The sequence below is a fragment of the Bacillus sp. JAS24-2 genome, assembly GCF_008274905.1.
Taxonomy (GTDB): Bacteria; Bacillota; Bacilli; order Bacillales; family Bacillaceae_G; genus Bacillus_A; species Bacillus_A cereus.
Map to the genome: position 1 here is coordinate 722,501 of NZ_CP031068.1, position 56,517 is coordinate 779,017.

Sequence of the window (56,517 nt, forward strand, 5' to 3'; positions counted from 1 at the left end):
ACTATAACGGTCCTAAGGTAGCGAAATTCCTTGTCGGGTAAGTTCCGACCCGCACGAAAGGTGTAACGATTTGGGCACTGTCTCAACCAGAGACTCGGTGAAATTATAGTACCTGTGAAGATGCAGGTTACCCGCGACAGGACGGAAAGACCCCGTGGAGCTTTACTGTAGCCTGATATTGAATTTTGGTACAGTTTGTACAGGATAGGCGGGAGCCATTGAAACCGGAGCGCTAGCTTCGGTGGAGGCGCTGGTGGGATACCGCCCTGACTGTATTGAAATTCTAACCTACGGGTCTTATCGACCCGGGAGACAGTGTCAGGTGGGCAGTTTGACTGGGGCGGTCGCCTCCTAAAGTGTAACGGAGGCGCCCAAAGGTTCCCTCAGAATGGTTGGAAATCATTCGTAGAGTGCAAAGGCATAAGGGAGCTTGACTGCGAGACCTACAAGTCGAGCAGGGACGAAAGTCGGGCTTAGTGATCCGGTGGTTCCGCATGGAAGGGCCATCGCTCAACGGATAAAAGCTACCCCGGGGATAACAGGCTTATCTCCCCCAAGAGTCCACATCGACGGGGAGGTTTGGCACCTCGATGTCGGCTCATCGCATCCTGGGGCTGTAGTCGGTCCCAAGGGTTGGGCTGTTCGCCCATTAAAGCGGTACGCGAGCTGGGTTCAGAACGTCGTGAGACAGTTCGGTCCCTATCCGTCGTGGGCGTAGGAAATTTGAGAGGAGCTGTCCTTAGTACGAGAGGACCGGGATGGACGCACCGCTGGTGTACCAGTTGTTCTGCCAAGGGCATAGCTGGGTAGCTATGTGCGGAAGGGATAAGTGCTGAAAGCATCTAAGCATGAAGCCCCCCTCAAGATGAGATTTCCCATAGCGTAAGCTAGTAAGATCCCTGAAAGATGATCAGGTTGATAGGTTCGAGGTGGAAGCATGGTGACATGTGGAGCTGACGAATACTAATAGATCGAGGACTTAACCATATAATATGAAGCAATGTTATCTAGTTTTGAAAGAATATAAAAAACTTGTTGACTTTAAAAGTTAAATAAGTTACAATGATTCTTGTCTTAAATGAATACAGTCTGGTAATGATGGCAGAGAGGTCACACCCGTTCCCATACCGAACACGGAAGTTAAGCTCTCTAGCGCCGATGGTAGTTGGGACCTTGTCCCTGTGAGAGTAGGACGTTGCCAGGCAAAATGGAGGATTAGCTCAGCTGGGAGAGCACCTGCCTTACAAGCAGGGGGTCGGCGGTTCGATCCCGTCATCCTCCACCATACATGTCGGAGGGGTAGCGAAGTGGCTAAACGCGGCGGACTGTAAATCCGCTCCTTCGGGTTCGGCAGTTCGAATCTGCCCCCCTCCACCATTCTTAATTAATGGGCTATAGCCAAGCGGTAAGGCAACGGACTTTGACTCCGTCATGCGCTGGTTCGAATCCAGCTAGCCCAGCCATTAAGAGCCATTAGCTCAGTTGGTAGAGCATCTGACTTTTAATCAGAGGGTCGAAGGTTCGAGTCCTTCATGGCTCACCATTTTAATGAAATATGCGGGTGTGGCGGAATTGGCAGACGCACTAGACTTAGGATCTAGCGCCTTTGGCGTGGGGGTTCGACTCCCTTCACCCGCACTTTTAATAAAATAACTCATACATGTCTTGCGGAAGTAGTTCAGTGGTAGAATACAACCTTGCCAAGGTTGGGGTCGCGGGTTCGAATCCCGTCTTCCGCTCCAATTTTCAATATGACATGCCGGGGTGGCGGAACAGGCAGACGCACAGGACTTAAAATCCTGCGGTGGGTGACCACCGTGCGGGTTCGACCCCCGCCCTCGGCACCATATGCGCCCGTAGCTCAATTGGATAGAGCGTTTGACTACGGATCAAGAGGTTAGGGGTTCGACTCCTCTCGGGCGCGCTTTTATTAACGGGAAGTGGCTCAGCTTGGTAGAGCACCTGGTTTGGGACCAGGGGGTCGCAGGTTCAAATCCTGTCTTCCCGATATTCCCAAAAAACATGGGGCCTTAGCTCAGCTGGGAGAGCGCCTGCCTTGCACGCAGGAGGTCAGCGGTTCGATCCCGCTAGGCTCCACTTTATTTAATATATGTCTCGGAGGTATACCCAAGTTCGGCTGAAGGGATCGGTCTTGAAAACCGACAGGCGGTGAGAATCGCGCGGGGGTTCGAATCCCTCTACCTCCTCCATTTTTTCTTTAATGGTTTAGACATATAATAATAAAATATTTATTTTTTCCTTCATGGAGGTATACCCAAGTTCGGCTGAAGGGATCGGTCTTGAAAACCGACAGGCGGCGAGAGTCGCGCGGGGGTTCGAATCCCTCTACCTCCTCCATTTTTTAAAACTTTATATTATCGCGGGGTGGAGCAGCACGGTAGCTCGTCGGGCTCATAACCCGAAGGTCGCAGGTTCAAATCCTGTCCCCGCAACCAAATGGTCCCGTGGTGTAGTGGTTAACATGCCTGCCTGTCACGCAGGAGATCGCCGGTTCGACCCCGGTCGGGACCGCCATTTATGTTGGCTCGGTAGCTCAGTCGGTAGAGCAGAGGACTGAAAATCCTCGTGTCGGCGGTTCGATTCCGTCCCGAGCCACCATTTTTTTATGCCGGCTTAGCTCAATTGGTAGAGCAACTGACTTGTAATCAGTAGGTTGGGGGTTCAAGTCCTCTAGCCGGCATCATTTAGGGGCATAGTTTAAAGGTAGAACTGAGGTCTCCAAAACCTCCAGTGTGGGTTCGATTCCTACTGCCCCTGTAAAAGTATATGGGCCTATAGCTCAGCTGGTTAGAGCGCACGCCTGATAAGCGTGAGGTCGATGGTTCGAGTCCATTTAGGCCCACCATATATTATTCCGCAGTAGCTCAGTGGTAGAGCTATCGGCTGTTAACCGATCGGTCGTAGGTTCGAGTCCTACCTGCGGAGCCATGGCCCGTTGGTCAAGTGGTTAAGACACCGCCCTTTCACGGCGGTAACACGGGTTCGAATCCCGTACGGGTCATACAAAAAAGAGTCAGCATTATGCTGGCTCTTTTTTATTTTGTTAATCCTTTTTATTACGTTACTTTCCAGAAATAAATAAAGGAATTTTGGAAAAGCTATGGTATGTATAAAAAGGAGGAAATAAATAATGACACGAGTTAGAGACTTAATGAGTACCCATATTGTACATTGTACACCGCTAGACAATGTATATGAGGCAGCTGTTAAAATGAAGGAAGAATCAGTTGGATTAATTCCAGTTGTTGAAAATGAGCAAGTTGTTGGGCTTGTTACTGATCGTGATTTAGTCGTTCGAGGGATTGCTGAAAAACATCCTGGATCTAATAAAATTACAAATGTGATGACAACAAATATTATCTCAGTTTCTCCAAATGATTCTATTGAAAAAGCTACAGAGCTAATGGCACAGCATCAAATTAGACGATTACCAGTAGTTGATAGTGGTCAACTTATTGGCATGTTAGCACTAGGAGATTTAGCTATAAGGGAATCAGCAGATGATCAAGCTGGATTTGCCTTGAGCGAAATCTCAGAGCATACAGAGTAAATTGAAACTTTAATTAACCGAGAGTCTAATGGTCACTCATAAAGAGCTAAATTATATATAAAGTTCAGATACATTATTCTAGTATATATGGATTAAACTAATATGTTAGCGTGATGTATCTGAGACATTATATAATAAGGATACGGTTAATAATTTCGACAGTTTTTTTTAATTTGTTATTCTTCATTTTTAATAAGAGAAAAGATGATATACTGATAGATATAAGTATTATGAGGGATTTTGAATATAACAATATTAATTTTTAGTGGTGCGATAATAAATTAATATTTCCTACATAGATGAAAAGGGAAGGGGAATTATATGAAGGCTGTACAGGGCGATCCAAATTGGAATTTGGTTACAGATACATATATAGAACCAAATAATTTCGCTGAATTATTTTCTTTGCTTGTACCTTGTCACCCAAAAGGTGAGGGGAAAGAACGAACTATATTAGTATGGAAAGAAAAAGAATTTTATAAAGAAGAAAATTTAGCGGCATTTATCGTATATGGCATGAATAAAGCAAAGAAATTACCGCAGTTTCATAAAGATGAAATTCCAACTTTAGTGCGTATTCTTCGCTTATGCCAAGAGATTGGTTGGTATGAAGAGGCAAATGATTTTATGATAGCGCAAGGATTAGCTGAGTTTGTTCATACTTCATTGGAATATGAAACATGGGATCTTTTGACGCAATCAGTTGCTTTAAATTATTTAATTATTAAATATCGTATAGGTGAATTGACAGATAGGGATATTGAAATTTGGGATAGAGTTAAATTTAATGAGAAGTGTATAACCGATTGTAAACATTTATTATCTCATAAAGAAGTATTGGAATTTACATTCTTTTATATGTGCAAGAGAGCGAAATCATTATCAAAAGAGCAATTAAATAGTGATATGATGAGTTTAGCAATGTATTGTAATACTTTTGTATATGATTTGTATACACATGATTTATTACGGAAATATCGTAAGTGTACAGATTTCCTATCATATTATGGACCTAGTCAGGCAGTTTTAGCATGTCAAAGAGCTGTATTATCTCAAATTTCCGATCGCTTAGACCCATTAAAGACAACGCATGTAGATGATTATTTATATGTGATGAAAGAAATGATGGAGCATATGACGATAGGAGTAATGGATCGATACGGTCATTTTATTGGAAAGCTACTATCTTATGTGCCATTTTTCGAAATGATACAAGTTCCACAGCATGCATATTATTGTGAAGAATTACTGTATATTTGTAAGGGCATTGAATATAAAGAAGAAACACTACGCAATTATATATTTATACAATTACATGATTGTTTACCATCATTCTTTAGGCTATTTCTTAAAAATAAGCGTTACGCAACGATTCATGATATTCTTTTCTATTGGTGCGATGACGAACAACGAATGAGCTTAGAGAAAAAATATAATCTGAGCTTTATTTATGAAAAATATGCTTGTGGATAAACAATATTTTCGATATGAAAAATTAATATAAATTAAAAAGGATCTCCAGTTTATGTGAGATCCTTTTTTGTTAGTAAAACAAGGAGAAAGTGATTAAGACAAGAAAAAACATTCCATATAGGAGAAGTTGTTCAGTATAACTTCCTTGTATACCAAAAAAAGTATTGGCTTTCTTATACAAATTCAATATGTATTTTATTGGAGTATCTTTGAAAGATTGGTACACAGTGTCTCCTCTTTCTAAGCTTCTTGTTTTTGTTTTTGGTTATAAGGGACATTAATATATCTAGCTACAAATAATAAAACAGCCATAAAGAATACTGGAAATACAGTAGATAAATAAAAGCCATTACTAATTATATTTGTTATGAGAGCACTCAAAAGAAAAATAGCATTATAAATATGGGCAATTTTTTGTTTTAGTTGCACTTGAAATGATTCCATCATAATTTCTAATGCAACAAAAGCAATAATAATAGATAAAAATACAATGTTTGTATTGTAAATGATTAAACAACAGATTAAACCTAAAAAGGCTACGTATTCAATTATAAGAGGTATATTGCGTGGCATACAATTTACCTAACTAAATATGGCAGTGGATTTACTGCATTTGTTTTTTCAAAATTCCATTCTCCATTATGTAATTCAAAATGAAGATGCTGCCCGTATGAATGACCTGTGTTTCCCATATGACCTATTAATTGTCCAGTTTGTACTTGATCACCAGCTTGTACAGTGCGATCCTTCATATGAGCATAAACAGTTGTATATAATTTCCCATTGATTTGATGCGCAATGAAAACAACATTGCCATAGCTAGCTGAATAATAAGATTTCACAACTTTACCTGCAGCAGCAGCTTGGATAGAGACGTTTCCTGGAGCGGCAATATCTATACCATAATGCATTTGTTCCCAGCGTATATCAAAGGTTGAGCTAATTCTTCCTTGAGCAGGGAATTTGAAAGCAGCTGGAATTGATGAAGGTTGATCTGTTTTAGCTTGTGGTTGATTTTGTACTACATAGTGTTTTGCTACATATCCGTATCCTGTGCCAAAACGAATTTTATACCAAGTTCCTACAGTTTCTACTACTTGTACTTGTGTACCGTTTTGTAATGAACCGAGTAGAGCGCTACTTGTACTAGCGTTGCTACGTACATTTAGATTAGGTGTTGCAACAGTATATTTTGTATTATTTTGAACGGTGATTCCTTTTACTAAGGGTTGTGAACCATTAGAGATGAATGCTTTTTGTACGTAACCTGTTTGGCCATTATGCGATATTTTATACCATTCGCCTTGATCTTCTTGAACGGTAATAAACTTGCCATTTGGTAATACATCTAAAATGGAAGATTCTAAATTAGGTTCAGAGCGAACGTTTAATGCATTAGCATTAACGATGTATTGATCATTAGAATGAAGTTTGTTTTTTAGTAAAATAGCATCTTTTTGTACATAACCTACTTTATTATGAACAGATACTTTATACCACTCATTAGTTGTTTCAAGGATGTTCACTTTTGTATTAAAGCGAATTGTATCAATTGATGTGCTTTTTACGTTATCTTCTGTATGTAATGCTACTTGATCGACTTTGACATACCCAGTTTTAATATTAGATAATTGTTCAGCGTTTGCTTTTTGTACATTTGTTTCACCCATAGAAGGAAGTAAAGAAGCAATCGCTACAGTAGTTGCTGTTAAAGCAGTAGCTTTTATATTCATGGAATAGAGACCTCCTCTAGTTGTATAGTTGTAATTTTATTATAGTATAAAGATATAATATAGTGGGTGTATTCACATAAATGTAATATGAAATCAATATAAAAATAAATTTTTTGAGGATAATGATTCCTTCTTATGCAATTAATTGGGGTTTTATTTTCTAAAATAGAATGTATGTATTGTATAACTTTGATATTCTGTTGATAATTAAGAAAATTAAAAAAAGTTGATGATGTCTTATTAGGGTGTTATACTGACAGTGATAATTTTATAGTTTGCTAGGAGAGCTGGTGTTGCCAGCTGAGAGTAGGCCGTAAGCCTTTGATCCTTTTTATTACCTGATCTAGATTATGCTAGCGTAGGGAAGCAATTCGGACACTAACAATGAGTCCCCGTTTCTTTGCGTATAGAAACGGGGCTTTTTTATTTAAAAATTTCATATTGAAACCACTAGGGGTGCTTGATTTGCTGAGAGAGGAATAATCCTTAACCCTTACAACACCTGATCTAGGTAATACTAGCGAAGGGAAGTGGAACATCGAATAAATGTATAACTTTATTTGCTGTAACCACTTCTTATATATAGAAGTGGTTTTTTATTTAGATACATATATTGAAAGGGGATAGAGAAATGAAATTTTGCGATAGATTATTAGAAACTGTGCAACCGGTTTGGGAGATGAGTCATAATCATCCGTTTGTAGTGGGTATGGGAGATGGAACGTTAGAAAAAGATAAATTCCAGTATTATATTATTCAAGATTATTTATATCTGCTAGATTATGCAAAGTTATATGCGATTGGTGTTGTAAAAGCAACGAATCCACAAGTAATGGGAAAGTTCGCTGAACAAATTGATGGAATATTAAATGGCGAAATGACAATCCATAAACAATATGCAAAAAGACTTGGAATTTCTATAGAGGAGATAGAGTCTGCGAAACCATCTGCTAAAAATTTAGCTTATACAAATTACATGATGTCTGTATCTCAAAATGGCACACTTGCGGAATTAATAGCAGCGCTTCTTCCATGTATGTGGAGCTATTGGGAAATTGGAAAGCGTTTAAATGATATTCCTGGAGCAAGAGATCATGAGTTTTTTGGTGAGTGGATTCAAGGATATAGTTCGGAAGAATACGGTAATCTGTGTATTTGGTTAATAGATTTATTAAATGAAATGGCAGTGGGAAAGTCTGAGACAGAACTAGAAAGATTAGAGGAGATTTTCTTATATTCCAGTCGATTTGAATATTTATTCTGGGATATGTCCTATCGTAAGGAGATGTGGGGATTTGAGGAGCAAGAACATACTACAGTTTCATAATGTTTCTTTTCATTACGATGAGAAACCAATCATCCATGAATTAAATGCTTCTATACATGAGAAAGAGTTTGTCAGTATTATCGGACCGAGTGGATGTGGGAAAAGTACTTTATTTCGCCTTATTACAGGTCTAGAAAAGGTAAGTACTGGACAGATAGAACTGACAGAAACAAAGCACCATCCTGTAGGATATATGCCGCAAAAAGATATGCTTTTGCCGTGGAGAACAATTATTGAGAATGCTGCCCTGCCGCTAGAGTGCCAAGGTGTACAGAAGAAAGAAGCACAAGTAAAGGCAAAGGAACTGTTACATAAATTTGGTTTGCAAGGGTATGAGAAAAAATATCCGAAAGATTTATCTGGTGGTATGAGACAACGTGTATCTTTTATTCGAACTTTATTAACAGGCGGGGAAATATTGCTGTTAGATGAACCATTTAGTGCGTTGGATGCTTTAACGAAGACCTCTTTGCAAGAATGGTTGTTTGAACAATGGCAAGAGTGGAAAAAAACAATTTTATTCATTACTCATGATGTTGAAGAAGCGTTATTTCTTTCAAACCGAGTTTTAGTAGTGGAACAGCAGCCGATAACGACTTTGACTGAGCGGACTGTACCGCTTGATCATAACAGAACACGAAAAGATTTATATAAACCGGAAGTATTAGCGCTGAAAGATGAGCTTCTTAGTATGTTACAAAGGCAGGTACTTGTGTGATGAACCGATTGAAAGAATTAGTTCCTGCTATTACACTTTCTAGTATTTTACTAGCTGTGTGGGAAATAGGAGCAAGAATTGTAGATGAGATGTACATTTTACCGTCACCTTCTGCGATTGTAATGAAGATATGGAAACTAAAAGACATATTATTTACAGTTCATTTACCTGCAACGTTATACGTCGTTTTAATAGGTGTTGTTATCTCTATCGTATTAGGTGTAGGGCTAGCGATGTTAATGAATGCGAGTACATGGATGGAGAGAGCATTTTATCCATTATTAGTTGCTTCACAAACGATTCCGATTACTGCGCTTGCTCCGCTATTTGTTTTATGGTTTGGATACACAATTTGGAGTAAGGTTGTTGTCACAGTTTTAATTACGTTTTTCCCAATTGCGGTCAATACGTATGATGGACTGCGTAGTACGAAAAAAGAATGGGAGGAGCTCTTAGTTACATATGGAGCAACAAAAAGAGATATTTTTCTTAAATTAAAGTTGCTGTCTGCTCTTCCTTATTTTTTCTCAGCTTTAAAAATTGCAGTTCCGCTTAGTGTTATCGGAGCAGCAATTGGAGAATGGCTCGGTGCACAAGCTGGGCTTGGATATTTCAGTAAGAGAATGATGACGCAGTTAGATGGAGCTGGCGTATTTGCACCTATTGTATTGTTATCATTATTAGCTATTTTCTTCGTCGTAATTATTTCCATATTAGAAAAGAAATTCATTAGTTGGAGGAAGTATTCATGAAATTTTTAAAGCGCATCTTTGTGTTTACATTATTAATTGCAATAATTGCAGGATGTTCGAGTAATTCAGCATCAGACAAAAGTAAAAAAGAGAAAGAAATAACAGTCATGTTAGATTGGTATCCAAATGCGGTACATAGCTTTATCTATGCAGCAATTGAAAAAGGATACTTTAAAGAAGAAGGTGTAAAGGTAAATATTAAATTCCCTTCTAATCCGACTGATCCATTAACGCTGGCAGCAGCAGGGAAGGTAACAGTTGGCTTGTATTATCAGCCAGATGTTGTTATGGCGAGAGCGAATGAGCAAATTCCAGTGAAATCAATTGGAGCTGTCGTACGTTCACCATTAAATCATGTTGTATCACTGAAATCAGCGGGCATTCAATCACCGAAAGATTTAGAAGGAAAAACAGTAGGATACTCTGGAACACCTTTAAGTGAGATGTATTTAAAAACGATGGTAAAAGAAGCTGGTGGTAATCCTGATACAGTGAAAGTAGTTGATGTTGGATTTGATTTAGTACCAGCATTAATTACGAAGAAAGTAGATGCGGTAACAGGGGCATACATTAACCATGAAGTACCTGTTATGCGTCATGAAGGCCATGAACCAGCGTACTTTAATCCAGCTGATTACGGAGTACCAAACTACCATGAGCTTGTGTTTGTAACAGGTGATAAAACGTTGAAAAAAGATAAAGAAGCGTTGCAAGCTTTCTTACGTGGTACGAAAAAAGGCTATGATTTCATGAAGAAAAACCCAGATGAAGCATTGAATATTTTATTAAATCATCAAGAAAAAGAAAACTTCCCACTTGTGCCAGAAGTTGAAAAGGAAAGTATGAAAATTTTATTAGAGAAGATGGAAACGAAAGATGAGCCATTCTTATCAGATTCAAAAGAATCTTGGGAGAAACAAAATAAGTGGCTGAAGGACAAAGGAATGACGAAAGAAACCGTCCCAGCCGATGAACTATTCGAAAATATTTTAAAGTAGGCGAATGAATATGAAAAATGAGCTCCACGTAATCTCAAATGGCCATATGCCATTCGAAGAGTTAGTGAATGTAGCGATGCAAATTGAGAGTGAGATTGATTATTTGCATATTCGTGAGCGTGAGAAGAGTACGAAGGAATTATATGAAGGTGTGGAAAGTCTATTAATGGAGGGCTTTCCGGCTTCTAAAATTGTCATAAACGATCGAATTGATATTGCAATTTTATTAAATATACCTCGTGTTCAACTAGGATATCGAAGTACAGATGTAAAGTCAGTGAAAGAAAAGTTTTCGTATTTGCATGTCGGTTATTCTGTGCATTCGCTAGATGAAGCAATAGTAGCTTTTAAAAATGGCGCGGATTCACTCGTTTATGGCCATGTATTTCCGACAGATTGTAAAAAAGGTGTGCCAGCGAGAGGGCTTGAAGAAATTTCAGACATTGCAAGGTGTTTATCTATACCGATTACAGCAATTGGAGGAATTACCCCAGAAAACACAGTGGATGTTCTTACTAACGGTGTAAGTGGTATAGCAGTTATGTCTGGAATTGTAAGTAGTAGTAACCCGTATAGCAAAGCGAAATCTTATAAGGAATCAATAAGAAAGTGGGCGGAAAAACATGTGTGAGAAGTATGATGTAGCGATTATTGGTGGTGGTGTAATTGGCAGTTCAGTTGCACATTTTCTAGCAGAAAGAGGACATAAAGTAGCGATTGTGGAGAAGCAAAGTATTGCATCGGAAGCTTCCAAAGCAGCTGCTGGTTTACTTGGTGTTCAGGCAGAATGGGATGCGTATGATCCGCTATTTGAACTTGCTAGAGAAAGCCGAGCTATATTTCCACAACTTGCAGCAGTTTTACGTGAAAAGACGGGTATTGATATTGGATATGAAGAAAAAGGAATTTATCGTATTGCTCAAAATGAAGATGAGAAGGAAAGAATTCTTCACATTATGGATTGGCAGCAGAAAACAGGTGAAGATTCTTATTTTCTAACGGGAGACCATGTGCGGGAAAAAGAGCCATATCTATCCGAATCTATTATAGGAGCAGTATATTATCCGAAAGACGGTCATGTTATTGCACCAGAGCTTACGAAAGCATTCGCACATTCTGCGGCAATTTCCGGTGCTAATATATATGAACAGGCAGAAGTATTTGATATCCGTATTGAAAATAATAAAGTGACTGGAGTTATTACAAGTGAAGGTATTGTCACATGTGAGAAAGTCGTTATTGCAGGAGGTTCATGGAGCACGAAGTTACTAGGTTATTTTCACCGTGATTGGGGTACATATCCAGTTAAAGGAGAAGTGGTTGCGGTAAGAAGTAGAAAAAAACTTTTAAAAGCACCTATTTTTCAAGAAAGATTTTACATTACTCCAAAGCGCGGTGGACGTTACGTAATTGGGGCAACAATGAAGCCACATACGTTCAATAAAACTGTGCAGCCAGAAAGTATAACTTCTATATTAGAGCGTGCTTATACAATATTGCCAGCTTTAAAAGAAGCAGAATGGGAAAGCACGTGGGCAGGATTACGACCACAATCGAATCATGAAGCTCCTTATATGGGAGAGCATGAAGAAATAAAAGGTTTATATGCTTGCACGGGCCATTATCGAAACGGTATTTTATTAAGTCCTATTTCTGGTCAATATATGGCTGATTTAATAGAAGGAAAGCAAGAAAATCATTTGCTAGATTCATTGCTTTCTAGAAGCGATTAGAAAGGGGATGGAAGTTTGAATTTAAAAATTAATGGTAACCAAATTGAAGTGCCAGCGAGTGTAAAAACAGTAGCTGAGCTACTTACACATTTAGAGTTAGATAACAGAATTGTTGTAGTAGAGCGTAATAAAGATATTTTACAAAAAGATGATCATACAGATACATCTGTTTTTGATGGAGACCAAATTGAGATTGTAACTTTCGTAGGAGGCGGTTGATTATGTTAAACATTGGACCATTTTCATTTCATTCTAGACTTTTATTAGGAACAGGTAAATTCCCTGATTTTGACGTACAGCAAAAGGCAATTGACGTTTCTGAAGCTGAAATTTTAACGTTTGCAGTACGTCGTATGGATATCTTTGATGCAAAGCAACCTAATTTATTAGAGAAACTTGATGTGAAAAAATATACGTTATTACCAAATACAGCAGGGGCAAAAAACGCTGAAGAGGCTGTTCGTATTGCAAAATTAGCAAAAGCCTCTGGGCTTTGTGACATGATAAAGGTAGAAGTTATTGGTGATGATAGAACGTTATTACCTGATCCGGTAGAAACGTTAAAGGCATCTGAAATGTTACTGGAAGAAGGATTTATCGTACTTCCGTATACATCTGATGATGTTGTATTAGCACGTAAATTACAAGAGCTTGGCGTGCATGCGATTATGCCAGGAGCATCTCCAATCGGATCAGGACTTGGTATTGTAAATCCATTAAATTTGAGCTTCATTATTGAACAAGCGACAGTACCAGTTATCGTTGATGCCGGTATTGGTAGCCCAGCTGATGCGGCATTTGCAATGGAATTAGGAGCAGATGGCGTGTTATTAAATACAGCTGTATCAGGTGCAAAAGATCCTATTAAAATGGCACAAGCAATGAAATTAAGTATTGAAGCAGGCCGTTTAGGATTTGAAGCAGGTCGTATTGCACGTAAGCGTTGTGCAACTGCAAGTAGTCCTTTAGAAGGAATGAGCGTAGTTGAATAATCGATATTCTCGCCAAGAACTATTTTCTCCAATTGGAGAAGAAGGACAGCAAAAGATAAGAGAAAAGCATGTGCTTATTATCGGTGCAGGTGCATTAGGTAGTGCAAATGCAGAGATGTTTGTAAGAGCAGGTGTTGGCAAGATAACAATTGTTGACCGTGATTATGTAGATTGGAGTAATTTACAAAGACAACAATTGTATGCAGAGAGCGACGTAAAGAATAATCTTCCAAAAGCTATAGCGGCTAAAAAACGTTTAGATGAGATTAATAGCGATGTAACAATAGAAGCTCTCGTTCAAGATGTAACAGCTGAAGAGCTAGAAGAACTTGTTATAAATGTTGATGTAATTATTGATGCGACTGATAATTTCGAAACGCGCTTTATTGTAAATGATATAGCACAAAAATATTCTATTCCATGGATTTACGGTGCATGTGTAGGTAGTTACGGTCTTTCTTACACAATCCTTCCTAGTAAAACACCATGTTTATCATGTTTATTACAGTCGATTCCGCTTGGCGGGGCAACATGTGATACAGCGGGTATTATATCACCTGCTGTATCTCTTGTCGTTTCTCATCAAGTAACAGAAGCTCTTAAACTGTTAGTAGAAGATTACGAATCACTTCGAGATGGGCTTGTATCGTTTGATATGTGGAAGAATGAGTATTCATGTATGAATGTGCAAAAACTTCGCCAGCATAATTGTCCTTCATGCGGAGAGAATGCATTATATCCGTATTTAAATAAAGAGAACACATCAAAAACAGCAGTTTTATGCGGGCGAAATACAGTTCAAATTAGACCACCTCATAAAGATGAAATAAATTTTGAACAATATAAAGAGTTGTTGGAAGGTCGTGTGAATGATTTAAATATAAATCCATATTTACTATCATTTTCTATTGAAGACAAGAGGTTAGTCGCCTTTAAAGATGGCCGTGTGCTCGTACATGGAACGAAAGATATAAGCGAAGCAAAAACGATTTATCATCGCTATTTTGGATAGAAAAGGATGAGTGGGATGAAAGTGAATAAAGCTTTAACAATTGCAGGGTCTGATAGCGGCGGCGGTGCTGGAATTCAGGCAGATTTAAAAACATTCCAAGAGCTTGGTGTATACGGAATGACGGCTATTACGGCGATTACTGCTCAAAACACGCTTGGCGTTCAAGGGGTATATCCTGTTCCGTTAGAAGGTATTACAGAACAGTTGAATTCAATTGGTACGGATTTAACACCAGATGCAGTGAAACTAGGAATGTTATTTAGTAGTGAAATAATTCAAATTGTTGCAGAACAAATTAAAAAGTTTGGCTGGAATAATATTGTGCTAGATCCCGTTATGATTGCAAAAGGCGGTGCATCATTATTACAGCAAGAAGCAGTTCAAGCATTAAAAGAATATTTATTACCAGTAGCAACTGTTATAACACCGAATGTCCCAGAAGCAGAAGTGTTAACTGGGATGGAGATTCATAATGTTGAAGATAGTAAGGAAGCTGCAAAAGTATTGCATGAATTAGGTGCTAAATATGTGCTTATGAAGGGCGGACATGCAGAATATCAAGGGAATGAAGTAATTGATTTCCTCTTTGATGGAGAAAAATTTATTGAGTTTAGAAGCGAGCGAATTCCTTCAAAGCAAACGCATGGAAGTGGGTGTACATTTGCTTCAGCGGTTACAGCAGGACTTGCGAAAGGATACTCAATTGAAGATGCTGTTCAAGAAGCAAAACGATTTATTAGTATAGCAATTGAAGAGCCATTGAATATTGGTAGTGGCCATGGGCCGACGAATCATTTTGCATATAAAGTGAATAGAATGCGTGCATAGGTAAGTGAAAAGCCAGTTTTATAACTGGCTTTTTTTCTGTTTACTTTTTCAAAATACAGGAGTAATATATCAGCCAGAATACATTTTTTTGTAAACGCTGAGTCCAATTATATGGAGCGGAGGAACCAATTTGTGCGTAGGCACTAGGGGTGAATCTTTCAAGTTTGAAAGTAGGGCTACTCTCAAAGTCCGAATCCGACAGCTAACTTCGTAAGCGTCTTGAGAGAGGACGGTGCCATGATGGATACATCACTTCATCGATCTGATTAGTATAGGGGAATATCAATCTATGTTTGATTTCTTTTATACTAAGGAGGATGAGGTACATGGAACTAACACTTATTTGTGTTGGAGAAGAAAGTAAGGTAGATAGTTTAAGAGATCTAGTATCATTTCAACATGAGTTAATTATTTTTACAGCAAATGAAGAGATAGCGGCTGAGGTTAGGAATTGTGGGTTTGATTGGACTTATAGCTGCAGTAAGGAGCAGGACTTTACTAGTATTTGTGAGTGTATTAAGAAGGTGATTTTACTAGGGGATGAGCTTCCAATCGTTAGTTTTTTCACAGAACACATTCGCTTTTCTTTTCAAGCACCTATTACTGTTGTTACAAGGAATAAACGATATCCAGCGAGGCTCTATGAAACAATTGGAGCTAAGTTTGTCGTGTTTACAAATTGTGATAATATTTCTTTTTTATTTTTTGAATAGGGCGGGGGAAGAAATGATGAAGGTACTATTACTTGGAGATATAGCAAATCGTTGGGCAGTATCGGTAGAGCGAGTTCAAGAATTGGTTCAGATCGATCCCCTTTTTCCAGGGCCGTATATTATATTACCATCAAAAGATGCTTTGTATTTAGAGGTGGATATTACCGAGTATGAGCAGCTACATGCAGAATTGACACAAGTTTATATTCGCGGGAGAAATTTACGTGCATTTTTACGAGGAGAATAAAGGTTGAATAAAAAGAGCGAATGCTGAGTGCAACAAGCTATGCACTTCATCTCATTCGCTCTTTTTATTTCATATTTAAAAGGTCATTTTTAAGAAAAGAGAAGAGAAATAAAGAAAATAGATGAAATAATAGTAATAATCTTCAATGTAAGCGTTTAAATGAATGTAAATATTATTATTTTCAGTAATTTACCCCTTTACAAGTGAAATATAGAGGAGTATATTTACTCTCATAAATCATTCATAAAATTTCCAAAAAAACCTAAAATCGCTGAGTTCCAGAAATGGAGCGGGGGAACCAATTTTGTGCATCGTCACTTGGGGTGAATCTTTCAGTTTTGAAAGTAGGGCTACTCTTTAGGCCCGAATCCGACAGCTAACCTCGTAAGCGTTTAGAGAGGAGGTTTACTTTTTGTTGTTCATTTTTTGAACACTGAGTAGAGCTCAGTGTTCTTTTTTAACATTTAAATGGTAAATTTTAACAAAAGCAAAGCGAGGGATAGCTATGTTAGATGTTGTAATGGTCGGGATTTTTATTTTATTAGTTGCATCAATGGCAAGTCTTGCAAGTTGGTCAGATAAAGTTGTGAAAGAAGGAAAGCAATCATGATGATTGTCTTATCGGTTATTGTCGCAGCAATTACAGTGTATTTAGTGTATGCATTATTAAATCCAGAGAAGTTTTAATTAGGGGGAATCATTCATTATGATTTGGGTTGCAGTCATTATTACAATGCTCTTGTTTATTTTAGTAGCAAAGCCAATGGGGATTTATTTAGAAAAAGCTTTTCAAGGTAGCAAAATGCTAGATAAAGTATTCGGGCCTTTTGAAAAACTTATTTTTAAAATTACGGGTGTAAAAGAATACAATCAAACGTGGAAACAGTACGCATTATCATTAGTTTTACTCAACGGATTTATGATTGTTATTGTATATTTCATTTTCAGATTACAAGGTGTGTTGCCGCTAAATCCAGCGCATATTGAAGGGATGGAGCCTACGCTCGCTTTTAATACAGCGATTAGTTTTATGGCTGATACAAACTTACAGCATTATAGCGGTGAAAATGGTTTATCCTATTTATCACAATTAATCGGGATTACATTTTTAATGTTTGCGGCACCAGCAACGACATTGGCGCTCGTTATGGCTTTTATAAGAGGACTTGCTGGAAAAGAACTTGGTAACTTTTTCGTTGATTTTACGAGAGCGTTAACGAGAGTGTTTCTTCCTATCGCATTTATTGCGGCACTAGTTTTTGTCGCACTTGGCGTACCGCAAACGTTAGATGGAGCGGTTACAGCACATACGATTGAAGGTGCAAAGCAAAGTATATTACGCGGACCAGTTGCATCATTCGTTTCCATTAAGGAACTTGGAAATAACGGCGGTGGATTTTTCGGAGCAAACTCTACGCATCCTTTTGAAAATCCAGGACAAATGAGTAATATTTTGCAAATGATGCTTATGATGTTATTACCAACAGCACTTCCATTTACGTACGGACGAATGGTAGGAAATAAAAAGCAAGGTCGTATCCTTTTCGTATCACTATTCATGATGTTTTTACTAGGATTTATCACAATTACGACATCTGAATTACATGGAAATCCAGTATTAAACGAAATGGGTATCCAGCATGTACAAGGAAGTGCAGAAGGAAAAGAAGTGAGATTCGGAACAGTATTTTCTTCCCTTTATGCGACAGTAACGACTGCTGCGGAAACAGGTGCTGTTAATACGATGCATGATACGTTAACACCAATTGGTGGTTTAGTACCACTCGTAAATATGATGTTAAATACAGTATATGGCGGCGTTGGAGCAGGCTTTGTGAACATTATTATGTATGCAATTATCGCAGTCTTTATATCTGGATTGATGGTTGGACGGACACCAGAATTTTTAGGTAAAAAGATTGAAGGTAAGGAAATGAAATTAATTGCGGTCACGATTTTATTTCATCCATTGCTCATTTTAGGCTTTTCGGCATTAGCTCTTTCAACAAATTTAGGGACGGATGCTATTTCTCATTCCGGTTTCCACGGTTTAACGCAAGTTGTATATGAGTATACATCGTCAGCTGCGAATAACGGATCTGGATTTGAAGGATTAGGAGATAATACACCGTTTTGGAATATTACGACTGGTTTAGTTATGTTTTTAGGACGTTACTTCAGTTTAATTACGATGCTAGCTGTGGCAGCTTCGTTGAAAGAAAAAACGGTAGTGCCAGAAACAGTCGGAACGTTCCGTACAGATAATAGTTTATTTGGTGGCATCTTCATCGGAACAATTGTAATTGTTGGTGCATTAACATTCTTCCCGATGTTAGTACTCGGACCAATTGCAGAATTTCTTACATTGAAGTAATGGAGGGTAAATGATGAGACCGGTAGTAGTAAAAGAAAAACAATTAAATGAGTCACAAATACATGCTGTAGAAGATGAAGTTAGACAAGCGAAAACGATGGATCGTGATATCGTAACACATGCGATGAAGCAATCCATTGCGAAATTGAATCCGAAAGTCATGATAAAGAATCCGATTATGTTCGTTGTGGAAATTGGATTTATCATTACGTTCATTTTATCTTTTCTTCCAAGTAGTTCTAGTAGTATACCAGGTTGGTTTAATATAACAGTTTCTCTCATTCTATTATTTACAGTTTTATTTGCGAATTTTGCAGAAGCATTAGCAGAAGGTCGTGGTAAAGCGCAAGCCGATTCTTTAAAGCAGTCAAAGAAAGATGTGTTTGCAAATGTTGTAAAAGAAAATGGAGACATTGTCCAAGTTTCAGCAACTGATCTTACAAAAGGTGACGTTGTTATCGTAAAACAAGGAGAAATGATTCCGAATGATGGCGAAGTAATCAAAGGATTAGCATCTGTAGATGAATCTGCAATTACAGGGGAATCAGCTCCTGTTATAAAAGAAGCAGGCGGTGATTTTTGTTCCGTAACAGGTGGAACGATGGTCGTAAGTGATGAAATTACAATTGTCATTACGAGTAATCCTGGTGAATCATTTATAGACAAAATGATTTCTTTAGTAGAAGGAGCTGCTCGTCAAAAAACGCCGAATGAGATTGCTTTAAATACAGTATTAACGAGCTTAACTCTTATTTTCTTGATCGTCGTTGTGACGTTGCCGATTTTTACAAATTATTTAGGGTTTCAAATTGATACTGCTGTGCTAGTTGCATTATTAGTTTGTTTAATTCCAACGACAATTGGTGGGCTATTATCGGCAATTGGTATTGCTGGGATGGACCGTGTGACAAAATTTAACGTGTTAGCGATGTCGGGGAAAGCAGTAGAAGCTGCTGGCGATATTAATACAATTATTTTAGATAAAACAGGTACAATTACTTTTGGGAACCGGATGGCTCATACATTATTGCCTGTAGGAAATGAAACGATTGAGCAAGTTGGAAAGTGGGCCGCTATTAGTTCTGTTTTAGATGAAACACCAGAAGGTCGATCTGTTATCGAGTATGTGCAGGGAAAATCTATATCATATAATAGAGAACTTGCAGAACAAGGTGATTTTGTTCCGTTTAAAGCAGAAACGAGAATGAGTGGTGTTGATTTACAAGACGGAACGAAAGTGAGAAAAGGTGCTGTAGGTGCCGTTATTGAGTGGGTTGGGTCACAAGGCGGAACAATTCCGAAAGATGTAAATCAAAAAGCAGACTTAATTTCAAAAGAGGGCGGAACACCACTTGTAGTTGCAGTAGATAATCGTATTTACGGTTTAATTTATTTAAAGGATACAGTAAAACCGGGTATGCGTGAGCGTTTTGAACAGTTACGCCAAATGGGGATTAAAACGGTTATGTGTACAGGTGATAATCCGTTAACGGCAGCAACGATTGCAAAAGAAGCTGGAGTAGATGAATTCGTTGCTGAGTGTAAACCGGAAGATAAAATTGCTGTTATTAAAGCAGAGCAAGATAAAGGGAAACTTGTAGCGATGACAGGTGATGGTACAAATGATGCTCCGGCATTAGCGCAGGCCGACGTTGGATTAGCGATGAATAGTGGTACGACAGCAGCGAAAGAAGCGGCGAACATGATTGATCTAGACTCGAATCCGACGAAAATTATTGAGGTTGTAGGAATTGGTAAGCAATTGTTAATGACACGAGGTGCGTTAACGACGTTTAGTATTGCGAATGATATAGCGAAATATTTTGCAATCATTCCAGCAATGTTTACACTTGCGATTCCGCAAATGGAAGCATTGAACATTATGAAATTAACATCACCACTGTCAGCGATTTTATCAGCATTAATATTTAACGCTGTTATTATTCCATTACTCATTCCGTTAGCGATGAAAGGTATTGCATATAAACCGATGAGTTCTAATGCATTGCTTAGCCGAAACTTACTTATTTATGGGCTTGGCGGAGTTATCGTTCCGTTCATTGGAATTAAAGTAATTGATATGATTGTCGGCTTGTTCATATAAGGAAGAGGGGAAAAAGATGGAAAAGAAACAAAGTATACTATCACCAATTATCCGTATTACTTTTACATTTCTAGTGTTGTGTGGACTTGTATACCCACTTATTGTTACTGGTATTGCACAAGCAGTGATGAAGGATAATGCGGATGGAAGTCTAATATATAATGATAAAAATGAAGTGATTGGTTCTAAATTAATCGGGCAAAACTTCACGGATCCACGTTATTTTCAAGGGCGTGTTTCTAGTATTGAATATAAGGCAGAAGCATCTGGTTCAAATAACTATGCACCATCTAATCCAGATTTAGTAAAGCGAGTAGAGAAAAGTATTGAAGAGTGGAAGAAACAAAATCCCACTGTTCCAGTCACAGAAGTACCGATAGATTTAGTGACAAATTCAGGTTCAGGGCTAGATCCGGATATTAGTCCAAAGGCGGCTTCCGTACAGGTAGAGCGCATCTCGAAATTAACGAGAATCCCGAAAGAATCGCTGGATCAGTTGATTAAAGATCAAACAGAAGGTGCAGCACTTGGTTTATTTGGAGAAGATCGCGTGAACGTTTTAAAGTTAAATTTAGAATTACAGAAACTACTGAAATAGTAACAGTGCTACCTCAATCTAATGGATTGAGGTAGCGTTGTTTCGAAAGAAAGGTTGTGAATGTTTTGTATGCAGATGACTATAAACCGACTTTTCAAAGGCGAACACCAGAGGAATATTTAGAATATATTCGTCAGCAAAATCGGGGAAAGTTAAAGTTATATGTCGGAGCAGCTCCAGGCGTAGGAAAAAGTTATAAAATGCTCTTTGATGCAAGGGAAATGAAAAAAGATGGAATTGATATTGTAATTGGTTTAATTGAAACGCATGGAAGAAAAGAGACGGAAGAAGCAATTGCTGATTTAGAAAAAGTTCCTTTGAAAGAAATACAGTATAAAGGAAAGGTATTTTATGAGCTTGATGTGGAAGGAATAAAAAAACGCGCGCCGCAAGTAGTCGTAGTGGATGAACTTGCGCATAGTAATGTTCCTGGTTCTAAACATAAGAAACGTTATATAGATGTGCAGGAATTGTTAGAGGCTGGTATATCGGTATTATCAGCGTTTAACATTCAACATTTAGAAAGCGTTCATGATATCGTAGCTCAAATTACGAATGTAAAAGTACGAGAACGTATTCCAGATTTTATTTTGCAAAAAGCAAATGAAATTCAGCTCGTTGATGCAACGCCCGAGGTATTAAGGAAGAGACTAATAGACGGAAAGATATATAAAGAAGAAAAAATTCAGCAAAGTTTACAAAATTTCTTTACACTTAATAATTTAGGAGCACTTAGGGAATTATCACTTCGCGAGGTTGCCGATGATATGGACGAGAAAATTAGCCAAACAGTAATAGAACCAATTGGCGTAAAAGAAAAAATTCTTGTTTGTGTACAATACAGTTCAACAGCGGAGAAATTAATAAGACGGGGATGGCGCATGGCTGATCGGTTAAATGCTGAATTGTACGTATTAAACGTTGAGAGGGAAAATATAAATTCTATTTCAGCTGGAAAAAAGCAGACGATTGAAGAGTGGAAATCGTTAACCAATCAATTTGATGCGAGTTTTGTATTAGAAGAGGCGAAAGGGAGAAAACCAGCGGATGTTATTATTGAAGTCGCAAGAAGATTACAAGTGACGCAAATTTTACTTGGACAATCTGCAAGAACAAGGTGGGAAGAAATACGAAAAGGCTCTATTGTAAATGAAATTATGAGACAAACAAAGTATATGGATATTCATATTGTTGCGGATCAAAGAGGGTAAAATAGAGCCGACATTTTGGGGGCTCTATTTTAATTTTTGTACAGCATGAAAACTTAGCATTTTCATTGCATATAAGATTACAAGTAAAAACATAATTGCGCCTAGGAAGAAAATCCAAAAGTAATTTTGGTTAAATAAAAGAAATCCACCTATAAGTGGCCCTGTACCCATACCAAGATAGCGGATGAAGTTGTATATACCGATAGCTGTTGCACGTTCTTGTACGAATTCTTCTGTTAATAAAGTAGTGTGAGTTGGCATAGAAAGTCCCATACTACAACCGTACAAAGATGTAACGATAATGATGAATGGGATATTGATGTTATATGTGAAAGAGAATAAAAAGACACATATAATATTGAAGAAACTCGTAATAAATAAAGTTGGCTTTGTTGTGAGGCGTTTTTGCAAAAACTTGTAGCAAAAACTTCCTAGCATGATAGAAAGAGACATTGGCACAAACATAAGACCAATTTCATTTGCAGCTAAATGAAATGAATTTGCTAAAATGCTCGGTAAAAAAACGAGAAAGCAAAAGTAAATACAAAATTGAATGAAGCCAATAAGAGTAATAGAAAATCCAGTTTTATTTTTTAAGATAAGAGAGTAATTCTTTTGTGCTTTAGACCGCTTAATTACATTTGGCTTTGTTTCTGGAAGTAGTGAAATGTTTATAATTAATAAGATAATGCCAAGTGTAGATAAAAAGAGAAATACAGATAAGTGACCATGTATACTGCCAAGATAACCACCTATGAGTGGAGCCATTGCAGGTGCGAGGGCAAGTAACATTTGGTATAGGCTCATCGCTTCTCCGCGTTCTTTTCCTTCAAATAAATCGCCGATAATCGTTGCTGAAACTACAGGTATAGCCGCTATTCCTATAGCTTGAACAGCTCTAAAAAAGAGAAATAAATAAATGTTTGCCGAAAAAGCACATCCGATTGAACCAATTGTACTAATGACTAAACTAGGAATAAGGACAGATTTTCTTCCTTTTGTATCAATTAAAGGTCCATATACGAGCTGCATAATTGCAAGAACGAATGTGAAAAGTGAAACTGTTACATTTACAAGATAAAGAGAAGTGTGAAAAGAATTTTGAATCATCGGTAAGATAGGTGTGTAAATATTTTGCGCGAAGGAACCGAATAAGGCACTAATACAGACAACATATAAAATAAGAGTTAGTTTAGATTTTTTCATCATGTTAACCTCCTTGTGATTTAGTTTCCTTGGAAACTAAATTTATTTTAACATGATTTTCTTACTTGTAAAGATGAAAAAATGGTTTTAAAATGGTATATAGTTAAATTGTTTCTTTGGAAACTTAGGAGGGGAACGGATTGAAGCATGCAACGAAGCAAATGGAAATACTTTCGGACATTCGTACACTTTTGCATAAAAAAGAAGAATATTTAAAACGACAAAATGAGAAGTTTCTTCGTGAGACAGGCGTAAGTAGTATGTCTTTATCTGAGTTACATGTAATCGAATGTATCGGAAAAAATGGTTTGATGAATGTAACGGCAATTACGACAGAAATGGGCATGACGAAGGGAGCAATCTCTAAAATTTGTACAAAGTTGTTTCAAAAGCAATTCGTTGAGAAGATGCAAATGTTAGATAATCAAAAAGAAATCTTCTTCCGCTTAACGGAAAGTGGGAATGAAATATATAAAGCTCATGAAAAATTGCATAAGCAAGCTGAAGAAAAGTGGTTGTTACTTTTAGATGGATATAGGAAAGAAGAGCAAGACTTTATCCAAAGGTTTATAAAGGATGTCTCCGATCATTTGGAAATATAATTGGAAGAAAAAACTCCTTTTTCTCAAGTCTTTTAAATATAATTTCTGAAAGAACTCATATATAATAGAAAAAGATACTTAACATGGTGAATAATTAAAGAGTCAATATATATAGAGGAGAGAGTAACATGCTTGAAAATACGGGGTTAGTATTAGAAGGCGGCGGTATGCGTGGTGTGTACACGGGCGGGATATTAGAATACTTTATGGAACAAGATTTATATTTTCCATATGTAATCGGTGTATCAGCTGGTGCTTGTCATGCAGCGTCGTATCTTTCCAGACAAAGAAATAGAAATAAAACGGTCAATATTGATTATGCATCACATCCGAAATATTTATCGTATAAAAACTTATGGAGAAAACGTCAACTATTTGATATGGATTTCATTTTTCATGAAATCCCAGAAAAGCATGTTCCGTTTGATTTTGAAACATACTTTAATAGCCCAGAACGTTTCCTTGTAGGAACGACGGATTGTGAAACTGGGCAATCTGTTTATTTTGAAAAAGAAGGAACGAATGATGATGCGCTAAATTTATTACAAGCGTCTAGTTCATTGCCTTTCATTGCACCGGTAGTAAATTACCGTGGTAAGCAATTATTAGATGGTGGGATTTCAGATCCGATTCCAGTTCGTAAAGCACAGGAAGATGGATTTAAAAAATCAGTCGTAATTTTAACAAGAAATCACGGTTACGCAAAGAAAAAATCAAGATTTGGGTGGGTTGCTGCGAAAGCTTATAAAAAATATCCGAATCTTGTTAACACGATGCTCAATCGTTATGAAGTGTATAATGAAACACTTCACTATATTGAAAAAGAAGAGCAAGCTGGTAATTTATTTGTTATTCGCCCAGAAGTGCCGCTTCAAGTAGATCGTATGGAAAAAGATACAGCAAAACTACAAAATTTATACGAGCAAGGCTATGAAGATGCAAAGAGACAGTTTGCAGATTTAAAGGCGTTCTTGCAAAAATAAGTATTAGGCTGCGGAGAAGAAATTCTCTGCAGCCTTTTTTGTATTGCTTGCTTATCCGTTACTTTTTAAAAATGTATGAATGTTTAAGTGTTTAAAGAGTTTGTAAAACACCGGGGTTTCTTGTTGAGGAGAATTTATTTGAAGGATATTATGATGATGTAGCGCTACTAAACTATTAAATTTATGAGGTGATTGTTAATGAAAGGAAAAGTTTTTTCAATTACGACTTTAGTATTATTAGCAACATCCAACAAGTGCATTCTATCCAACTCTAAGCGGTCACAAAAGCGGTAACCTACTATCTTACAGAGCTCAAACTACTACGAATCAAAATGCATCTCGTTGTTCAGTAGCAATTTCTTTTATTAAATCAAATGGAAATAATTCATATATTGAAAGCGCTTCAGACAAATTAGGATCCCATGAATCTGGAAGAGCATTAAACGCAACTGTGAGTAATGGTGCATATAACGCCTTTGGTGCAAAAGGACTATACTCGGAGCATTATGCAAATGAGAATAATGACTATCAAGAAGATACACACAAAGGTACTTTTGATAGTAATGGTAACTTACGATTGCAGTGGTAAAAAGCATTAAACAGTTGTCTTTATAAATATTTAGATAAGGAGAAGGGGATGTTCATCATCTCCTTCTTATTTAAAAGGAGCACAGACATGTACCTAGCTTTTAAAAATATAAAAAGCAATAAACTGTTTTTCTTAATTCTCCTTATGTCATTTTTTATTTCTTTTCTTTCTATATCAATAGCCGCACTTTTAACAGAGTCTAAACGAAACTTTATATCTGCTTTTCAAATCGGTTTTCCAGAGAAGAACCAAGTTTTAACTGTTCCGATAGCGAATGCAACTGAATTGGAAGAGATAATTCCTTTCATACAAGATACTTTTGTTAAAAGTGATATTTATGTAGAGCATTTAAAAGCATTAAATAGTTCAGGGGCAACAAAGATCATAGCTGTGAATTTAAAAGATGATTATTATTGGAAGCCATATATTTCTGAAGGACAATATTTTCATCGTGAAAATGTAAACGATATGGTTGTTGGCGATCAAACGAATGTAGAGGAGTTATATGAATTTGATGATACATATAAAAAAATAGGAACTATATCAAGAAAAGACAGTGACGTCGGTGTAGCAGGCATATACGTTCCACTTCAAAACTTACCTACTATATCTAAAAAAGGTATTATCGCGAGTAAACAATTACAATTAACAGTTGTTAATCCTACATCATCTATTCATAACGAAATAAAAAAGTTTATGGGTAGGAGTAAAGAAGTGCTTTCGGGAGATGTTCAAATACTGAATGAACGAGATCTTCAGGAACTACATGTGACACATATAGATCCAGCAAATAAGTATTATTATAAATTTATTCTTGTTGCAATTGTTTCTGGCATTTCTGCGGTTTTATTTTGGATTTATAAAAAAGAAAGAGAGATTTCATTAAAAAAAGCAGTAGGTGCTTCTAATATATCTATCTACTGCGAACTATATATTCAAATTTTGTTTATTTCTCTAGCAGCGATGTTCTTAGTTTTTATTACGTTAGAAATATTTTCGGGAACAATTCATACTTATTTTCAGACATACTTAGTAAAACCGTTAACACTATATGTATTGATATGCAATGTTATTTTTATAATTTTTCTTACAATTTTTGTTACTGTAATTCCAATCAAGCACATTATAAATATATATCCCGGAAAACATTTAAGAACGTAGGAGGTCGTCATGTTTTTTATATTTGATTCTATACGGTCTGTGAAAAAACGGTTGTTACCAAGTTTGATTATAGTAATTTCTTTAATTATTGCATTTTCTTCAGCAATAGAATTTGTTAGTAATCTTTCGGGATATCGAAAAATGATGACGGTAGCAAATAATTTATCGACTCATAAAAATTTCTATGAACTTTATGCGACGCAAGATATAACCTTGTTTAGCGAAGAAAAAGCGAAAAATGATTATCAACATTTCATGCAAGGGTTATCTAATATGATACCAATAACAAATAAAACTAATTATCTGTTCCGTAACTATTCACTTAGTTTAAAAAAAGAAAATGGAACGATAAAGACTCTTATTGTTGATAAAGATATTAATAAGTACTTTCGTATACGAATTTCACAAGGAAGATATTTTGAGGAATCGGAATTTCATAAATCAGTATTTGATATTAGACCTGTTATATTAGGGGCTAATTATATAGAAAAGGTATCTATTGGTGATGTTATACCATCTGGAAAAATGAAGCTAAAAGTAATTGGTTTTTTAGAAAAAAATTCACCATTTACATATCCTCGAAGTGGTGAAATATCGGATAATCGTATTACATTATTAGATGACATGGCGATTTTACCAATTGGAACAGAAGAAATAGAGTTCTATAGTGTAGAACTTTTATACAATGGGTTAATTATAGAAACAAATGAGAAGATAAATATAAATGAACTTCAAAAGAAAGTATTAAAGGTAACAGAAGGTAAGGGTTATTCGTATTATGTTACAAATCCGAATAAATTGTTAGAAAACGAAAAACAAGGTATTGATAATATGTCATCCCCCTTATTATTAAGCGGTACAGTCTTTTTTTTTTCATTTCTATCTATTGTATTAACATCAATGGCAGCACTTTATATGGAGCGTAAAAATATTTCTATTAGGTCAGCGTTAGGTGCAAGCACTTTTCAAATATGTCTTCCATTTATTATTGAGTATATGTTGCTATTCGTTTTAGCGATATGTATAGGCATAATGTATTTTCAATGGGAGAATAGCGGAGTAATTGAAATTCAGAAAGGGCTAGAAAATAGTATAGTATCTTTCTTTGGAACGTTAAAAGTCTCTATAGAATCATTGGTTGTTATAGGTGCTTTATCAATTGTAATGATCCTCGTTATATATGCAATCATTTATTTCAATGTACTAAAAATAAAAAATACATATATGAAAGAGGTGTTATAGATGATTCAGCTCGCAAATGTGGCTAAGGGATACGGAAAGAGTAATTTTAGTGCTTTACAAGATATTAATCTTACAATAGAAAAAGGCGAAATGATAGCCATTATGGGACCATCTGGTTCTGGGAAATCAACCTTGCTTAACATTATTGGCTTAATTGATAGCCCCTCTACTGGAAAGTATTTTTTAGATGGAATGGATACGAGTACATTCAAGTCAAATTATCATAAGTATAGAAACACGGAAGTTGGATTTGTGTTTCAGAACTTTTCGCTATTAGATGATTATACAGTTGTTGAAAATGTAATGCTTCCGCTTATATATAGAAGAATTTCTCATAAGAAACGTATGCAAATATCAAAAGAAATGCTGAAAATGGTAGGGCTTGAGAGGCATATTAACAAATATCCTTACGAGTTATCAGGAGGAGAACAGCAAAGAACAGCAATAGCAAGGGCTTTAGCACAAGATACAAAAATTATACTTGCTGATGAACCGACTGGTGCTCTTGATCAAGAAAATGGGGAGAAAATTATGAGTATTTTACAAGAGATTAATAAAGAAGGAAAAACAGTGCTAGTTGTTACACATGATCAAAAGGTAGCTGCATATTGTCAGAGGACGATACGGTTACTCGATGGTTGTATGGTGTAATATGGATAATATTATGTGAAGAGGTGATACATATGGAAAATGTCTATAAAGGACTTAGGCATACTGGGTTTATTATGATGTTTATTTTTGGTAGCGTATTTTTACTTCGCTGGTTTATTCATGATGAAATGTTAATAGATCAACTTATTGGTTTTAGTGTGGGCATAGTAATGGTTATTTCATCAGTTTTCATTCAAAAGTATAGTAAAGAATTAAAGGTAGAAGAGAAGTATTAAAAGGTTATAACCTTCTTCATATTTTGGAGGTGCCTTTATAGTTTGAATGATTGTTGTAAAAGAAAAGTAGAGCATCGGATTTCGATGCTCTACTTTTTTAATGTGGTAAGAATATCAATTGATAAGCAAACAAAATTCCAAATACATATACAAGTGGGTGAACAGCACGGAATTTACCTTTTGCCACTTTCATAAGTGGATATGAAATAAATCCAAGTGCGATACCTGTTGCGATACTTGATGTAAGAGGCATGCTTAAGATTACTAAAAATGCTGGGAATGCTTCATCAAATGCGTCCCAATCGATGTGGCGAACTGAACCCATCATAAGACTACCAACGATAATTAATGATGGAGCAGTAATAGCTGATACACCAGAGACAGCACTTACTAATGGTCCGAAGAATGCTGCTAGTGCGAATAGAACAGCTACTGTAACAGTTGTTAAACCAGTACGACCACCAGCTGCAACACCAGCAGATGATTCAATGTAAGCTGTTGATGGTGTCGTTCCGAACATAGAACCAATAGTTGCTGAGAATGAGTCAGATAGAAGAGCTCGTCCAGCTTTTGGGAGTTTTCCGTCTTTCATAAATCCACCTTGTTGAGCTACCCCAAGTAATGTACCTGTTGTATCAAATAATGTAACAAGGAAGAATGAAAATACAACGCCGTATAATCCGTAGTTAATTACGTCAGATACAGCAGTAATTGGATTTGAAACGATAATTCCTTCTGGTAATCCAGGCATTGATGTAACACCGTTTGAGAATGTTAATTGTCCTGTGAAGAAAGCGATAATACCAGTTAATAGCATACCGATAAATAGTGCGCCATTTACATTTAAAGACATAAGGATAATAGTAATTCCAAGTCCAGCTAATGCTAGTAGAACTGGAGCAGAGTGAAGATCACCAAGTCCAACTAAGTTTGCATCATTTTTTGTAACGATACCAGTTAATCGTAAACCGATAAAGGCGATAAATAACCCGATACCAGCAGTAATTGCATGTTTTAAGTTTTCAGGAATTGCTTCCATTAATTTTGTACGGAAAGATGTAAATGATAGCAAAATTAAAATCATACCTGCTACGAATACAGCAGAGAATGCAATTGCGAAAGTCATGCCTTCATGCGCTTTTACAACAGAGTAAGAGAAGTAAGCATTTAATCCCATACCTGGCGCGATTGCGATTGGTAAGTTTGTAAAGATTGCCATAAATAATGTTCCGACAACAGCAGCAATAATTGTTGCTGTAAATGCTTGTTCAAATGGAACACCTGCATCTCCAAGGATAACAGGGTTTACGACAATGATATATGCCATTGTTAAGAAGGTAATAATACCTGCCATAATTTCAGTTTTAATAGAAGTTTTATGTTTTGAAAGGTTAAACATATAAACATCCTTTCTGTTTACGAATAATTTTCACAACAGTTATATATAATATTCGTTTTTTATCTATTTTGCAATAGTTTTGCATAAAAAGTTTATAACAATTCATATTTTGTGTCTTAAATTCGAATATTAATCGTAAACCGATGTGTGAATTTCAGCTTTTTATTGTGCACATGCTAAGGAAAAGGAGTTGAAAGCAGCTATGCCACAGCAAAAAAACTTTATAACAATGCCTGCGCAACATCAAAATAAGCAGCCTGGTATTGAATCATTAATGAATCCTCTACCACAGTTTGAAGATCCCAATTATAAAGGTAGCGAAAAGTTAAAAGGAAAGAATGTATTAATTACAGGGGGAGATAGCGGAATTGGACGAGCAGTTTCCATCGCTTTTGCAAAAGAAGGAGCAAATGTTGCGATTGCTTATTTAGATGAGGAAGAAGATGCTAATGAGACGAAGCAATATGTTGAGAAAGAAGGTGTAAAGTGTGTATTGTTGCCGGGTGATTTAAGTGATGAACAGCATTGTAAAGATGTTGTTCAAGAGACCGTCCAGCAGCTAGGTAGTTTACAGGTTTTAGTAAATAATGTCGCGCAGCAATATCCGCAGCAAGGACTAGAGTATATTACAGCAGAACAGCTAGAAAAGACTTTTCGTATTAATATTTTTTCTTATTTTCACGTTGCGAAAGCAGCCCTTTCTCATTTGAAGAAAGGGGATGTCATTATAAATACGGCATCTATCGTTGCATATGAAGGAAATGAAACGTTAATTGATTATTCCGCGACGAAAGGAGCAATCGTAGCTTTTACAAGATCACTTTCTCAATCGTTAGTGCAAAAAGGGATTCGGGTAAATGGTGTTGCACCAGGACCGATTTGGACACCGCTTATTCCATCGAGCTTTGATGAGAAGAAAGTCTCTCAGTTTGGGAGCAATGTCCCAATGCAAAGGCCTGGTCAACCATATGAGTTAGCGCCGGCATACGTATATTTAGCGTCTGGTGATTCTTCTTATGTTACTGGACAAATGATACATGTAAATGGGGGCGTTATTGTAAATGGATAGTTTTCATTTATAAGAGCAAAGTAATGTTAATTCCACTTATTATAGTGAGCGCTAGGGGGGATATAGCTGAAAAAGTTATGTTTCGTCATACTATTATTTTTCATCCTACCGGTTAGTGCTTTTGCTAATACAGATCATTTAATATTAGTGAATCTTACGACAAATCAGTTGTCTTTTTTTGAGAATGGAAATTATACAAAAACATTTCCAGTAACGACTGGAAGAGATCGTACACCTACGCCTGAAGGTAACTTTTGTATTATAACTAAATTTAAAAATAAAGAATACCATCGAAAAAAAATACCTGGGGGTGCACCGAATAATCCTCTCGGTACGAGGTGGCTTGGACTAGATAAGAATGAATATGCGATTCACGGGACAAATCGGGAATGGACGATTGGAAGTAGGGAATCAAATGGTTGTATTCGCATGCATGACAGGGATATACAATGGTTATATGACAGAGTACAATTACAAACAAAAGTAATCATTTCTCGTTTTCATACGAGCCCCGAATATGAAGCGAATAAGCTTGGTTATCGCGTTGTGAGCTGGAATAGTCGGAAAATAGAAGAAGAACAAATTGGAGTACTTACGCTAGTAGACCGCGCGGATATATATTGGCAAGAACCAAATGGACAGTTAACAAAAGTGAAAACGGTATTGCCAAATGAAAGATATCCAGTGTACTCAAAACGAAAAGATGGAATATATTATATAGGAAACAATTTGTATATTATAGATGAAACAGGAGAGAAAATTCGTTACGAGCAAATTCCTTCTTCAATTTTAAGTAATATATATAAACGGAAATACAATGTTCCGTAATGGCTACCGTTTTATAGACGGTAGCTTATTTATACTTGGAGTTTAACTGCAACTATTATATTTTGCTGAATATAATACAGTACAGATAGGGGGCGGTTATATTATGAAAAGTGAATTTGCGTTTAAAGTTTTTTTAGTAACGACCTGTTTATTTATCGTGTATTTATATGCGTTTCTCGTCTTTTCTTTTTATGTTCCATATGTTGATTTAATATTGTTCTTCGGATTTATTTGGGCGTTTGTGAAAGCGAGGGAAGGAGAGAAGAGTATATATCGGCGCATTACCTTATGCGGGACGGCCGTTCTCGTTATTTTGTACTTTTTTATTATGCATGATTTTTGGAGGGGAATGTAAAAAGCATACGATTAATCGCATGCTTTTTTTGTTTAATATTTAGGCTTAAATGTATGACAACAAGTTTCTACACTCGTTGCTACAGGACTTTCTAGCGTCTCGTTTGTTAAAACAGCAGCTGTATATGAATCATTTTCAGTTTGACCAGTTTCATCTGCATCAGGCTGAACGATGATCGCACTTGCTTGACAAAAGTTACCTTGTCCCCAAAAAGAACAGTTGGAAACAGAACATCTTACTTCTGGCATAAAACCCCCTCCTTATACATTAGTGTGGGATTTTACACCCATTTCATGTGTAGAAGGAGTTTCCTTTTCTAGTTACTTTTTCGTTTGCTCAAGCCATTCTTTTAATTTATCTTTCGGCTGTTCACCGCTAATACGGCTCACTTCTTTGCCATCTTTAAAATGAATGATTGTTGGTGTTCCTTGAATTTTATATTCATCCCAAGGAGCATCTAATTTTTCAATATCCATAACTTTCATATCAACGTTTAAGTCTTTAGCCATTGGCACTAGGACAGGAGATAATTTTTGGCAATGAACGCAAGATGTTTGATAAAAGTATACTGTTTCTTCTTTTTTCTCTTTTAAGTTCTTTTGAAGATCTGAAAGAGAGATTTTATTTGTGTAGTAGTCAGGACCGTTTGTCTTACTTTCAGTAGGATTATCAATCTTTTGGCTAGTAGCATTTTTTTCTTCCATTTGTGTGACAGCGAAAATTGCTACGAACAAGGCGATAATAATACCACCAAATATAAGCATTTTTTTCATTCTTTCATCTCCTTATTTGTTTTTGATGACAATAAAGCTACAAACAGCGATTGTAATAAAGCCGATAAGTGCTAAAAACGGGATTGTAATAAAACCAAACCAGTTTATAAATTCTCCGGTGCAGGGTACACGACCGCAAGCTGCTCCAGCAGCTGAAAACGCTGGGACTTTTTGAATTGCATAGTGATATAAAGAAATACAAGCACCAATACTTGCAATTGGTAAAGAATAACTTGCGATGCGATAATCTTTTTTTGCTACAGCGATACCGAGCCATAAAACGAATGGATACATAAAAATACGTTGATACCAACAAAGTACACAAGGCTCAAATTTTATGATTTCGGAAAAATAAAGACTTCCCAGTGTAGCGATAAAAGAAGCTCCCCATGCGGTAAGTAAAGCATATTCTTGCTTTTTTTCTCGTCCCATATTTTATACCTCTCTTATAATAGTTACATACTAAATTATAGTATGAAGTGGTATGGAAAAGAAAGAAAAAATATGTTTATCAATAAAAGTTTTATGAGGAGAAACTTTTATTGATATAAAAATTTAAAAAAAGCGCCATTCTCCGGAAGAGAATAGCGCTATAGTTTACATTTGAATTTGTTCTACTTCTTCTACATGCGACTTTTGGGATGCGTGGTCAATATATTGAAATAGGAGCTGCAATTGTTTATCAACTTCTGGCAGTTCCTTGCTGTATTGATAAGCGTGTAAAAAATGCTCAATACGCTTAGAAAATAATTGATCGTTCGTTTGAACCATGAGAACGAGTAATTTATCCCAATTACAGCAATACGTGTAATAGAGAGCTTTATCATAGTCGTTATATGTTTGCACTGTGTACCCTCCTTACCGAGAGTTATATATAGTGTGTGATAAGTAAGGAGAAATACACTTGAAAGAATTTGTTAAGAAAAAATGAGAATGAAAAGAAAAAACGAGGAATTCCCTCGTTTTTTAAGCTTTTGGCATTGGCGTAGGTGTTGGTTTGCCATAGCCTTCTTTGTATTTATTATCGATATAGTTACGAATTTCAAGCGTTGATTTTCCTTTTTGTTTCATGGAAGCAGATTCAACTGCAATTTCTAGGCAATTGACGCAAGTCGTTGCATGGGAGTCCCAAACAACTTCACCATTCTTTTTAATTTCACGAATAAAGCAGTTTTTATTATTTTTATGTCCTACACTTTCACCGCAACCACAATAGCATGGAATCCAATCTAATAGCTCTGCATTTTGTCCAGCGACGATGTAGATATCTTTCATTTGTGGATCAAGCTTATCTAGGAAGGTTGGAAGTGTGTCGACTCCTTTTGTTTTCTCTTGAATGTCAGCTTGCTGAGTGTGCGATGCGTGGTCATGTTCTTCTTGTTTTGATTCAGAAGATTTTTGGTCATTTGTACCAGTACTTCCGCATCCAGCAAGAATTAAGCTTAGTACTGCAAGTAAAGAAAATACATACTTTTTCATTCGCTTGTCCCCTTTACAAATGTATTAATAAAATTGTATCAGACTAAGGGACACCTAGGGAGAAGTTTTTTTTGAACGATTTTTGAAGTGCCATCTTAGTGAATGAAACAAAAATAAAATCGGGATATAAGTGTATACAATATATAAACCCGCTTGAGATAGTACGGTATTTAATGTGTTGATACTTTCACGGTTTGTGAAGAACAGAGAAGCTGAAAATATGATGAAAATAAAAAACGGTAATGTAAATTTAAATGAAATATGAAAGGAACGCTTCATCGTTTGACATGATGACCAAATGGTTAAGCAAAGGTTTGGTAAAATAATTAAAAACCAAACGAAAATAATAATATATTCAAAGCGCTGAATAAAAGGAACTTTAATTATTTTTAACATCGTTAAAGTAGGCCAAATAGTACGGTTTAATTGTCCCTCGCTGTAATACATAAAAGATACGATAGCTAAAACTACATAAATTAAGGTGCTAAAAGCAATTCCAGCATGGGCCCATCTTTTTAAAGATTTTCCTTTTTCAATAAAGGGATAAAAGATAAGAATTGTTTCAAACCCTAGAAATTCCAATGCAGAGTGTTTTGCAGATATAAGCATGTCAAAGGGTGAATGTGTAAAAATAGGTAAAATATTACGAAAATGTGCATACTTCATCGGATAGACTAAAAAGAATACAACGAACATAGGAAGAACAATACCCCAAAAACATATCCCTGTCACAGAACGGAAGCCACCTTTTATAATGTAGTAAGTGACTAATAAAAACATAAGCGTAAGTTTCCATAACTTAATGGTAGGGAAAATCCAAACTTGTATCACTTCTATATATGTACGAAGAACAGTAAGGCAAAATAATAAGCAATAAAGAGTGAAAATTACAGAAAATATAGAGCCAACCCATTTTCCAAAGGTTGTTGTATGAATACTAATTAAATCTCCGTCTTTTTCAAGCATTTTTAACATACAAAACAGTACAATATGAGTTGCAATACCTGCAATAATAAGAGAAATCCAAGCATCATAACCTGCATTTTTCAAAATTACACGTTGATATCCGAGAATTCCTATACCAACCTGGAGAGAATGCAATAAAGTAAATGCAAAATATGGAGATACGGTCTTTGTTTTATTCATTGTATTCATTGCTTATTTCACCTCACTATTCTCCGATTCCAGATTGTACAATATTAAGATCTAAATTTATATCTACCGCTATATTTTTATACATATTTCGAAGTTGTTTTATATTCCATTTTCTCGTATGGCTTCTAATTTCATCTCGTATTCCTAAAGGATCAATTTCTTTTTCTTGAAATTGTTTTATTAAATCTTCACAGTCTTTTTCGACATTTCGTTCAATTTGTTTTTTTATATAGTTGATATTTGTTTTTTTTCTTAGATCAATCCAATTAGGAGAGTTTTTAATTAATCCATTTAGTTTTAAATGGATTTTTACTTTTGGTATGTCGCCAGTTTGATCTATATCATACTTATTTTCCCCAGCTAAGTTTTGTATAACAACCATACCTTTATGTTTATCCTTTTTTATTGCTGCTTCGTAACGTCCATTTTTCGTAGGATTAATAAGTAATTTTGCTAAAACAGAATGTCTTTTATCCGTATACATGACGACTTTATCGCCTTTTAAAAAGGCAAGTCCTTTGACAGCGACAGAATGATTATCGTCCATTTTAATATAAGGAACATAGGCATCACATACAGAAGAGTAATAATTATATAAAAAAATGTTTAATTCAGTTTGTGGAATGTTCTCATTTCTTATATTTTGCTCGAGTAAATCAGCAATATATAAAGACCCATTTTTTTTTCCGTAATTTAAAAGCTCTTCAGCCGATCCATCTACAATTGCTAGTTGTACATCACGCCCGATATTTGGGTCACGTTGTAAGTTAGTAATAATCTCTCCCATTCCGCGTTCCCCTAGAGCCTTTCCAAATAGGACGACACGCATTTGACCTACAACAACATTGTGAGGAGATTTCGCATTTAATCGTGAAGCAATTGTTTCAAGTGAACGGGCAGATGTTGTTTGCGTCTCTGGTTTAGACTTTACACCATGTGTGTACTCTGGGAATAGAATAGTTCCTTGGAATTTTTTGTTTTTTGTGATGTCAAATCCAGCAATATGAATAATACGCTGTGCATCCACTATATACGTTTGTGTACAGCCAGTTTGTAAAACGAAGAAGATAATGATAAGGTGCAATAAAATTTTTTTCATTCATTCTCACCATCACGTTTTTGCTTCGATTTGTTTGGATTGTAGCGCCATTTTGATTTTGGTCTAAGAAAAGAAGGTCTTTGTGCCGTTTGACTAAATGGTAATCGAAGAAAACCTTCTGCTGTACCTAAACCACGAAATGGATATAAAGGTAATAAATAAGGTGATCCAAGTGATTTTAATTTAATTAAATGAGCTAAAATAAATACAAATCCGACAATAAGGCCTAATCCTCCGAATGCACCGGCTAAAAGGATAAGCGGAAAGCGTAACAACCGGATAGTAGAAGACATCTTTACGGTTGGTGTTGTGAAAGATGCAAGAGCGGATAAAGCAACTGCAATTAATAAAATTGTACTTGTCAAAGCTGCCTCCACGGATGCTTGGCCAATTACAATCCCCCCAACAATCCCAATCGTTTGTCCGACTTTTGTCGGTAAACGCGCTCCAGCTTCACGAAGCAATTCAATTGTAATTTCTAAAAAGAGTGCTTCTAGAATAGGAGGGAAAGGTACGTTAGCTCTCGAGAAAATAATAGGACCTAGTAAATCGGCAGGAATCATTTGATAATGATATGTTAAAGCCGCTGTATAAATAGCGGAGGAAAAAAGAGAAAATATAGCTCCGAAAAAACGAATAATACGAAAGAACGATCCAATCATCCACGGTAAATAATAATCTTCTGGTGAAATGAAAAAATCCAGTAACGTTGTTGGTCCTGATAAAGCATATGGAGAGCCATCTGTTAAAATTAAAACTTCCCCGTTAATTAATGCAAATACAGCTCGATCTAATCGTTCTGTAGGTAATAGAACAGGAAAAGGTGAATTGCTATTATCACTAATAAATTGCTCAATCATAGTTGAATCAAATGGGACATCAAAGTCAATGTCTTCTAGCCGTTGAAGTGCGGTGTTGACAAATTGTTCATTTGTAATTCCTTCTATATAAGCAACTGCTACTTTCGTTTTTGATATAGATCCGACGGTAACTTCTTTAAAAATGAGTTGCTCCGTTACGATATTTCGGCGTAATAAGTGGATATTTGTATCAAGGTTTTCAACGAAACCGATTTTAGGCCCGATTACGCTATACTCATTTTCTGTATCGTTATATAATCGTTTTCCTAAAACAGTACTTTCGGCACGAATTAAAGCATATTGATCAGGATTCGAATTGTTTTTTAAGCGTATTAAAATATATCCACCTAATAATTTTTCACGAATATCATCAATAGAAGGGGAGGTAATAATGTCTTCAATAGAGATGATATTACATAAATCAGAGATGTTTTGGATTTGTTCCGATTCCTTTTTTATAGGAGTTAAAATGAATTGTTTAATAATAAGTGCTTCCACGACAGATTTATAATAAAACAAGCACAACGTTTCATCTTTAAGTATGTTATAAGAGACAAAATCGCTTGATTCTTTCATGGTTTGTATAAATTCTGGAATAGAACAAAGTATTTTTGTATTAGTCTTTTTTGATTTCTTAGATGATAAACCGAACATTTTCTCACCCCTAACTTACATCATTTACTTGTGTTAGTTTTTGGGAAAGACGGGAATTTATACTTAAAAATTGAAAGTTCATAAAGAAAAGGAAGAGTGGTGAATGGCTCTTCCTTTTTAGCATTTTAATTTGTTTTTCGTTCTTTAATAGACTTCACTAATTTCATCATTTCCGCTCGTATATCTTCTCTTTTTACATTTAATTTTTCGGCAATTTGTTTAATGTCCATTCCATCTTTTTTCATTTTTAATACATCATCAAGAGGGGTATTGCTTTTTTGAGAGATGATTGTTAACACAGTAAGGTGACGCAATTTGATGTTATATTCTTTCATTTTTTGCTTTAGCTGATCCGGTGTGGATTTTTGCATAGTTGCTAACTGTTGTAGCAGTGCTTGCTTTGTTTCTTTATTCATATGATGCTTTTTCAGCTTACTTGGATCTACACCGAAATGCTCGGCTGTTTTCTCCCAAGATTTATTTTGCTTATAGTAAGCTAAAACGTCTTTTATTTCTTTATTACTAATCCTTGCAATATGAGCAGCTTTCCAAATTTCATGTTTGTTATAGCCGAGCTTTTCTAGCGACTGCATTTCTTCTTCTGAAATTGGTTTATGGTGATGCATTGTTACTTCTTTCGGTGTGGCAGCGGACGTAGGGAAGGTGGATATCCCACATAATAATGCTGCCATAGTCATACTTACTGCGATTTTTTTGTACATGTAAACTCCTCCTAGATGGATAATGTAGAAAACTGTACACATATCATTTCCATAAAATGTGAAATATTTGTGAACAAGTTAAGTTTTTTTATTCACAGTATGAAATGACGTTTTTAGAAGTTTTCCAACATAAAACATTGATTAATAGTAAAAAACTAAGGTATAATCGAAATTGAAAATCAATATCAATACCAACAATAAACTTATACATATAGATAAAAATAAGGGAGAGATAAATATGACTACATATACTTCCATCGCTAATGTGATTAAAGAAAGGCGCTCTGTTCGTACATTTACAGACAAAGCAGTAGAAAAAGATTTATTAATTGAACTATTAAACGATGCAACATGGGCACCAAATCATAAGCACCGTGAACCATGGAATTGTAAACTATACATCGGAGAAGGCCGCAAGAAATTAGTAGATGCAGTATTAAGCTCTTTCACAGAAGAAGAAAGAGCGAAACGCGGTAAAATTTTATCAGATCGTTTCTTAAGCACGCCTGCACAAATCGTTGTATATATAAATGAAGATCCGCGTCAAATTCAACGTGATGAAGATTACGCTGCAACATGTGCATTTATGCAAAACTTCCAACTTCTTGCTTGGGAACGCGGATTAGGTTGCGTTTGGAAATCAGGCGGATTAAACTACAATCCATTATTTATAGAAGGAATCGGTTTAACAAGAGGCCAACGTATCGTTGGAATTCTTCATATCGGCTATTTCGATAAAGCGCCAGAAGGAAAAGCTCGTACTCCGATTACGGAGAAGATGGAGATTATTGAAGGTTAATAGATGAGACATTCTCGTTTTTGCGGGGGTGTCTTTTTATTATGCAATCAATCCTCATGAAAGCTTGTTTTTCATCATACACTTTCTTAAGGGAAAGTGTAAGGAGGGAAAATAATGAGAGCAAGTGACGATAAAGCACTGCAATATGCGATTGCGGAAATTACGGAAATTGCGACTGGATTTGGGCTTGATTTTTATCCGATGCGTTATGAAATATGTCCAGCGGAAATTATTTATACATTTGGTGCATATGGGATGCCGACAAGGTTTTCACATTGGAGTTTTGGAAAACAATTTTTCAGAATGAAATTACAATACGATTTAGGACTTAGTAAAATATACGAACTCGTTATTAACTCTGATCCATGTTATGCCTTTTTATTAGATACGAACTCGTTAATTCAAAATAAATTAATCGTAGCGCACGTTTTAGCGCACTGTGATTTCTTTAAAAATAATATTCGTTTTTCAAATACGAAGCGAGATATGGTAGAAAGTATGTCAGCGACAGCTGAACGGGTGAAAGCATATGAGCATAAGTACGGAAAAGAAGAAGTAGAAACATTTTTAGATGCCGTACTTGCCATTCAAGAGCACATTGACCCGTCGCTCATGCGTCCCAAACTTGCGTGGAGTATTGATGATTTAGAAGAAGAAGTAGAAAAGAAAAAGGTATCACAATACGATGATCTATGGAATTTAGATGATCGAAACAAAAAGAGAGAACGATCCAATATACGCAAAAAGAAGAAGATCCCACCGCAACCAGAGAAAGACTTGCTCCTCTTTATTGAAGAATATAGCCGTGAGCTAGAAGATTGGCAGCGTGATATATTAACGATGATGCGTGAAGAAATGTTATATTTCTGGCCGCAGCTTGAAACGAAGATTATGAACGAAGGCTGGGCGTCCTATTGGCATCAACGCATACTTCGTGAAATGGACTTAACATCTGATGAAGCAATTGAATTTGCGAAATTAAATGCGGGTGTTGTACAGCCATCAAAAACAAGCATTAACCCATACTACCTTGGGATTAAAATGTTTGAAGATATTGAAGAACGTTACAACAACCCAACAGAAGAAATGAAACGCCGTGGTGTAAAACCTGGGTCTGGTCGTGACAAAATCTTTGAAGTACGCGAAATTGAATGGGATGTATCGTTCTTAAGAAACTACTTAAATAAAGATCTCGTTATGCGAGAAGATATGTACTTATTCCAGCGCCAAGGAAAAGAGTATAAAGTAATAGATAAAGAGTGGGAACATGTGCGTGATCAACTCGTAAATATGCGTACAAATGGCGGCTTCCCGTACTTAGTAGTAGAAGACGGAGACTACTTAAAGAACGGAGAATTGTACATTAAACATAGTTACGAAGGAATCGAGCTCGATTTAAAATACTTAGAAAAAGTATTACCATATCTTCATCAACTATGGGGAAGAACGGTGCATATGGAGTCCATTGTGGAGAGTAAGGGTGTTGTGTTTTCTTATGATGGAAAGATGGTGCATCGGAAGTATGTGTGAGGGGAAGAACGGACATAGGATACTGTGTCCGTTCTTTTTTATTTGGAACAAGGTCAAATATGCTATTCTTTAAAAAAGGGAGTTACATAGAGAAATGGAGCGATTCAAATGAGCAAAATAGGGGTATGTAAGGTTGATATTACGCCGCCTGTAGGTATTGATTTTGTCGGATATCATAGAGAGGCAGGCATAAATAATGTTGAAGAACGTATTTACGGGACAGTTTTTGTATTTGAAAAAGATGAAATGAAGACTGTGTTTATAAGCATTGATAATATCGGTATGTTAGTAGAAGATACGAATATGATTCGTGAACGAGTAGCGAGTGAGGTTCATGTGCCAGTTGAGCGAATAACTGTTGTTTATACTCATACGCATTCCGGTCCAGAGACAGTCGGTGATGATCCGCTAGTGCAGTCGTATAAAATGATTTTAGTAAATAATGTAGTACATGGTGCTGTTACTGCAAATAACAATTTAAAGCGATGCGAAGTTGGATGGGGTGTTACGACAGGTGATATTGGTGTAAACCGACGAGAGAGAACATCTGATGGAAAAGCAAAGATGGGAACAAATATAGAAGGTGTTGTAGATAAGCGAATTGGCATGTTGGCAATAAGAGATGCTGAAACGAAGGAGCTATCTGGGATTATAGTATTTTGTACGGCGCATCCGAATGTTTTAAAAGGTGATAGCGATGAATTATCAGCAGATTATCCTGGAATAACGAGAGAGATTCTAGAGCAGATAGTGAACTGCCCTGTTATTATCGTTCAAGGTGCCGCTGGAAATGTGAATGCGAAGTATCGCGGTTCAAGTGAAGCCTTAAAACAAATGGCTTACATACTTAGTGGACATATATTAACGATGTTGCCAGCAGTTACATATAGCCCAATTTTAAATTTAAGGACAGTTTCAAGTATGATGCAAATGAAGTTGAATGATATTCCTGAAATTGATGAGATACGAAGCATGGCTCGATTAGCCGAGAAGCAGTGGGGCGTGAATACGGATGAATGGGTTGCTATCGTATTAGAGAAATATAGGCAAGGTATTCGGAAGTTACGTATAGATTTAGAAGTTCAACTGTTTCAAGTTAATGATGGTATGTTTTCAGGTATACCGATGGAACCTTTTTCAGAAACTGCCTTAGCAATGAAAGAGAGCCTTCAAAATGAATTGGCTTTCTTTGGTGGATATATGAACGGATATCTTGGTTATTTACCGACAAAAGACGAATATGCATATGGCGGATATGAAGTAGAATTAAGTCCTATTGTGTATGGAACAGTTACAAATTTGTTAATGCCACCGGGAGAGAATACTGCGGAGTTGATTGTGAAAAAGGTTATGGATTTATGTAATATGGTGAAACTTTAATGAGACAGGTTTTTGAACGCAGAGTAAAGAATATGACTCATTGTTTGATTTTGTTAAGTCAATGTAATTAATAATGATAATCATTATTAATTACATTGACTTCTAAAAAAAGAAAAACTAGAATTTATAAAGGGATCTTCAATTGTTCGCTATCATTTGTATAGGAGGTAAGTTATGTTGGATAGCTTTATTTCTATAAGATGTAGGTTGGCTCTTTATAGTTTTGGTGTTCTTTTTATCTTTTTTTGTACAGTATTTTTGGTGAATCAGAAGGTGTATGCAGAAGATGTACCGTGGACATCAGTTTCAAATGAGGGAGAACGTGTACTTTTTCAAGAACAATCTTTGTATAGTAATGATCGAAGGGGAGAAGATCTTGTTTCACCTTCATTTGAAGGGCGTAAACATGGTGGGGAAGATTGGGGAGCCTTCTTAGAAAATACGAAGTTAAATTATTCACCTAACATTCTTACCTATTCTGTTATAGGAATAGATGATCGAATACGGGTTAATGATACAACTTCATATCAGTATAGTGCTGTAGTCCATATAGCAACTCAGTATAATAGTGGAGAAATTTATGGATGTACAGGAGCACTAATTAGTAAAGATACAGTGCTAACAGCTGGACATTGTATTTACAATAAAGAAATTGGTGGATGGGCGACAAATGTTATTGTAACTCCAGGACGTAATGGAGGACAAGCACCGTATTTACCTTATAAAGGAACAAAACTTTACTCGGTAAGTGGATGGACTGATAACGAAAATTCAAATTATGATTATGGAACGATTAAATTAAATGGGTCTCCAGGAGATTATACGGGTTGGTTTGGATATAGAACTACCTATGTAGAATCACCAAAAGGTTTACTTGCGGTGATTCCTGGATATCCAGCTGATAAAATAGGAAATGAACGTTACACAATGTGGAGAGATTATGGTCCAATTGAAGGTGTTAATCCTAGCAGACTAACATACAAGATTGATACTTATGAAGGGCAAAGTGGATCACCTGTATATCATTATTTTGATACAGGTATCAAAATAATAGCCATTCATACAAGAGGAAATAAAAATATGAATTTTGGAAATCGGATAACAGACAATGTGTTTAATAATATTAAAAGATGGTCTGAATAAATATAGTAAATCCATTTGGAGTCATTTTCTTAGATTGTGGTATTTAAGAATTTTAAGCGAAATATATTCAACTTCAAGTGAAACTATTGAGTTTGGAAATTTAAATGTAGGTGTAGTTCAGTTATCTAAAACAAGTATTCCCTCATACTACACCATCTTTAGGTATTGATGTAATAGTAAAGAAAGTTATAGAACAGAACTATATGAAAAAGAACTTGGAAATATCTAAGTTCTTTTTTGTTTCAAATTTGTGAAAGAAAGACATATTGATTGAAATTAAATTTTTTATACCCTATTATATACCCATACAGGTATAGGTTTTTGTGTGATTCATGAAAAAATTAAATAATAAATAACATGGAGGTTTGAAATATGTCCAGAAAAATAGTTGTAGTAGGCGGAGTTGCTGGCGGGGCATCAGTAGCTGCAAGGCTTCGTCGTTTAAGTGAGGAAGATGAAATTATTATGGTTGAACGTGGTGAATACATTTCATTTGCAAATTGTGGATTACCATACTACATTGGCGGTGTTATTACAGAAAGACAAAAGTTATTAGTACAAACTGTTGAAAGGATGTCAAAGCGTTTTAATTTAGAGATACGTGTATTGAGTGAAGTGGTAAAGATTAATAAAGAAGAGAAAACAATTACGATAAAGAATGTAACTACAAATGAAATATATAACGAGGAATATGATGTTTTGATTCTTTCACCAGGGGCGAAACCAATTGTTCCACCTATTCCGGGCATTGAAGAAGCGAAGGCGTTGTTTACGTTACGAAATGTACCTGATACAGATCGTATAAAAGCGTATATTGATGAGAAGAAACCACGTCATGCGATGATTATTGGTGGTGGATTTATTGGAGTGGAAATGGTTGAGAATTTAAGAGAGCGAGGAATTGATGTTACTCTTGTAGAGATGGCGAATCAAGTAATGCCACCAATCGATTATGAAATGGCAGCATACGTACATGAACATATGAGAAATCACAATGTTGAGCTTGTTTTAGAAGATGGTGTAGATGCGTTAGAAGAAGACGGGGCTATTGTACGTTTAAAAAGTGGCTCAGTTATAAAAACAGATATGATTATTTTAGCAATTGGTGTACAACCAGAGAATAGTTTAGCGAAAGATGCAGGATTAGCATTAGGAGTTAGAGGAACGATAAAGGTAAATGAGAAATTTCAAACATCAGATCCACATGTATATGCAATTGGTGATGCGATTGAAGTGAAAGATTTTGTTACAGAAATAGAAACGATGATTCCTTTAGCGTGGCCAGCTAATCGTCAAGGTCGCATGTTAGCAGATATTATTCATGGTCATACGGATTCTTTATATAAAGGTACGATGGGAACTTCTGTGGCTAAAGTTTTTGATTTAACAGTTGCTTCGACTGGAGTGAATGAGAAAATATTAAAACGACTAAATATACCCTATGAGGTAGTACATGTACAGGCAAATTCTCATGCGGGATATTATCCGAATGCTACGCCTGTGCTAATAAAATTAATTTTTAATAAAGAAAGCGGAAAAATTTATGGAGCGCAGGCGTTAGGGCGTGATGGTGTAGATAAGCGTATTGATGTTATTGCAACGGCAATGAAGGCAAACTTAACTGTAATCGATTTGCCGGATTTAGAATTATCATATGCCCCGCCCTATTCTTCTGCAAAAGACCCAGTAAACATGGTGGGGTATGCGGCAAGTAATATAGTAGATGGTTTTGTGGACACAGTGCAATGGCATGAAATAGATCACATTGTTAAAAATGGTGGATATCTTATTGATGTTCGAGAGCCTAATGAACTAAAACAGGGAATGATTAAAGACTCTATTAATATTCCGTTAGATGAATTACGTGATCGATTGGATGAAGTGCCAATGGACAAAGAAATATATATCACTTGCCAACTTGGTATGAGAGGGTATGTTGCAGCGCGCATGTTAATGGAAAAAGGATATAAGGTAAAGAACTTAGATGGTGGCTTTAAATTATACGGAACAGTAGTACCAGAACGTGTTGTATATTAATATTTTTTCATCTTCCACTTCAAAATTTGGTGGAAGATGAAAGCCTATATATTAAGGTTTCACTTCTTGTTTTGTGAACATATAAGATAAATATTAAAAATAGGGGTTTACAAAATACCCTATAGGGTATAATATATTGTCATAGGTTATAAATAGTGACATAATGGTAATGAGGTGATTATAGAATGGAATATAATCAAGATATGAAAAATAGATTGAAACGTATTGAAGGTCAAGTTCGTGGTGTACTTCGTATGATGGAAGAAGGAAAAGATTGCCGAGAGGTTATTACACAGTTAACGGCATCTCGTTCTGCACTTGATCGTACAATTGGACTTGTTGTTGGGACAAATTTAGAGCAATGTTTGCGTGAGCAGTTTGAAAGCGGTAATGCTTCAAATGAAGAGTTAATTAAAGAAGCTGTTCAATTACTTGTAAAAAGCCGATAATCTGTCAGACATAATTGTTGACAGATTTTCAAAAACATTTTAATATACCCATACAGGTATAAGTATATAAGTTGTGGAGGAATCAATTATGAGTATAAAAGTGGATATGAGTTTAGATTGTAAAGGGTTGGCTTGTCCGATGCCGATTGTGAAAACGAAGAAGGCGATAGAAGGATTAGCACCAGGGCAAGTAATTGAAGTTCAGGCAACAGATAAAGGATCTACGGTAGATATAAAAAGTTGGGCGGGTAAAGTAGGACATCAATATATCGGGACGAAACACGAGGATAATGTATTGGTGCATTATGTTAGGAAAGCAAACGAGCATGAAGTGAATGAAATTGTGAAATATCCACATACAATTACGAATGCAGAATTACAGTCTATATTGTCTCATGGAGAAGAGAGCATTGTATTAGATGTTCGCGAAGCAGCGGAATTTGCTTTTGGTCATATTCCATCCGCCATTTCGGTACCATTAGGTGAATTAGACAGCGCAGTATTAGATAAGACGAAGCAAATTTATGTTATTTGCCGAACTGGTAATCGCAGTGATATAGCTTGCCAAATGTTGAAAGAGAAAGGTTATTCAAATGTGAAAAATGTCATTCCAGGTATGTTAGAGTGGCAAGGGAATATAGAGAAATAAATTTTTTTGAATAAAAATATACCTATGGGGGTAATAGAGTGAGTGTTAAACCGTTACAAGCAAAAGATGTGGCAGAGAAAGTGTTATTCGGAGAGTTATTCATTTTAGATGTTCGTAATGAGGCGGATTATGAAGATTGGAAAATTGAAGGGAAACAAGTTTCTTCTATTAATAGACCTTACTTTGACTTGTTAGATGGTGTAGATCATATTGTAAGTGAATTACCTAAAGATAAAGATGTTTTAGTAGTATGTGCAAAAGAAGGGTCTTCTATATTTGTGGCAGAGCAATTAACAGAGGCTGGATTAGAAAATATTTATTATTTAGCTGGTGGCATGAAGGCTTGGAGTGAATATGTAAAGCCTATAAAAGTTGGAGATTTAAAAAATGGTGGAAGTATGTATCAGTTTAACCGCCTTGGAAAAGGCTGTTTATCTTATATGGTCGTTTCAAATGGTGAAGCAGCAGTTATTGATGCAGTAAGAACAGTTGAAGCATATGAAGAATTTGCGAAAGAGCATGGCGTTACGATTACGAATGTAATGGATACACATTTACATGCAGACCATATTTCCGGAGGACGTAAGTTAGCGGAAAAGGTAGGTGGTACGTATTGGTTACCACCAAAAGATGCAGAGGAAGTTGTTTTCTCATACGAACCGCTTGTTGAAGGATCTGTTATTACGGTGGGGGGTACTAAAATTGGAATTGATGCATTATACTCACCGGGGCATACGATTGGAAGTACGTCATTTATTGTAGATGATTCCTATTTATTATCAGGTGATATTTTATTTGTAGATTCAATTGGACGTCCAGACCTTGCTGGGAAAGCTGAAGATTGGGTAAGTGATTTACGTACTACTTTGTATAGCAGATATAAAGAACTATCTCAAAATTTAGTTGTGTTACCGGCTCATTATTCAAAAATAAGTGAAATGAACGAAAGTGGTATCGTTAGTGCAAAATTAAAAGATTTATTTGAGCATAATGCAGGATTAAATATTGAGGATGAGGGAGAGTTCCGTAAAGTTGTAACAGAAAACTTACCACCTCAGCCAAATGCATATGAAGAAATTCGTCAAACCAATATGGGTAAAATTCACCCAAGTGTGGATAAAGAGCGTGAAATGGAGATTGGTCCAAATCGTTGTGCAGTGCACGAATAATGAAATAAATAAAAAATGGAGGAATTGATGATGAATATAAAACAAGTGTTAGATGCGAAAGGTTTAGCATGTCCAATGCCGATTGTAAGAACAAAGAGAGCAATGGATGCTCTACAAACTGGAGAAGTGTTAGAAATACATGTAACGGATAAAGGGTCAGTTAAGGATATTCCAGCGTGGGCAAATAAATGTGGCCATGACATCGTAAAGCTTGAAGAAGAAGGCGATGTGCTGAAGTTTTGGATTAGGAAGGCGTAGTGAAGCGATAGTTTTGTAAATATAGAGAGGTTGGTTATATGAACACAATATTAAGTACGCTTTTCATTGTACTTGCTGCATGGTTTGTTATTTCACGATTTTTACCAGTGAAAGGTGTTCAAAATATAAATGGCAAAGAATTGAAAAGTATAGTGGGGAAAAAGGGGAAGTATTTTATTGATGTCCGTACAGTAGGTGAATATAGAGGGAATCATATGAAAGGCTTTCAAAATATCCCCCTAAATGATCTAGCAAGTAAGGCGAATCAATTAGATAAGAATAAGGAAGTAATCGTTATTTGCCAAAGTGGAATGAGAAGTAAGCAAGCAGCAAAGGTATTAAAGAAATTAGGATTTCAGCACGTTATCAATGTTTCAGGCGGTATGAATGGTTTGTGAGGAGGGAATTTAAAATGAAAGAAATGACAGTAAAAGAATTGGAAGAAAAATTGTTACGTAAAGAAGCAGTAAATATCGTGGACGTACGTGAAGTAGAAGAAGTAGCCGAAGGGAAAATTCCAGAAGCGTGTAATATTCCACTAGGACTATTAGAGTTTCGTATGCATGAGTTGGATAAAAAGAAAGAGTATATTATCGTTTGTCGTTCTGGCGGAAGAAGTGCACGAGCAGTTCAGTTTTTAGAGAGCTACGGTTTTCAAGCAATTAATATGGTAGGTGGTATGTTAGCATGGGAAGGTAAAGTCGTATAGTACAGAGATACATGATTTGAGCCTTTTTATAAATGATAAAATACCCCTATAGGTAATCGGAGGGAGAACAACATGGAACAACAGAAGAAAACAACAATCGTTTTATTTAGCGGAGATTATGATAAAGCAATGGCTGCTTATATTATTGCAAATGGTGCAGCGGCGTATGATCAAGAGGTAACTATTTTTCATACTTTTTGGGGATTAAATGCTTTAAGGAAAGATGAGCATGTGAAGGTAAAGAAAACTTTTATAGAAAAAGTGTTTGGAAAAATGATGCCACGCGGTGCGGATAAGATGGGATTATCAAAAATGAATTTTGCAGGTATGGGACCAAAGATGATTAAAGGTATTATGAAAAAACATAATGCGATGCCTTTACCAGATTTAATCGATTTGGCGAAAGAACAGGGGATTAAACTTGTCGCTTGTCAAATGACAGTAGATTTATTAGGGTTAAAAGAGGAAGAGATTATGGAAGGGGTAGAGTTTGCAGGAGTAGGAGCTTATTTAGCAGATGCTTCGGATGGGAATGTAAACTTATTCATTTAATTCATCTTCTTTCTAGAAGGGAGGGGATGTAAGATGAGCTTAGTCGTATTACTTTTTATAATTGGATTTATAGGATCGTTTATATCAGGAATGGTTGGAATTGGCGGTGCGATTATTAATTATCCGATGATCTTATACATTCCGGTATTGCTGGGATTTTCTGGCTATACATCACATGAAGTGAGCGGTATTACAGCGGTACAAGTATTCTTTGCAACTTTTGCAGGCGCTTGGGCATACCGGAAAAGTAATGACATGAATAAAACGTTAGTTATGTATATGGGAGCTAGTATATTAATAGGAAGCTTCATAGGGAGTTTCGGTGCTAACATATTAGAGGAACATACAGTCAATGTTGTTTATGCAGCATTAGCTACAATTGCAGCTATTATGATGTTTGTACCGAAACAAAATAATAGTGGAGATGTGAAGTATAATAAATGGTTAGCAAGCTTGTTAGCGTTCGTTGTAGGGGGAGCTTCAGGCATTATAGGAGCTGGAGGTTCGTTCCTTTTAGTTCCCATTATGCTAGTTATTTTAAAATTACCACTGCGCATGACGATCGCAACATCTATCGCTATTACGTTTATTTCCTCAATAGGGATTACTACAGGAAAAATGGTTACTGGGCAAGTAGTTATCATTCCAGCTCTAATTATTGCGGTTGCCAGTATATTTGCTGCGCCACTTGGAGCACGAGTCGGGAAGAGGCTAAATCAAAAAGTACTGCAATATGTATTGTCCACTTTAATTGTAGGCACTGCTGTTAAAATGTGGATCGATATGATATCAAAATAAAAGGATGGTGCTGCTTACAGCCCATCCTTTTATTTATTGCCCGTAAACCTAACGGATTATAGTTTTACTTTATGCCCAAATAACTTTCATTAAGTTTTTATATTCGTCATTTGCTAATTTATATAGCATTCTCGTATGTTCAAAGACAAGTGCTGGATTAAAGTTTGGTTCTGAGAATGCAAGAGATGTTGAAATATCAATTGCATTTTGCTTATTTAATGTGAATTTTGCAAAGCGATAAGATGTATTTAATTCATTGATGACATGTAAAATATCATTTGTTGATGTTGCATCAGGCACGTGAGCAACATTGAAGCAGTATATATCCACCGTAGGATGTTCGTTTTGGAAAGCAGCGATAAGTTGAATCTTTGCGCCAGCTTCAGTCTCTAATCCTACTGAAAAATGAACAGAGCCATCATTTTCATCTATATTTTCTTCCATGTATATATCGTTAGATTTTAAGTAGTCTTTAAAATCTGAGATGTTATGTTTTACTGCAGCTTTCATATGTATGAGCCCCCTGATAATTGGAATAGATTGCTACTATTTATTATAATTTAAAAATATTAAAAAAGATAGTTAGAAAGTTCTGATTTTTATATTTGGAAGAATAAAAAGAAGCGGTTCTCTACCTCCATAGAGAACCGCTTCTATATTATTCATTGTCATTAGACGATGTTTCTGTATCTTCACTGCTATTTTTGTTCTTATTTTTCACTTCATTGTTATTTGATTCGCGTTCACTTGAATTTTCAGACTTAGATTCTTTTGTCTTTTTCGAATCAGAGTTTGAGTCAGACTTTGTATATGCAGGTAGCCCAAGATGAGTACGAAGTTCATTTGTAACATTAGCTAATTCTTTTTTATCTGGATTGTAGTAGTAAGTTCGACCACCACCAGCAGATTTGCTACAAGTATCGTCACCTTTTGCCATGTAGCAATCATCACCTTGGATTTGTAATTTCTCAATTTCCGAATCCGATCCATATTTATAGAATGAAAGCATATCATCAAATGTTAAGTTTGTAACGAATTGTCCGTTAATATCATCAATGATGTTGCCAACTTTTGTTACAGAACCAACACTTGTTAGTTTCTTTAAAATAGCCTCGATAACGAGTTGTTGACGTTGTCCACGCATTGCATCACTATCGATGTGCCTTGTTCTAGCAAGAGCAAGAGCTTCTTCGCCATTTAGCTTTTGAACACCTTTTTCTAGATGAATAGCCTCAGCATTATCATTGCTATCTTGCTCAGTAAATTCAACTGGTACATCAACTTCAACACCGCCCAAGTCATCGACGATTTTTATAAATGATTTAAAGTTGAATTTTACAAAATAATCGACAGGAACATTCATTAATTTTTCAACTGCATCAATGCTTGCTTGTGGTCCACCATTTTTTCCGTTTTTAGCAGAACCGAATGCATGAGCGTGTGTAATTTTATCTTTTTTCTTTTCTATTGGAATATAAGTATATGTGTCACGTGGGATACTTAATAGTTTAACAGTTTTGCTATCTTTATTAAATGTTGCAAGTAAAAGCGCGTCTGTTCTTATAGCTTCACCGTATTCTTTTCCACGGACATCGCTTTCATCGACACCCATTATTAAAACAGAGACATTGTTTGTAATAGGTTTTACAGCCTTATCACGTAAATCAGATTTATCACCGCGTGCTAAATCGTGTGCGGCATTTCGAACAGCAGAAGATGCTTTATTTACTAAAAACCAAGTATAACCGCCGCCTATTAATAAAACGAATAGTATAGCGCTTATAATAATTTTTATTTTTTTCTTATTTTTTTTCGGTTTATTGCGTGTATTTTCTTGCAAAGATGGGTTTTGCTCCATTTCCTGTACTCCTTCATTTGGATTGAAATACGACACTCATATCCACTTATTATAATGAAATTTAGCGAAAAAAAACATTACAAAACATTTACATTTCGTAAAAATTCAATATATTTATAAAAAGTCAGATTTTCTATATATTATTTGTCAGATGTAGAATAAGTATAAGGGCTTTTAGTAGAAATGAAAATATATATTATGAGAAAGTGATAGGGAAGTAAGATTTGTTGAAATATAGCCAAGAAGAAATGAGTAAGCTTACTTATTTCTTCTATATAATAAAGAAGAATTTGACGGATAAAGGAGAGAGCATAATGAATCATACATCATTCCGAGCAATCGTTGTGAACGAAAAGGAAAATCATCAGTTTGTAAGAAAAGTTGTTGAGAGAGAAGTAAGTAGTTTACCTGAGGGAGACGTATTCATACAAGTTCATTATTCTTCATTAAATTATAAAGATGCTCTTTCAGCTACTGGTAATAAAGGTGTTACGAGAACATATCCTCATACGCCAGGAATTGATGCTGCAGGAGTAGTTGTGAGTAGTGAAGATGCTACCATTAAAGCAGGAGATCAAGTTATTGTAACGGGATATGACTTAGGTATGAATACCTCTGGTGGTTTCGGAGAATATATTCGCGTGCCATCATCTTGGGTCGTGCCTTTACCAGAAGGAATGTCATTAAAGGAAAGTATGATGTACGGGACAGCAGGTTTTACTGCGGCGTTGTCGGTATATAAGCTTATTGGGGCAGGAATCAAGCCTAATATGGGAGATGTTTTAGTAACGGGTGCTACAGGCGGCGTAGGCAGTGTAGCTGTTAGTATATTAAGTAAGTTAGGGTTTAACGTAGTAGGAGCGACAGGAAAAATGGAAGAGAAAGATATGCTACTACGTCTAGGAGCGAAAAAAGTGATTCATCGCGCGGAATTGAATGATGAATCAGGAAGACCGATGTTAAAAGGGATATACGCCGGAGTTATTGATACTGTAGGTGGACGTATGTTAGAAACAGCTTTAAAAACAGTAAAGTATGGTGGTTGTGTAACGACATGCGGTAATGTGGCAGGCCAGGAATTACAAACAACGGTATATCCGTTTATTTTACGAGGCATAAGCCTTTTAGGGATAGATTCTGTGCAATGTCCAGCAGATGTGAGAAGTGATGTGTGGACGCTCTTAGCAAATGAATGGAGTAATAAAGAGTTAAGATCTTATACAGGAGAATGTACATTAGAAGAATTAGAGGAGAAGTTTACACTTATATTGCAAGGAAAGTTAAAAGGAAGAACAGTTGTTAAAATATAATAAGAAAGAGACGCTTACGTTAGCGTCTCTTTCTTATTATAATGATTGTTTTAAATTGATTTTTCCTTGTTCACCTAAAACACCGTCAGCGATATTTACAGCGTGATCGCCAATGCGCTCTAAGTTACTTACCATATCGACGAAGATGATACTTGCATCACCTGAACAGCTGCGTTCGTTTAGACGTAATACGTGACGTTTACGAAGAACACGTTCCATTTGGTCGATTTTGCGTTCTTTGGCAATAACAGTTTGAGCTAGTTCAGTATCGAAGTTTGTTAAAGCTTCAACTGAGTCTTGCAGTGTTGAAATTGTTAACTCAAGCATTTCGTTTAATTCAGCTAATGCTTCGTCTGATAGTGAAACACGGTTTGAAATTTGGAAATCTACAAGTTCTACAAGGTTTTCTACATGATCACCGACACGTTCAATATCTCCAACAACACCTGCTAAAACAGAATGTTTTTCAGAATCCGTAGGTGAAAGTGGCTTTTCTGATAGTAAAACTAAATACTCGGTAATTTTTTTATCTAAATTGTTAATAGCTCCTTCTAATTGAGTAGCCATGTTTGCGTGTTTTTTGTCTTGTGTATTTAAAAATTGATTTGCTTCTTTTAATCCATGTAATGAGAACTCAGCCATACGGATAATCTCTTTTTGAGCTTCAGTTAAAGCGATGGCTGGAGATTGTTCAATAAAGATTGGATTTAAATGTTGTGGTTTGAAGTCAATCGCTGCATCTTCACCACGAATAATTTTTGTTACGATCCATGCTAACACTGCAATGAACGGGAATTGAATGATTGTATTTGTTACGTTAAATGTTCCGTGTGCAAATGCAATAGTCATTTCTGGATTCAAGTTTAATGATGTTTGGAAATATTGAATTAAACTTGTAAATGGTACTAATAAAATTGTAAAGATAATTGTACCGATAATATTAAAGATAACATGAACTAATGCTGCACGTCTTGCGGCAATAGAAGTACCGATTGCTGCTAATACAGCTGTAATTGTTGTACCGATGTTATCACCGAATAATACAGGAAGAGCTGCTTGTAAATCGATTGCACCTTGACCAAATAGTTCTTGTAAAATACCGATAGTTGCACTTGAGCTTTGTACAATTAAAGTAAAGACTGTACCGACAACAATTCCTAAAATTGGATTATCACTCATGCTAACTGTTAATTCTTGGAATGATTCTAAAGAACGAAGAGGTTTCATACCTGCACTCATTAATTCTAAACCGAAGAATAACATACCAAAACCGAATACAACTTGACCTACAGAATGTACTTTTTTATTTTTAAAGAAGAATAGTAAGATTGCTCCAATTGCCATAACTGGGAGAGCATATTCTCCGATTTTAATTCCGATAATAAATGCAGTAACTGTCGTACCGATGTTTGCACCCATAATAACACCGATTGCTTGTCTTAATGTCATAAATCCGGCACTTACAAGTCCGACTGTTAAAGCAGTTGTTCCTGAACTGGATTGGATTAATACCGTAACTAACATACCTGCTAGTACACCCATAAGTGGGTTTGTTGTAAAACGATCTAGAATATCGCGAAGACGATCTCCAGCTGCTTGTTGCAGTCCATCGCCCATGTATTTAATCCCGAATAAGAAAATACCTAATCCACCAATGAACTGGAAGATCATATCTTGAACATTATATTCCACGCATTCCACTCCTTAAATTTCATGTACGATGTAATTATTAACTGAACCTTGAGGCACTGTAAACGGTTTGCTAGTAAAATTTACACTAAATTTACAAAGAGAAGAAAAGTTTACAATCCCTTAAAGAAACAGCTGTGTTCTATTGGTTTTCATCTTGTATAAATCTTAATTTTGTAAAGAAATCACACTTTTTAGAATAATATTGTTCAGTCGAATATTAAGGAAAGCGTCTGCGAGTTCATCGTATATTTTTTGATGAAAGTTAAAAAAATATGTAGGAAAATGCATGTAGTTTTATAACAGCAAAACGAGGGGAAATAATTCTTTTAACACGATAAAAAAGCCACTGAATTATCCAGCAGCTTTTTCCGTGTTTTTATCGCCATGCTTTTGTTTTCTTATGCTTGTAATGTAAATGAAGAGAAAAGCAATAAGTAATAGAGAGGAGTAACGATATACAGTTGCATAGTTTGTAAAATGAGCAATAAATCCAAATATAATCGCTCCAGCGCCGATTCCAAGGTCAAATGCGGAGAAGAATGTAGCCGTTGCTACGCCGCGTCGATGCGGTGCTACGCGGTCAATCATCCATGCTTGTAGTGCAGGTTGGATCGCTCCAAAACCACTTCCGTAACATGCTGCAGCAATAATTAAGCTCGGAATTGTCGTCGTATACGACAATAAAATAATGCCTGTAAAAGTTATAATAACTCCCGGAATGATGACGAATGTATGGC

At 36.1% G+C, this 56,517-nt stretch carries 60 protein-coding genes, 20 tRNA genes, 2 rRNA genes, 1 pseudogene and 4 riboswitches (2 of these 87 only partly in view); of the genes and pseudogenes, 66 read left to right on the forward strand and 17 right to left on the reverse strand.

Features of this window, described 5'->3' with window-relative positions; all coding sequences use genetic code 11:
* The 24 genes from DN407_RS03675 to DN407_RS03790 form a co-directional block, all read left to right on the forward strand.
* Positions 1–987, forward strand: a 23S ribosomal RNA gene (locus DN407_RS03675) (it extends 1,935 nt beyond the left edge of the window).
* Positions 988–1,088: 101 nt separating this feature from the next.
* Positions 1,089–1,204 (forward strand): 5S ribosomal RNA (rrf, locus tag DN407_RS03680).
* A 5-nt stretch (positions 1,205–1,209) separates the two neighbouring features.
* Positions 1,210–1,285 (forward strand) — tRNA-Val (locus DN407_RS03685).
* A gap of 8 nt (positions 1,286–1,293) precedes the next feature.
* Positions 1,294–1,377, forward strand: a tRNA-Tyr gene (locus DN407_RS03690).
* A gap of 11 nt (positions 1,378–1,388) precedes the next feature.
* A tRNA-Gln gene (locus tag DN407_RS03695) sits at positions 1,389–1,463 on the forward strand.
* Between the two features lie 4 nt (positions 1,464–1,467).
* Positions 1,468–1,543, forward strand: a tRNA-Lys gene (locus tag DN407_RS03700).
* A 14-nt stretch (positions 1,544–1,557) separates the two neighbouring features.
* Positions 1,558–1,638: transfer RNA gene (locus DN407_RS03705), tRNA-Leu, on the forward strand.
* Between the two features lie 29 nt (positions 1,639–1,667).
* Positions 1,668–1,742, forward strand: a tRNA-Gly gene (locus tag DN407_RS03710).
* 16 nt (positions 1,743–1,758) lie between these two features.
* A tRNA-Leu gene (locus DN407_RS03715) sits at positions 1,759–1,847 on the forward strand.
* Between the two features lie 3 nt (positions 1,848–1,850).
* Positions 1,851–1,924 (forward strand) — tRNA-Arg (locus DN407_RS03720).
* Positions 1,925–1,934: 10 nt separating this feature from the next.
* Positions 1,935–2,008: transfer RNA gene (locus DN407_RS03725), tRNA-Pro, on the forward strand.
* Positions 2,009–2,024: 16 nt separating this feature from the next.
* Positions 2,025–2,097, forward strand: a tRNA-Ala gene (locus DN407_RS03730).
* Between the two features lie 20 nt (positions 2,098–2,117).
* A tRNA-Ser gene (locus DN407_RS03735) sits at positions 2,118–2,210 on the forward strand.
* Positions 2,211–2,265: 55 nt separating this feature from the next.
* Positions 2,266–2,358, forward strand: a tRNA-Ser gene (locus DN407_RS03740).
* Positions 2,359–2,379: 21 nt separating this feature from the next.
* A tRNA-Met gene (locus DN407_RS03745) sits at positions 2,380–2,456 on the forward strand.
* Positions 2,457–2,459: 3 nt separating this feature from the next.
* Positions 2,460–2,535, forward strand: a tRNA-Asp gene (locus DN407_RS03750).
* An 8-nt stretch (positions 2,536–2,543) separates the two neighbouring features.
* Positions 2,544–2,619, forward strand: a tRNA-Phe gene (locus DN407_RS03755).
* 9 nt (positions 2,620–2,628) lie between these two features.
* A tRNA-Thr gene (locus DN407_RS03760) sits at positions 2,629–2,701 on the forward strand.
* Positions 2,702–2,707: 6 nt separating this feature from the next.
* Positions 2,708–2,778: transfer RNA gene (locus DN407_RS03765), tRNA-Trp, on the forward strand.
* A gap of 11 nt (positions 2,779–2,789) precedes the next feature.
* Positions 2,790–2,866, forward strand: a tRNA-Ile gene (locus tag DN407_RS03770).
* Positions 2,867–2,874: 8 nt separating this feature from the next.
* A tRNA-Asn gene (locus DN407_RS03775) sits at positions 2,875–2,949 on the forward strand.
* A 1-nt stretch (position 2,950) separates the two neighbouring features.
* Positions 2,951–3,022: transfer RNA gene (locus DN407_RS03780), tRNA-Glu, on the forward strand.
* Between the two features lie 129 nt (positions 3,023–3,151).
* Entirely contained in the window at positions 3,152–3,571 is a 420-nt protein-coding gene (locus DN407_RS03785) for a CBS domain-containing protein (protein ID WP_000199010.1), read from the forward strand.
* 321 nt (positions 3,572–3,892) lie between these two features.
* The gene (locus tag DN407_RS03790; RefSeq protein WP_000648912.1) at positions 3,893–5,044 is read left to right on the forward strand and encodes a DUF3965 domain-containing protein; all 1,152 of its coding nucleotides are present in this window, start codon (positions 3,893–3,895) and stop codon (positions 5,042–5,044) included.
* Between the two features lie 240 nt (positions 5,045–5,284).
* On the opposite strand, the gene DN407_RS03795 is transcribed toward DN407_RS03790, so the two are convergent.
* Positions 5,285–5,617: a hypothetical protein gene (locus DN407_RS03795; protein WP_001137823.1), complete on the reverse strand. Its 333-nt coding sequence runs from the start codon at positions 5,615–5,617 to the stop codon at positions 5,285–5,287.
* A gap of 5 nt (positions 5,618–5,622) precedes the next feature.
* Positions 5,623–6,777: an SH3 domain-containing protein gene (locus tag DN407_RS03800; RefSeq protein ID WP_149216026.1), complete on the reverse strand. Its 1,155-nt coding sequence runs from the start codon at positions 6,775–6,777 to the stop codon at positions 5,623–5,625.
* 270 nt (positions 6,778–7,047) lie between these two features.
* A riboswitch (TPP riboswitch) is annotated at positions 7,048–7,159 on the forward strand.
* A 60-nt stretch (positions 7,160–7,219) separates the two neighbouring features.
* Positions 7,220–7,323: riboswitch (TPP riboswitch) on the forward strand.
* A gap of 85 nt (positions 7,324–7,408) precedes the next feature.
* Here DN407_RS03800 and tenA point away from each other — a divergent pair.
* From tenA to kdpDN, 18 genes are all read left to right on the forward strand, one after another.
* Positions 7,409–8,104, forward strand: a complete 696-nt coding sequence (gene tenA, locus DN407_RS03805; RefSeq protein ID WP_000666828.1) for a thiaminase II — start codon at positions 7,409–7,411, stop codon at positions 8,102–8,104.
* Positions 8,073–8,822, forward strand: a complete 750-nt coding sequence (locus DN407_RS03810) for an ABC transporter ATP-binding protein (protein WP_088361068.1) — start codon at positions 8,073–8,075, stop codon at positions 8,820–8,822. Before tenA ends, DN407_RS03810 begins: the two co-directional genes overlap by 32 nt.
* Positions 8,822–9,574, forward strand: coding sequence for an ABC transporter permease (locus tag DN407_RS03815; RefSeq protein WP_149216743.1), 753 nt, complete (start codon positions 8,822–8,824; stop codon positions 9,572–9,574). The genes DN407_RS03810 and DN407_RS03815 overlap by 1 nt, the downstream gene beginning before the upstream one ends.
* Entirely contained in the window at positions 9,571–10,572 is a 1,002-nt protein-coding gene (locus tag DN407_RS03820; RefSeq protein ID WP_000670416.1) for an ABC transporter substrate-binding protein, read from the forward strand. The genes DN407_RS03815 and DN407_RS03820 overlap by 4 nt, the downstream gene beginning before the upstream one ends.
* A 10-nt stretch (positions 10,573–10,582) precedes the next feature.
* Positions 10,583–11,203, forward strand: coding sequence for a thiazole tautomerase TenI (tenI, locus tag DN407_RS03825; RefSeq protein WP_000787170.1), 621 nt, complete (start codon positions 10,583–10,585; stop codon positions 11,201–11,203).
* Complete coding sequence (gene thiO, locus DN407_RS03830; RefSeq protein WP_149216027.1) at positions 11,196–12,305, forward strand: glycine oxidase ThiO; 1,110 nt, start codon at positions 11,196–11,198, stop codon at positions 12,303–12,305. Before tenI ends, thiO begins: the two co-directional genes overlap by 8 nt.
* A gap of 15 nt (positions 12,306–12,320) precedes the next feature.
* Positions 12,321–12,524, forward strand: a complete 204-nt coding sequence (gene thiS / locus DN407_RS03835; RefSeq protein WP_001049502.1) for a sulfur carrier protein ThiS — start codon at positions 12,321–12,323, stop codon at positions 12,522–12,524.
* A gap of 2 nt (positions 12,525–12,526) precedes the next feature.
* Positions 12,527–13,297 (forward strand): thiazole synthase, encoded by a 771-nt coding sequence (gene thiG, locus DN407_RS03840; protein WP_000931981.1) that lies wholly within the window; start codon positions 12,527–12,529, stop codon positions 13,295–13,297.
* The gene (gene thiF / locus DN407_RS03845) at positions 13,290–14,309 is read left to right on the forward strand and encodes a thiazole biosynthesis adenylyltransferase ThiF (protein ID WP_001065413.1); all 1,020 of its coding nucleotides are present in this window, start codon (positions 13,290–13,292) and stop codon (positions 14,307–14,309) included. Before thiG ends, thiF begins: the two co-directional genes overlap by 8 nt.
* Before the next feature lie 15 nt (positions 14,310–14,324).
* A complete protein-coding gene (gene thiD / locus DN407_RS03850; RefSeq protein ID WP_000867378.1) occupies positions 14,325–15,137 on the forward strand; it encodes a bifunctional hydroxymethylpyrimidine kinase/phosphomethylpyrimidine kinase in 813 nt (270 codons plus the stop codon).
* An 85-nt stretch (positions 15,138–15,222) separates the two neighbouring features.
* Positions 15,223–15,370, forward strand: a riboswitch (cyclic di-AMP (ydaO/yuaA leader).
* Positions 15,371–15,463: 93 nt separating this feature from the next.
* Positions 15,464–15,850, forward strand: a complete 387-nt coding sequence (locus DN407_RS03855; RefSeq protein WP_000424067.1) for a hypothetical protein — start codon at positions 15,464–15,466, stop codon at positions 15,848–15,850.
* Between the two features lie 13 nt (positions 15,851–15,863).
* The gene (locus DN407_RS03860; RefSeq protein ID WP_001985933.1) at positions 15,864–16,097 is read left to right on the forward strand and encodes a hypothetical protein; all 234 of its coding nucleotides are present in this window, start codon (positions 15,864–15,866) and stop codon (positions 16,095–16,097) included.
* Positions 16,098–16,356: 259 nt separating this feature from the next.
* Positions 16,357–16,502, forward strand: a riboswitch (cyclic di-AMP (ydaO/yuaA leader).
* Between the two features lie 100 nt (positions 16,503–16,602).
* A complete protein-coding gene (locus DN407_RS03865; RefSeq protein ID WP_000887894.1) occupies positions 16,603–16,707 on the forward strand; it encodes a SipW-dependent-type signal peptide-containing protein in 105 nt (34 codons plus the stop codon).
* Positions 16,707–16,784 (forward strand): K(+)-transporting ATPase subunit F, encoded by a 78-nt coding sequence (gene kdpF, locus DN407_RS03870; RefSeq protein ID WP_223153441.1) that lies wholly within the window; start codon positions 16,707–16,709, stop codon positions 16,782–16,784. Before DN407_RS03865 ends, kdpF begins: the two co-directional genes overlap by 1 nt.
* A gap of 19 nt (positions 16,785–16,803) precedes the next feature.
* Positions 16,804–18,471: a potassium-transporting ATPase subunit KdpA gene (kdpA, locus tag DN407_RS03875; protein WP_149216028.1), complete on the forward strand. Its 1,668-nt coding sequence runs from the start codon at positions 16,804–16,806 to the stop codon at positions 18,469–18,471.
* Positions 18,472–18,484: 13 nt separating this feature from the next.
* Positions 18,485–20,575 (forward strand): potassium-transporting ATPase subunit KdpB, encoded by a 2,091-nt coding sequence (gene kdpB / locus DN407_RS03880; RefSeq protein ID WP_061654752.1) that lies wholly within the window; start codon positions 18,485–18,487, stop codon positions 20,573–20,575.
* 16 nt (positions 20,576–20,591) lie between these two features.
* Positions 20,592–21,173 carry a K(+)-transporting ATPase subunit C gene (gene kdpC, locus DN407_RS03885; protein ID WP_065704859.1) on the forward strand — a complete coding sequence of 194 codons (582 nt, stop codon included), beginning with the start codon at positions 20,592–20,594 and terminating at the stop codon, positions 21,171–21,173.
* 56 nt (positions 21,174–21,229) lie between these two features.
* On the forward strand, positions 21,230–22,384 hold the full coding sequence (gene kdpDN / locus DN407_RS03890) for a KdpD-like non-kinase potassium sensor (RefSeq protein WP_149216029.1): 1,155 nt from the start codon (positions 21,230–21,232) through the stop codon (positions 22,382–22,384).
* A 24-nt stretch (positions 22,385–22,408) separates the two neighbouring features.
* Here kdpDN and DN407_RS03895 read toward each other — a convergent pair whose 3' ends face one another.
* Entirely contained in the window at positions 22,409–23,590 is a 1,182-nt protein-coding gene (locus tag DN407_RS03895; RefSeq protein ID WP_098219869.1) for an MFS transporter, read from the reverse strand.
* A gap of 140 nt (positions 23,591–23,730) precedes the next feature.
* Here DN407_RS03895 and DN407_RS03900 point away from each other — a divergent pair, with 140 nt between their 5' ends.
* The 7 genes and pseudogenes from DN407_RS03900 (at position 23,731) to DN407_RS03930 (ending at position 29,054) form a co-directional block, all read left to right on the forward strand.
* On the forward strand, positions 23,731–24,192 hold the full coding sequence (locus DN407_RS03900) for a MarR family transcriptional regulator (RefSeq protein WP_065704854.1): 462 nt from the start codon (positions 23,731–23,733) through the stop codon (positions 24,190–24,192).
* Positions 24,193–24,320: 128 nt separating this feature from the next.
* Positions 24,321–25,175, forward strand: a complete 855-nt coding sequence (locus DN407_RS03905) for a patatin-like phospholipase family protein (RefSeq protein WP_000892680.1) — start codon at positions 24,321–24,323, stop codon at positions 25,173–25,175.
* Positions 25,176–25,373: 198 nt separating this feature from the next.
* Positions 25,374–25,764, forward strand: a pseudogene (locus tag DN407_RS03910) (hypothetical protein).
* Positions 25,765–25,851: 87 nt separating this feature from the next.
* Positions 25,852–26,925 (forward strand): ABC transporter permease, encoded by a 1,074-nt coding sequence (locus tag DN407_RS03915; RefSeq protein ID WP_087966347.1) that lies wholly within the window; start codon positions 25,852–25,854, stop codon positions 26,923–26,925.
* Between the two features lie 9 nt (positions 26,926–26,934).
* Positions 26,935–28,167, forward strand: a complete 1,233-nt coding sequence (locus DN407_RS03920; protein ID WP_149216030.1) for an ABC transporter permease — start codon at positions 26,935–26,937, stop codon at positions 28,165–28,167.
* Positions 28,168–28,818, forward strand: a complete 651-nt coding sequence (locus tag DN407_RS03925) for an ABC transporter ATP-binding protein (RefSeq protein ID WP_000615295.1) — start codon at positions 28,168–28,170, stop codon at positions 28,816–28,818. It begins immediately after the preceding gene.
* A 32-nt stretch (positions 28,819–28,850) separates the two neighbouring features.
* Entirely contained in the window at positions 28,851–29,054 is a 204-nt protein-coding gene (locus DN407_RS03930; protein WP_000432806.1) for a hypothetical protein, read from the forward strand.
* A 97-nt stretch (positions 29,055–29,151) separates the two neighbouring features.
* Here DN407_RS03930 and DN407_RS03935 read toward each other — a convergent pair whose 3' ends face one another.
* On the reverse strand, positions 29,152–30,453 hold the full coding sequence (locus DN407_RS03935; protein ID WP_000482710.1) for an NCS2 family permease: 1,302 nt from the start codon (positions 30,451–30,453) through the stop codon (positions 29,152–29,154).
* Positions 30,454–30,655: 202 nt separating this feature from the next.
* Between DN407_RS03935 and DN407_RS03940 the strand changes: the two genes are divergently transcribed.
* From DN407_RS03940 to DN407_RS03950, 3 genes are all read left to right on the forward strand, one after another.
* Positions 30,656–31,522 (forward strand): SDR family oxidoreductase, encoded by an 867-nt coding sequence (locus DN407_RS03940; RefSeq protein WP_001136259.1) that lies wholly within the window; start codon positions 30,656–30,658, stop codon positions 31,520–31,522.
* 66 nt (positions 31,523–31,588) lie between these two features.
* Positions 31,589–32,350 carry a L,D-transpeptidase gene (locus DN407_RS03945; protein WP_025118307.1) on the forward strand — a complete coding sequence of 254 codons (762 nt, stop codon included), beginning with the start codon at positions 31,589–31,591 and terminating at the stop codon, positions 32,348–32,350.
* Positions 32,351–32,453: 103 nt separating this feature from the next.
* Positions 32,454–32,705 (forward strand): hypothetical protein, encoded by a 252-nt coding sequence (locus tag DN407_RS03950; RefSeq protein WP_000834195.1) that lies wholly within the window; start codon positions 32,454–32,456, stop codon positions 32,703–32,705.
* Between the two features lie 32 nt (positions 32,706–32,737).
* On the opposite strand, the gene DN407_RS03955 is transcribed toward DN407_RS03950, so the two are convergent.
* From DN407_RS03955 to DN407_RS03995, 9 genes are all read right to left on the reverse strand, one after another.
* Entirely contained in the window at positions 32,738–32,953 is a 216-nt protein-coding gene (locus DN407_RS03955) for a DUF1540 domain-containing protein (RefSeq protein ID WP_001115480.1), read from the reverse strand.
* Between the two features lie 72 nt (positions 32,954–33,025).
* Positions 33,026–33,478 carry a thioredoxin family protein gene (locus tag DN407_RS03960; RefSeq protein ID WP_000738450.1) on the reverse strand — a complete coding sequence of 151 codons (453 nt, stop codon included), beginning with the start codon at positions 33,476–33,478 and terminating at the stop codon, positions 33,026–33,028.
* Positions 33,479–33,490: 12 nt separating this feature from the next.
* On the reverse strand, positions 33,491–33,910 hold the full coding sequence (locus DN407_RS03965) for a disulfide formation protein C (protein WP_149216031.1): 420 nt from the start codon (positions 33,908–33,910) through the stop codon (positions 33,491–33,493).
* Positions 33,911–34,075: 165 nt separating this feature from the next.
* A complete protein-coding gene (locus DN407_RS03970) occupies positions 34,076–34,324 on the reverse strand; it encodes a YhdB family protein (protein ID WP_001195459.1) in 249 nt (82 codons plus the stop codon).
* A 120-nt stretch (positions 34,325–34,444) separates the two neighbouring features.
* Entirely contained in the window at positions 34,445–34,957 is a 513-nt protein-coding gene (locus DN407_RS03975) for a PCYCGC domain-containing protein (RefSeq protein WP_149216032.1), read from the reverse strand.
* A gap of 54 nt (positions 34,958–35,011) precedes the next feature.
* The gene (locus DN407_RS03980) at positions 35,012–36,112 is read right to left on the reverse strand and encodes a GerAB/ArcD/ProY family transporter (RefSeq protein WP_149216033.1); all 1,101 of its coding nucleotides are present in this window, start codon (positions 36,110–36,112) and stop codon (positions 35,012–35,014) included.
* A 16-nt stretch (positions 36,113–36,128) separates the two neighbouring features.
* Positions 36,129–37,211: a Ger(x)C family spore germination protein gene (locus tag DN407_RS03985; RefSeq protein WP_000722246.1), complete on the reverse strand. Its 1,083-nt coding sequence runs from the start codon at positions 37,209–37,211 to the stop codon at positions 36,129–36,131.
* On the reverse strand, positions 37,208–38,725 hold the full coding sequence (locus tag DN407_RS03990) for a spore germination protein (RefSeq protein ID WP_061654747.1): 1,518 nt from the start codon (positions 38,723–38,725) through the stop codon (positions 37,208–37,210). Before DN407_RS03990 ends, DN407_RS03985 begins: the two co-directional genes overlap by 4 nt.
* Positions 38,726–38,850: 125 nt before the next feature.
* Complete coding sequence (locus DN407_RS03995; RefSeq protein ID WP_141532374.1) at positions 38,851–39,447, reverse strand: hypothetical protein; 597 nt, start codon at positions 39,445–39,447, stop codon at positions 38,851–38,853.
* A gap of 238 nt (positions 39,448–39,685) precedes the next feature.
* Here DN407_RS03995 and DN407_RS04000 point away from each other — a divergent pair, with 238 nt between their 5' ends.
* The 13 genes from DN407_RS04000 to DN407_RS04065 all read left to right on the forward strand — a co-directional run bounded on the left by DN407_RS04000 (position 39,686) and on the right by DN407_RS04065 (position 50,920).
* A complete protein-coding gene (locus DN407_RS04000) occupies positions 39,686–40,246 on the forward strand; it encodes a nitroreductase family protein (RefSeq protein WP_000214823.1) in 561 nt (186 codons plus the stop codon).
* Positions 40,247–40,360: 114 nt separating this feature from the next.
* Complete coding sequence (gene spoVR, locus DN407_RS04005) at positions 40,361–41,776, forward strand: stage V sporulation protein SpoVR (RefSeq protein ID WP_001202717.1); 1,416 nt, start codon at positions 40,361–40,363, stop codon at positions 41,774–41,776.
* A gap of 108 nt (positions 41,777–41,884) precedes the next feature.
* Positions 41,885–43,156 carry a neutral/alkaline non-lysosomal ceramidase N-terminal domain-containing protein gene (locus DN407_RS04010; RefSeq protein ID WP_000034536.1) on the forward strand — a complete coding sequence of 424 codons (1,272 nt, stop codon included), beginning with the start codon at positions 41,885–41,887 and terminating at the stop codon, positions 43,154–43,156.
* Positions 43,157–43,330: 174 nt separating this feature from the next.
* Positions 43,331–44,299: a trypsin-like serine peptidase gene (locus tag DN407_RS04015; RefSeq protein WP_141532375.1), complete on the forward strand. Its 969-nt coding sequence runs from the start codon at positions 43,331–43,333 to the stop codon at positions 44,297–44,299.
* A gap of 372 nt (positions 44,300–44,671) precedes the next feature.
* Entirely contained in the window at positions 44,672–46,336 is a 1,665-nt protein-coding gene (gene cdr, locus DN407_RS04025; RefSeq protein ID WP_087966338.1) for a CoA-disulfide reductase, read from the forward strand.
* Positions 46,337–46,521: 185 nt separating this feature from the next.
* Complete coding sequence (locus DN407_RS04030) at positions 46,522–46,785, forward strand: metal-sensitive transcriptional regulator (protein WP_000456205.1); 264 nt, start codon at positions 46,522–46,524, stop codon at positions 46,783–46,785.
* An 88-nt stretch (positions 46,786–46,873) separates the two neighbouring features.
* The gene (locus DN407_RS04035) at positions 46,874–47,434 is read left to right on the forward strand and encodes a sulfurtransferase TusA family protein (protein ID WP_050821648.1); all 561 of its coding nucleotides are present in this window, start codon (positions 46,874–46,876) and stop codon (positions 47,432–47,434) included.
* Between the two features lie 38 nt (positions 47,435–47,472).
* Entirely contained in the window at positions 47,473–48,603 is a 1,131-nt protein-coding gene (locus tag DN407_RS04040) for an MBL fold metallo-hydrolase (RefSeq protein WP_098280060.1), read from the forward strand.
* 27 nt (positions 48,604–48,630) lie between these two features.
* Positions 48,631–48,861, forward strand: coding sequence for a sulfurtransferase TusA family protein (locus DN407_RS04045; protein WP_002093886.1), 231 nt, complete (start codon positions 48,631–48,633; stop codon positions 48,859–48,861).
* A gap of 38 nt (positions 48,862–48,899) precedes the next feature.
* The gene (locus DN407_RS04050; RefSeq protein ID WP_001092317.1) at positions 48,900–49,259 is read left to right on the forward strand and encodes a rhodanese-like domain-containing protein; all 360 of its coding nucleotides are present in this window, start codon (positions 48,900–48,902) and stop codon (positions 49,257–49,259) included.
* A 14-nt stretch (positions 49,260–49,273) separates the two neighbouring features.
* Positions 49,274–49,570: a rhodanese-like domain-containing protein gene (locus DN407_RS04055; protein WP_000661816.1), complete on the forward strand. Its 297-nt coding sequence runs from the start codon at positions 49,274–49,276 to the stop codon at positions 49,568–49,570.
* 72 nt (positions 49,571–49,642) lie between these two features.
* On the forward strand, positions 49,643–50,122 hold the full coding sequence (locus DN407_RS04060; protein ID WP_000437728.1) for a DsrE/DsrF/DrsH-like family protein: 480 nt from the start codon (positions 49,643–49,645) through the stop codon (positions 50,120–50,122).
* Positions 50,123–50,155: 33 nt separating this feature from the next.
* Positions 50,156–50,920 carry a sulfite exporter TauE/SafE family protein gene (locus tag DN407_RS04065; RefSeq protein ID WP_000060715.1) on the forward strand — a complete coding sequence of 255 codons (765 nt, stop codon included), beginning with the start codon at positions 50,156–50,158 and terminating at the stop codon, positions 50,918–50,920.
* 69 nt (positions 50,921–50,989) lie between these two features.
* Here DN407_RS04065 and DN407_RS04070 read toward each other — a convergent pair whose 3' ends face one another.
* Both DN407_RS04070 and DN407_RS04075 read right to left on the reverse strand, forming a co-directional pair.
* Positions 50,990–51,430 carry a hypothetical protein gene (locus DN407_RS04070; protein ID WP_000642362.1) on the reverse strand — a complete coding sequence of 147 codons (441 nt, stop codon included), beginning with the start codon at positions 51,428–51,430 and terminating at the stop codon, positions 50,990–50,992.
* 148 nt (positions 51,431–51,578) lie between these two features.
* Entirely contained in the window at positions 51,579–52,778 is a 1,200-nt protein-coding gene (locus tag DN407_RS04075) for an LCP family protein (protein ID WP_000437392.1), read from the reverse strand.
* Positions 52,779–53,092: 314 nt separating this feature from the next.
* Between DN407_RS04075 and DN407_RS04080 the strand changes: the two genes are divergently transcribed.
* Entirely contained in the window at positions 53,093–54,088 is a 996-nt protein-coding gene (locus DN407_RS04080; protein ID WP_001016957.1) for a YhdH/YhfP family quinone oxidoreductase, read from the forward strand.
* A 36-nt stretch (positions 54,089–54,124) separates the two neighbouring features.
* Here the strand turns inward: DN407_RS04080 and DN407_RS04085 are convergent, their stop codons facing one another.
* Positions 54,125–55,780 carry a Na/Pi cotransporter family protein gene (locus DN407_RS04085; protein WP_000456270.1) on the reverse strand — a complete coding sequence of 552 codons (1,656 nt, stop codon included), beginning with the start codon at positions 55,778–55,780 and terminating at the stop codon, positions 54,125–54,127.
* A gap of 351 nt (positions 55,781–56,131) precedes the next feature.
* Positions 56,132–56,517: the end of an MFS transporter gene (locus DN407_RS04090; RefSeq protein WP_000503237.1), read on the reverse strand. Its footprint extends 817 nt past the window's final position; only the last 386 of its 1,203 coding nucleotides appear in the window; its start codon lies off the right edge, out of view; it ends in the stop codon at positions 56,132–56,134.

Excerpts from the sequence above, each read along its gene's own strand:
- DN407_RS04070 (WP_000642362.1), bottom strand. The coding sequence starts at position 51,430 with ATGAAAGCTGCAGTAAAACATAACATCTCAGATTTTAAAGACTACTTA.
- DN407_RS04075 (WP_000437392.1), bottom strand. The coding sequence starts at position 52,778 with ATGGAGCAAAACCCATCTTTGCAAGAAAATACACGCAATAAACCGAAA.
- DN407_RS03940 (WP_001136259.1), top strand. The coding sequence starts at position 30,656 with ATGCCACAGCAAAAAAACTTTATAACAATGCCTGCGCAACATCAAAAT.
- cdr (WP_087966338.1), top strand. The coding sequence starts at position 44,672 with ATGTCCAGAAAAATAGTTGTAGTAGGCGGAGTTGCTGGCGGGGCATCA.
- DN407_RS03785 (WP_000199010.1), top strand. The coding sequence starts at position 3,152 with ATGACACGAGTTAGAGACTTAATGAGTACCCATATTGTACATTGTACA.
- kdpA (WP_149216028.1), top strand. The coding sequence starts at position 16,804 with ATGATTTGGGTTGCAGTCATTATTACAATGCTCTTGTTTATTTTAGTA.
- DN407_RS04055 (WP_000661816.1), top strand. The coding sequence starts at position 49,274 with ATGAAAGAAATGACAGTAAAAGAATTGGAAGAAAAATTGTTACGTAAA.
- DN407_RS03820 (WP_000670416.1), top strand. The coding sequence starts at position 9,571 with ATGAAATTTTTAAAGCGCATCTTTGTGTTTACATTATTAATTGCAATA.
- DN407_RS03935 (WP_000482710.1), bottom strand. The coding sequence starts at position 30,453 with ATGTTTAACCTTTCAAAACATAAAACTTCTATTAAAACTGAAATTATG.
- DN407_RS03915 (WP_087966347.1), top strand. The coding sequence starts at position 25,852 with ATGTACCTAGCTTTTAAAAATATAAAAAGCAATAAACTGTTTTTCTTA.
- DN407_RS04050 (WP_001092317.1), top strand. The coding sequence starts at position 48,900 with ATGAACACAATATTAAGTACGCTTTTCATTGTACTTGCTGCATGGTTT.
- DN407_RS03980 (WP_149216033.1), bottom strand. The coding sequence starts at position 36,112 with ATGAATACAATGAATAAAACAAAGACCGTATCTCCATATTTTGCATTT.
- thiD (WP_000867378.1), top strand. The coding sequence starts at position 14,325 with ATGAAAGTGAATAAAGCTTTAACAATTGCAGGGTCTGATAGCGGCGGC.
- DN407_RS03950 (WP_000834195.1), top strand. The coding sequence starts at position 32,454 with ATGAAAAGTGAATTTGCGTTTAAAGTTTTTTTAGTAACGACCTGTTTA.
- DN407_RS04060 (WP_000437728.1), top strand. The coding sequence starts at position 49,643 with ATGGAACAACAGAAGAAAACAACAATCGTTTTATTTAGCGGAGATTAT.
- DN407_RS04010 (WP_000034536.1), top strand. The coding sequence starts at position 41,885 with ATGAGCAAAATAGGGGTATGTAAGGTTGATATTACGCCGCCTGTAGGT.
- kdpC (WP_065704859.1), top strand. The coding sequence starts at position 20,592 with ATGGAAAAGAAACAAAGTATACTATCACCAATTATCCGTATTACTTTT.
- DN407_RS04035 (WP_050821648.1), top strand. The coding sequence starts at position 46,874 with ATGAGTATAAAAGTGGATATGAGTTTAGATTGTAAAGGGTTGGCTTGT.
- DN407_RS03800 (WP_149216026.1), bottom strand. The coding sequence starts at position 6,777 with ATGAATATAAAAGCTACTGCTTTAACAGCAACTACTGTAGCGATTGCT.
- DN407_RS03930 (WP_000432806.1), top strand. The coding sequence starts at position 28,851 with ATGGAAAATGTCTATAAAGGACTTAGGCATACTGGGTTTATTATGATG.
- DN407_RS04030 (WP_000456205.1), top strand. The coding sequence starts at position 46,522 with ATGGAATATAATCAAGATATGAAAAATAGATTGAAACGTATTGAAGGT.
- kdpB (WP_061654752.1), top strand. The coding sequence starts at position 18,485 with ATGAGACCGGTAGTAGTAAAAGAAAAACAATTAAATGAGTCACAAATA.
- DN407_RS03960 (WP_000738450.1), bottom strand. The coding sequence starts at position 33,478 with ATGAAAAAAATGCTTATATTTGGTGGTATTATTATCGCCTTGTTCGTA.
- DN407_RS03895 (WP_098219869.1), bottom strand. The coding sequence starts at position 23,590 with ATGAAAAAATCTAAACTAACTCTTATTTTATATGTTGTCTGTATTAGT.
- DN407_RS03995 (WP_141532374.1), bottom strand. The coding sequence starts at position 39,447 with ATGTACAAAAAAATCGCAGTAAGTATGACTATGGCAGCATTATTATGT.
- DN407_RS03815 (WP_149216743.1), top strand. The coding sequence starts at position 8,822 with ATGAACCGATTGAAAGAATTAGTTCCTGCTATTACACTTTCTAGTATT.
- spoVR (WP_001202717.1), top strand. The coding sequence starts at position 40,361 with ATGAGAGCAAGTGACGATAAAGCACTGCAATATGCGATTGCGGAAATT.
- DN407_RS03955 (WP_001115480.1), bottom strand. The coding sequence starts at position 32,953 with ATGCCAGAAGTAAGATGTTCTGTTTCCAACTGTTCTTTTTGGGGACAA.
- DN407_RS03865 (WP_000887894.1), top strand. The coding sequence starts at position 16,603 with ATGTTAGATGTTGTAATGGTCGGGATTTTTATTTTATTAGTTGCATCA.
- kdpF (WP_223153441.1), top strand. The coding sequence starts at position 16,707 with ATGATTGTCTTATCGGTTATTGTCGCAGCAATTACAGTGTATTTAGTG.
- DN407_RS04080 (WP_001016957.1), top strand. The coding sequence starts at position 53,093 with ATGAATCATACATCATTCCGAGCAATCGTTGTGAACGAAAAGGAAAAT.
- DN407_RS03795 (WP_001137823.1), bottom strand. The coding sequence starts at position 5,617 with ATGCCACGCAATATACCTCTTATAATTGAATACGTAGCCTTTTTAGGT.
- DN407_RS03990 (WP_061654747.1), bottom strand. The coding sequence starts at position 38,725 with ATGTTCGGTTTATCATCTAAGAAATCAAAAAAGACTAATACAAAAATA.
- DN407_RS03855 (WP_000424067.1), top strand. The coding sequence starts at position 15,464 with ATGGAACTAACACTTATTTGTGTTGGAGAAGAAAGTAAGGTAGATAGT.
- DN407_RS03860 (WP_001985933.1), top strand. The coding sequence starts at position 15,864 with ATGATGAAGGTACTATTACTTGGAGATATAGCAAATCGTTGGGCAGTA.
- DN407_RS03975 (WP_149216032.1), bottom strand. The coding sequence starts at position 34,957 with ATGAAAAAGTATGTATTTTCTTTACTTGCAGTACTAAGCTTAATTCTT.
- DN407_RS04065 (WP_000060715.1), top strand. The coding sequence starts at position 50,156 with ATGAGCTTAGTCGTATTACTTTTTATAATTGGATTTATAGGATCGTTT.
- tenA (WP_000666828.1), top strand. The coding sequence starts at position 7,409 with ATGAAATTTTGCGATAGATTATTAGAAACTGTGCAACCGGTTTGGGAG.
- DN407_RS03985 (WP_000722246.1), bottom strand. The coding sequence starts at position 37,211 with ATGAAAAAAATTTTATTGCACCTTATCATTATCTTCTTCGTTTTACAA.
- DN407_RS03925 (WP_000615295.1), top strand. The coding sequence starts at position 28,168 with ATGATTCAGCTCGCAAATGTGGCTAAGGGATACGGAAAGAGTAATTTT.
- DN407_RS03965 (WP_149216031.1), bottom strand. The coding sequence starts at position 33,910 with ATGGGACGAGAAAAAAAGCAAGAATATGCTTTACTTACCGCATGGGGA.
- DN407_RS04045 (WP_002093886.1), top strand. The coding sequence starts at position 48,631 with ATGATGAATATAAAACAAGTGTTAGATGCGAAAGGTTTAGCATGTCCA.
- DN407_RS03920 (WP_149216030.1), top strand. The coding sequence starts at position 26,935 with ATGTTTTTTATATTTGATTCTATACGGTCTGTGAAAAAACGGTTGTTA.
- thiG (WP_000931981.1), top strand. The coding sequence starts at position 12,527 with ATGTTAAACATTGGACCATTTTCATTTCATTCTAGACTTTTATTAGGA.
- thiO (WP_149216027.1), top strand. The coding sequence starts at position 11,196 with ATGTGTGAGAAGTATGATGTAGCGATTATTGGTGGTGGTGTAATTGGC.
- DN407_RS04015 (WP_141532375.1), top strand. The coding sequence starts at position 43,331 with ATGTTGGATAGCTTTATTTCTATAAGATGTAGGTTGGCTCTTTATAGT.
- DN407_RS04000 (WP_000214823.1), top strand. The coding sequence starts at position 39,686 with ATGACTACATATACTTCCATCGCTAATGTGATTAAAGAAAGGCGCTCT.
- DN407_RS03790 (WP_000648912.1), top strand. The coding sequence starts at position 3,893 with ATGAAGGCTGTACAGGGCGATCCAAATTGGAATTTGGTTACAGATACA.
- tenI (WP_000787170.1), top strand. The coding sequence starts at position 10,583 with ATGAAAAATGAGCTCCACGTAATCTCAAATGGCCATATGCCATTCGAA.
- DN407_RS03905 (WP_000892680.1), top strand. The coding sequence starts at position 24,321 with ATGCTTGAAAATACGGGGTTAGTATTAGAAGGCGGCGGTATGCGTGGT.